Below are 57,671 nucleotides of genomic sequence, written 5' to 3'. Positions count from 1 at the left end.
CAGACCTGCATACGGTTTCGTGGTCCGATTGCATTCAGGATGCCATTGCGTTACGCAGACAAGCCGGCATACCAGCTATTACCGATCCGAATGCCTTCAATGTCATCGCCTCGCGGCTGATGAACCTGCATGAACAACTTTTTTCCGCACCAAGCTGTGAATCCGCCGATGAAGATTTCCGTACTCACCCTCACGCATAACCGCAACGGCGCACTGTTTAATACCCTTGCCGGACTTGCTGCAGGAACAGAGCTGCCGGCTGAAGTTGTTATCGTGCACCTGAACGAAGACACTATACCACTGCCGGAGCTTCCGTTTCCGGTAAAAAGCCTGACGCTGCATACCGGCAACCACCTGAACCTGGCCAGGGCACGGAATACGGCGATGGCACAATCCTCCTCTGCATTTAATATTTTTCTTGACGTAGATTGTGTTCCCGCCAGGGATCTCATCGCTGAATACCGGCGGGCCTTTCAGTCTGCTGATGTGCTGTGGTCGGGAACAGTGCGTTACCTTGCCGAAGGGGCAACAGACATAGAAAACTGGCAACATAACATGGAAAGCCTCAGCAGGCCGGATCCCGTGCGCCACGGCCATGATACTTACCCGTACGAGTGGTTTTGGTCGCTGAACTTCGGCTGCTCTGCCGCTGTGTTTGACAAGATCGGCCGATTTGATGAACAGTTCAAAGGTTACGGCGGCGAGGATACCGACTTTGCTTTTTCCGCCCGCGCCAATGGTGTGCCGCTGAAAGTTGTTCATGCAACCGCCTACCATCAGCACCATCCAAGCTACAGTCCGCCGCTGAACCATTTTACACCCATAATCTCCAATGCGAGCCGTTTTATTCAGAAGTGGAAGCAGCTGCCTATGCCCGGCTGGCTTGAAGCATTTGCGCGGATGGACCTGATCCGGATCAACGGGAATGAGATCGAGATACTCAGAAATCCTGCCGAAGCAGAAATCCAGGCTGCTCTGAAATAGGATTTTGATCGCTGATTACCAGAGAGTTGTTTCTCTTTAACTCCGCGGACTAATAGTGTTTCCTGCTGAATGAAAAAAAACAACACGCGTTTGTGCTATTGAAAAAAAGTAATAACTTAGCTTACACGATTAAGCTCAAACCAACTATAAACCGCGCATGCGCCAATCCGCAGCCCTTTCAGATCAGGAGCTTGCAACAGCTCTTCACGATGGCGATTTTTCGGCATTTGGGGAAATTTACGAGCGTTTCTGGCGCCCGTTATTGGCCCATTCCATACGCTTGCTCAAAGATGAAGAAGCGGCTATGGATGTGGTTCAGGATGTATTCGCGAGCTTATGGGAAAAACGTGATACGCTTGTAATCGGGCGATCTGTATCTGCATTTCTTTATACCTGCGTGCGCAACCGGATTTTTGACCGTATTGCACGGGATAAAGTTCATGATCGGTACCTGGCAGAGCTGGCCATCTATTATACGGAGGGAGCGCGTTATACCGATGAGGCCTATAGGGAGAAAGAGTTGTCGCGTGCCATCGACCAGGAAATAGAGGCTTTACCTGCAAAAATGCGTGAAGTGTTTGAGTTGAGCCGCCGGCATGAGTTTTCTTATGAGAAAATAGCCTTTACGCTGGATATTTCTGATCATACCGTAAAAAAGCAGATCAGCAATGCGCTGAAGATTCTCCGGGCAAAGCTGAGCACGCTTATGATGATGTTTTTTTAATGGAACTCAGCGGGACCAAATAAAAAGGAACCAGGATTAAAGACCACGGCGCCTAACCCCTCAATGAGATCAAAGAAAAAGGAATCAGGACGACCAGACCACGGCGCTTAACCCCTCAATGAGATCAAAGAAAAGGATCAAGGACGAAAGACCACGGCGCTTAACCCCTCAATGAGATCAAAGAAAAAGGATCAAGGACGAAAGACCACGGCATTGACACCCCCCCCCCACTACGCATAACCGGCCGAGGGGTTCTGCTCCCTGTCTCAAGACGCAAATCTCAAATCTCACACTTCAAAGAAATAGCGCCTAAACCCGCAATTCGCATAACTGGCTGAGGGGTTTCTGCGCCACGTCTAAATACGAACTACGAACGCCTATATACTACTCGAGGTCTCAAGCAAATCTCCCTTTTTAACTTTTTTTCCAAATCATCTTACACTCCCTTCCCTGAAGTTCGTCTTATCTATACAAAGCGACCAAATATCAGCCTGAATGGACAAGAAAGACATTGCCACACTTATTCAAAAATATCTCGACGGCAACTCCACCGCAGAGGAACGCACGTTTCTTGAAAGCTGGTATCTGGAAAAAGCGCGCGAGGCCTCTGATGTTAACCATGACCGTTTAAATGCCCTGAATAAACAGCTGCGTAACCGTCTCGGCATTAACCGGAAACCCATCCTTATACGTATGTGGCCTTACGCTGCTGCGGCGGTCGTGCTCGTTGCCGGCTTCCTGTTCTTCTCACAACCTGCTAATGAAACGGGAACCAGTCCGGCGAATATGACGGTTCATAAACAGGCTCCCGTTGTTCCCGGCAGCTCTAGAGCTATACTCGTACTGGCAGACGGAAGCCAGGTGGAACTTAGCGGACAAACGGGAAAGCTCGCCGAACAGGCGGGTGTTTCGGTTATAGCCAACCAGCCGGGCAGTCTGAACTACGAACAGAAAACCACCGGTGCGACTACAGACCAGACAAATGTGCTGCGCATTCCGCGTGGGGGCGAATACCAGCTTACCCTTGCAGACGGAACGAAAGTGTGGCTGAACTCGGGCTCGGAACTCAGGTTCCCGGCAGCATTTAATGGCAATGAACGGCTCGTTCAATTAAGCGGCGAAGCATATTTCGAGGTTGCAAAGCGCCAGGGCCAGCGTTTCAAAGTAGTCAGCAACGAAACAACGGTAACCGTTCTCGGAACACATTTTAATATAGCGGCCTATCCCGGCGACAAGGAAGTGCGGGCCACACTGCTGGAGGGGAAAGTGCAGGTAAACAAGGGCCGGGAGACTGCAATTCTTCATCCTGGGCAGGAAGCGCTGATGCATAGCGACAGAGACGGCATTCGCGTTAACGTGGTCGATGCAGAAGAGGCCATCGCCTGGAAAAACGGATACTTTATTTTTAAGAACGAAACACTTGCCCAGGCCATGGCCCGTGTTGGCCGCTGGTATGATGTCGAAGTCGAACTTCAGCCCGGAACAGAAAACAGCCGCCTTGGCGGTACATTTTCCCGTTCAAACAGTATTAATGAGCTTTTTGCAAATCTCTCCCTTATCCATGCTCATCAGTTTAAAATAAAAGGAAGAAAAATAACAGTTATGAAATAACATGTAATAAACGCTCGCGCCGCATCCCGCCTGTCATCCCGTGATCTGACAACCAAATAATCTAATCAAATAACCAAATATTCTCATGCTTACATTCAATTATGCCCGGAGCGTAACGCCCCCCCGTTGCCGTTTGCCGCGCGCTGCACAGGCCTTTATGCTGGCGGTTCTGCTCACCCTGATGGCCGGAAGACTTAGTGCGGCGCATGCCCAGAACATTAATTTTGCTGCCCGCGAGCGTACCACTGAACAGATGCTGGTGCAATTGCGCAAACAAACCGGTTACGACTTTTTATACAATGCCGAACTGCTTGACAGCCGCAGGAAACTTACGCTCAATCTTAAAAATACGACCATGGAGACCATACTACAGGAATTGCTGGTCCCACAGAACCTGAGCTGGCGCATAAACGGCAAGACAGTGGTTATTACCCGTGCAGTGCCTCGTGCCCCCATACAATTTAAAGTGACGGGAACGGTATTCGATGAACAGAACAACCCGATGCCCGGCGTAACCGTGCGTGAGAAAGGTACCGATAATTCTGTGCAGACTGACCCCTCAGGGCGGTACGGGCTGACGCTTACTGACGATCAGGCTACACTTGTTTACAGTTATGTAGGCTATCAGCAAATGGAAAAACCCGTAGCCGGAAAAACACAGGTGAACGCCGCCCTTGTGGCAGATGTGACCGGTCTGAATGATGTTGTGGTGGTTGGTTACGGCACTCAGCGAAAACGGGATCTGACAGGCGCCATATCAAAAGTCACTGCAGATGAGATTCGCAACATGTCAGTGAGTAATCCACTGAAAGCGTTACAGGGAAAGGTACCGGGTTTGATGATTACCAATACTTCTGGCGTACCCGGCTCTACTCCAAACGTGCGTATCCGCGGGGTAGGAACGACCAATAACACAAACCCTCTGTATGTGGTAGACGGCATGCCCATCGGTGGCATTGAATGGCTGAATCCAAATGATATTGAATCTTTCGAGGTTTTAAAAGATGCATCTGCAACCGCAATTTATGGAGCCAGGGCAGGAAACGGCGTTATCCTCGTGACCACCAAAAAAGGTTCAAGAGGAGATAAACTCCGTATTCAGGTTGATGCGCAGACAGGCGTCTCCAGTTTCTGGAATAAAGTAGAAATGATGGATGCCGGTGAGTATATAGATATGCAGCATCGTCTCCTTATTGAAAATCCGAACTACCAAATCCATAGCACCCTTCGTGATAAGGAAAAACTGCTCAGCCTTACCGAACGAGTTTCGGGTAGCCGCGCAGGCACCGACTGGTGGGATGTAATGACGCGTGTGGCACCCATGCAAAATTACAATCTGACTTTTAGCGGAGGCAGCAATACAATGACCTATCTGCTTAGTGCCGGGTATTTCAATGAACAAGGGATGGTGCGGTTCTCTGAATACGATAAGTTTACGACCAGGCTGAATACCACAATAGACGTAACAAAAAGAATCAAGCTGTCGGCCAATGTGAATGCAACAAAAGACAACCGCCGGTCTTTCAGCAGCGACATGGACCGTGGCATCCTGCTTCTTGCGCGCGTGCTGGATCCGATTGCACCATTATACCGCCACAATTACAATGCAGCAGACGCAACAGAAAGGTCGCTCTACCTGACGGGCTATAACCCGAACGATCCGTTTTCTGTTTACGGAAGCAGCTTGTATATCGGGCTGAACAATCCGTATGCAAAAGCTGAGCGTGAAACGCTGGGCAAAGGTGAGGCTTTCGCCGTTCGTGGCAATGCGGCAGTCGATGTGGAAATTCTAAAGTCGCTGAAATTTCGTACGGACTACGGTTTCACCATAGACCGCTCAAATTCATACGGCTTTGCCCCGAAATATTACCTCAAGGCCGATGACCAGGCAACCATCAATAAGGTAACTGCGGCCAATTCGATCACAAATAATTGGGTCTGGCAAAATACGCTGACCTTCGACAAACAGTTTGGAGAGCACCGCCTGAACGCGCTTGCGGGGATGACTGCAGAGGAATATAATTTCCGGACCTTCAACGGATCGAAAGACGGCGTTTTTTATAATGATGAATACATGCGCACACTGGATGCAGCCACCGTTAATCCGCTGGTGTCAGGCAACTGGGGCAACAGCGCGCTGATGTCTTTCCTTGGCCGTGTGAACTATGCCTTTAAAGACCGCTACCTGCTTACTGCAAACATCCGCAGAGATGGCAGTTCAAACTTTAACGAGGGCAACCGCTGGGGTACTTTTCCTTCAGCATCTGTTGGGTGGATCTTTACCGAAGAATCGTTCCTGAAGGGAAATTCCTGGCTGGATGAAGGTAAGTTACGCGGCGGCTGGGGACAAATCGGTAACCACAACGTTGCTGCAAGTGCTTTTGTCACGCTCCTTGGGTTTGGCGATACCCGCAGATATGTTTTTGGTCTGCCGAAAACAATCGTATCAGGCGTAGCCCAGAACAACTTCGCCAACCCGGTTAAATGGGAAACCACTGAACAATACGACCTCGGGCTGGATCTGACCATGCTCAAAAAACGGCTTTCAATTACCGCCGATTTTTATATCAAGAATACCAAAGATATGCTGGTAACCATCCCAACGCCTGCAACGGTTAATTACAACAGTCCCTGGTCAAATATTGGCCGGGTAAGCAACCGGGGTTTTGAACTCGAGCTTGATTACCGCGACAAGATCGGGGAATTCAGTTACAGCATCGGCGCAAATGGCGCAACCTTCAGAAACCGGGTCGAGTCATTGGGCTCTTCGGCGCCGATAAATGGCGGAAGTGCGCGCATTGGCGCCGTGACCCGAACCGAAGAAGGCATGCCGATTGGCTATTTTTATGGTTACCGCACCGCGGGAATTTTCCAGAATGCGGCAGAGGTGGCTGCTTCAGCGCAGAAAACCACTGCGCAGCCCGGCGACCTCCGGTTTGTCGATATTGATGGCAACGGCCTGATCGATAACAACGACCGGACCATGATCGGCAATCCGTTTCCTGATCTGACCTATGGCTTTAACCTTGGCGGCGCTTACAAAGGTTTCGATATTTCCGCTTTCTTCCAGGGCTCAATCGGGAACGAAGTGTTCAACCTCATGAAATATTGGACCAACCAGAACACGGGTGCTTTTAATGGCTTGAAAGGCATGACCGAAAGTGCCTGGCGGGCACCGGGTACACTCGGCGCATCAGACCCGGGTAATCCGTCGAATACCGACTTCAAATTTTCGACCTCGACCAGGCAGAACCTGCTTGTATCTGATTATTTTGTTGAAGATGGCTCGTATCTGCGTCTGCGTAACCTGCAGATCGGCTACACGCTTCCCGCCAGAACGCTGAGCAAAATCGGCGCATCAAGCTTCAGGCTGTTTCTGTCCAGTCAGAACCTCCTGACCTTTACAAAATATTCGGGCCTCGATCCTGAGTTGGGCGATAATAACCCCAAAGAGGTCGGCATAGACCGCGCAGTTTATCCACAGGCGCGCACCTTTACTTTCGGACTTAATGCATCATTTTAACAGATAAGAAACGATGAAAAAGATATCACTCTTCATTCTTTGCCTGCTATCTTTGGCAGGATGCCAGAAAGATTTCCTGGACCGCCGCCCGAACGGAGTGCTGCGCGGTGAAGATTTCGGACAAACAGAGGCCGATGCAGTTGCGCTGGTCGCTAACATCTACAGCACCATAGCAAAAAAAGACAACGAAATCTCGATGGTTATTCTTGGCGATATGGCCTCTGATGATGCAACCAAGGGCGGGGGGTCGGCAGCCGATGGTGCCTTTGCCGCCGATGTTGAATTTTTCAGGCCACTTACAGATAACGGTGCGCTCGGCCCTTGGTGGAGCTTCTGTTACCGGGGCATAACCGATGCCAACTACGCACTTACACGGCTGCCCGATATGCCGATAGATCCCGCCATTAGCCAGCGCCTGGTAGCCGAAGCGCGGTTTCTGCGTGCCTTTTATTACTTCAGGCTGGTACGTGTTTTTGGTGGAGTCCCGCTCGTTACCCGCCCGCTGTTTGTAGAAGACTATGGCACAAAAAGAAACACCCGGGACGAGGTGCGGGATTTCATAGTCAAAGAACTTGAAGAATGCGCCGCTATCCTGCCGGGCCGCGATAAGATTGTCCAGAATACCGAGTATGGCCGGGCCACGCGCGATGCAGCCAATGCGCTTCTTGCCCGCGTATGCCTGTTCTTTGCGTACGGTAATGCTGAAAACGCTGCACGCAATACACAGATGTTAACAAAAGCACGCGACGCGGCTTTAGCCGTGATCAATGCGCCTTATGGTTACCGGCTGGATCCCGATTTTGGCAAGGTTTTCAGAAGAGAAGGCGATGGCAATGCTGAAATTGTATGGGAAATCATGCACACTGAATCAGGAGTGAACGCTGAGACCGGGGGAAGCATTCTCGGTATTTACACCCGCTGCAGAAACTCAGGCGGCTGGGGGTTCAATTGCCCGACCATTGATCTTTATGATGCTTTCAAAACCGGTGATAAACGTTTGCTTTATACCGTTATCGACAATGGTGATGTATTTGAAAATGAAAAACAAAATCATCTCGGCTACGCCGGATCAGGTTTTCATTCCCGCAAGACCTTCCTCACCCTGTCAAAGCGTCCGAAAAGCGGCCACGATAATAACCTGAATTACCGGGTGCTGCGCCTGTCTGCCGTGTACCTGATGTATGCAGAAGCATTGATCGAGCTGAATGAAAACCTCCCTCTGGCTATGGAATATGTAAACAAAGTACGGTCACGTGCTTATGTAACTACGCCAAACCGCGATCCGGAGGCCACACTTCGTAAGATACACACAGACCCGAGGAACATAGCTGTTTCAGCAGCCGAATTCGAGCAGCTTTACAGGGCCCGCGCAACTACACAGGCAGAAGCCCGTGCTGCCCTTCGCAATGAACTGCGTCTGGAAATGGCCATGGAAAGTGAGCGCTATTATGACCTGGTTCGCTGGCGTACCGCCGAAACCGTACTCAAAAAGTTTGCAGATATTAAGGGCGTAAATGGGCTGCCGCTGTATGGCGACAAAGGGATCCACTTTGATGCCCAGAAAAATTATGTTATGCCGATACCACAGATTCAGATTGATCTTACCAATAATGCGATTACACAAAACCCGGGTTATTAATTTTTTGAGCGTTCAGGGGTTATTGAGACGCCTGCTGTTGCTGTTCCTCGTGTCAGGCGCAACTTCGGCACCGGCACAGCAGGCGCAGCCCCTGAAAGTCCTGCTTAAGCAAAATCTACAGCTGGCCACCAGCCGGTACAAACAGCTGAATGATGCCGTTCCTGCCGATCGTTTTCCGCGTTCGGTAGAAAACGGCCGCATGCGGCATACCGCTTACACAGACTGGACCAGCGGTTTTTTTCCGGGCAGTTTATTGTACCTATACGAATTTTCAGGGGATACAAGCCTGCTTGCCCTGGCCGATCGTAAACTTGAACTGCTGAAGCCCCTGCAGACCGTGACCGGGACGCACGATCTCGGGTTTATGCTGAACTGCAGTTTTGGTAACGCAAACCGGCTCCAGCCCGGCGAAGATAAAAAGAGCGTGCTCATTCGCAGTGCGCGGTCTCTTGCCACCCGATTTAACAAAAATATAGGTTGCCTCGAGTCCTGGAACGAGGTAAAGTCCTTTGATGGCAAAACCATGCTTCATTTCCCGGTCATTATAGATAATATGCTGAACCTGGAGCTCCTTTACCGGGCCGCTTCCCTGTCGGGCGATACGCAGCTTGCAGAAATAGCGAACAGCCATGCGCTGAAGACAATGAAAAACCACCTGCGCCCTGATTACAGCAGTTACCATGTAGTTAATTATGATGAACAGAGCGGCCGGCCCATGCAGAAGGAAACACACCAGGGATATGCAGACGAGTCGACATGGGCGCGCGGGCAGGCCTGGGGTATATATGGATTCACCATGGCCTATCGCGAAAGCGGAAAAAAGGTGTTCCTGAAGACAGCCCGCCGAATGGCCGACCATTTTCTTCGGCATCCGAATTTGCCCACCGACCTGATACCGTATTGGGATTTCCATGCAAACAAACCCGGCTTTACACCGCCCTGGTCTTACGACCAGTCACGTTATCCTGTGGTGCCGAGAGACGCCTCGGCGGCCGCAGTGGTTGCCTCGGCGCTGCTGGATCTGGCTGATTTTGTGAAAGGCAAAAAGGGCAGGTTTTACCGGGAAAAAGCGGAAACAATGCTGCAGAACCTGTCATCAAAAGCATATTTTGCATCCGGTATGGAAGCTGCAGGATTTTTGATCCTGCATAATGTCGGCAACTTCCCTGCGGGCTACGAGATAGATACACCGCTTTGTTATGGCGATTATTATTACCTGGAAGCAGCGCTGAAATACCTGAAACGAAACTGACATGCATATAAGACGGCTCAGATATATTTTCTTTTTTCTCGTCTGCTGCACTGCAACGGTCAGGGCGCAAAACGGGCATCATGAAATTTTGCTCCGCTATAAAACGTACCTGCTTCATACCTCGGCAGAAAAGATAGTTGGTTTTAAATTGGCGTCCGCGAGCTGGCCTGCACCAGACGGTGCGGGCCGGTGGCCGGACATTAATTATGCTGACCGTGAGCCCGGAAAATGGAAAACGCTGGAACATTTCAGGCGGCTGCACCTGCTTGCGCTCGTGCTGGCGGCAAATAAGCGAGATGCAGCTGAAACAGTGAAAATCCGGGCAGTGTTTTTGCCGGCACTCAGGCATTGGCTAAAGGAACGATACCAGAACCCGAACTGGTGGCATAACGAAATTGGCATTCCGCAGCTGATGCGCGACATTCTTATTCTGACAGCAGGTGAACTTTCTGAGAAGGACCTCCAGTCGGCACAGGCGGTTTTCAGACAATATGTTGTCAGACCGAAGAGCACCGGCGCTAACCTGGTCTGGGCCGCAGACCTTGCTTTTCATGATGCCGTGTTCAGGGGCGATTGGCCCGCCATGCAAAAATGGCGTCAGGCGATTCTGGGCGAATTAAAGATTACCACGGCAGAGGGCATCCAGCCTGATTTTAGTTTTCTTCAACATGGCGCACGGCTGCAAATGTACCAGTATGGAAAAGCGCTGTTCCAGGAATCGCTGCGCCTGGCCTGGCAGGTAAGAGGCACGCCCTTAGCCTTCCCGGCTGATAAAATGAGTATCCTGCGCGACTTTGTCCTGCAAGGCTGGCAATGGATGGCCCGGGGGCGCTTTACTGCCCCGGGAACCATAGACCGCTCCGTTAGCCGGCCCGGCGAGCTTGCCAGTGCCGACATCAGGCAGCTGATGCCTATGCTCAAAGACCTGTATCCTGCCGATAAGCCAACCTGGCTCGCGCTTGAGGCAAGGCAGAACGGACGTGGCAGTTTGAATGGCTTTCGTTTTTATCCACACGCCGATTTTACGGCCTATCATCAACCCCGGTTCAGCGTTTTTCTGAAGACGATCTCCGCCAGAACGCTTTCTACCGAATCAATTAACAATGAAAATCTGCTCGGCAGGTTGCTGGGCAGCGGCGACAGCTATATAATTAAAAACGGGAGTGAGTACGGTGGTATGCCACCCGTTTGGGACTGGCAAATGCTGCCTGGCCTTACCACATTTGCCGCAGCAGCCCGCACAGAACGGCGGCCGTTCTCAGGCGCAGCCGGAAACAGCTTGGGTGGCATGACTGCAATGGACTACGTGCTGACAGATGACCGGGCAGAAAGCCGGCTTGAAGCACGCAAGCTCTGGGTTTTTTATGGCAGTTCCATGCTGGCTCTGGTTGCTGAAGTGCAGCGTACAGGTTTGCAAACGGCAGTCTATACCGTTGCCGACCAAAGTCGCCTGCAAGCAACCACGCTGCGGCAGACACGCGTAGGTGGTGAGCAAATTGAACATAATGGTTTAACTTACTGGTTTGCGCCCGGCTCAAAAATCGATTTAAAGGCCGGTCCGGTTACAGGCAGCTGGAAACGCATTGATGGCGCAGCTTCGGCCGACACTGTAAGGGACCAGGTCTTTATGCCACGGATTGTTCACGGCAATACCCCCGGTTTTCATACCTGGTACGCTGTATCGGCGGCAGGCAGCAAACAACCAGGTTGGACCATATTGGCCAATAATGCAGCCGTTCAGGCCGCCCGGGCCTCAGACGGCACGCACTTTATCGCTTTTTATACGCCCGGCGCGCGCGTAACGAGCGGCAAAACGATATTCAGCGCCAGCCGCCCCTGCCTGTTGATGCAACGTGGAAACAGGATCTATGTTTCAGACCCCGCGCGCACTGCAAAAGCAATTGATCTGCAGATAGCGGCAAAACAGTACCGGGTCGTTCCGCCGGCTGATGGAAGTACAATCGAATTAACATATTAATACACACATACATGAAATCAAAACACACTTTTCTTTTATTGCTGGTCCTGCTGGCCTTCCGGCTGCCGGCACAGGTCACTACCGGTTCGCTGCTTGCTGAACTGGGCAACCTGGAACGGCTTGCCGAACAAAGTCCGGCAGACTACAAAACTGTTCAGTATTCGTCTTACGACCGCAGCAGCAGCTCGCCTTCTAATCCCGGGTGGTTTGCAAATGGCGATGGCTTCGGTAATGAAAAAGTACCATCATTTGAAAAAGTGCTTAAAGCACCTGATACCGTGGGTGGAGAAGGTGTTTACCTGATCTGCGATGTAAAGCAGCCCGGCGCACTGGTCAGGCTTTGGACTGCCAGGATCGGCGGCCGCATCAGGCTCTATCTCGATGGTTCATCGAAACCGGTTTTTGAGGGCAAGTCCGAAGACTTTTTCTGGAAGTTTATCGATCGTTTTGCACCCGGAAAAGACTATAATGGTACGCTGCGCCAGGTAGATGCGGTGTATTTTCCTATTGCGTTTGCAAAGGGCTGCCGCATTGAATGGATAGGAAGTTTGAAAGAAACGCACTTTTACCATGTCAATCTTCGGCTGTACAAAAAGGGTACGAAAGTTAAAACGTTCAGGCCGGACGATCTTCAGACGTATGCGTCAGAGTTTGACCGGGTCAATGCCGCACTCAAAAATCCGGAAGCGAAACAATTTCAGTCTTCAGAGAATCAGGTACAGCACCAGGTGGCCGGAAATACGCGCAAAGAGATTTACAAGTCGACCGGTACCCAGGCTATTGAATCATTTTCGATCAGGCTCAACAAGCCGGCTGATGAGTTCAGTTATCGCCAGGCAATCCTCCACATTTATTTTGATGATGCTTCCGTTGCCCAGGTACAGAGTCCGGTCGGCGACTTCTTCGGTTCTGCTCCCGGGCTAAGTCCGTTTTCATCGCTGCCCTTTACCGTAGCAGCCGACGGAACAATGACCTGCCGTTTTCTTATGCCTTATAAAAAATCAGTACGTATTGAACTGGAAAATACCAGTGCCCATGCGGTTGATCTCAACCTGGGGCTGCGCACAAGACCATACAATTGGAAAGACGGGCAGTCAATGTATTTTCATGCACATTGGCGTATAGATCACAATGTAACGGCTACAAACCGGCTGTATCCGCAAGACATTCCGTATGTGATGGCTTTCGGAAAGGGCAGGGTAGTTGGCGCGGCGACTTATTTGTTTAACAACGGAAACATTCCATCGGCCGGAGGCAGCTGGTGGGGCGAAGGTGATGAAAAGATTTTTATTGACAAAGACAAGTTTCCATCGTTTTACGGAACCGGAAGTGAGGACTACTACAATTATTCATGGTCATCGAACAAAATATTTTATTTCCCCTTCTGTGGTCAGCCCCGTAATGACGGTCCGGCGAATCGGGGTTTTGTAACCAACTTCCGCTGGCATGTAATAGACGATATTCCTTTCGAAGACCGGCTCAGTTTTTCAATGGAGCTGATTCATCATGAAGTGCTTTTGCCAGGCTTCAGCTACGGGCGCATGGTTTATCTCTATGCGCATCCCGGTTACCTGAATGATCTGATGCATATAACCGCAGAAGACGTTCGCCGCATAGAAACACCGGCATGGGCGCCGGCAGCACGAAACCGTACCGTCGGTTACCATTTTGTTGAGGCAGAAGAGCTGAAGCGGGCGGGCAGTAATGTGAGCATGGATGCGCATTACATCTGGTCTGGGGGCAAACTAATGCTCTGGCAGCCGAAAAAACAGGGCGAAGAATTGCGCATAACTATACCGCAGTTAAACGCTAAAGCCAATCCGGACCTGACGCTTACACTCGCGTCCATGCCGCAGGGCGGAAAAATTTCCCTGTTTTATAAAGGGAAGCAGATAAAAATTGCGGGGCAGCAGATTCTGGATCTGGGTAATCCATACCGGCGCATGCTCGATTCATATAAAACCGAGCGCATTCCGGTGCAGCCCGGCGAGGAGCTGGTACTCCGCTTTGAGGGCGAACCGGGTCAGAAAATCGGCTTTGATTTTCTTTGGGTAAAAGACTAAGGATTTTTTTTGCAGATTGGAGGATATTATACGGCAGTATCCTCCTTTTTTTTATTGCCGGCCCGGATGTTCTGACATTTGTTTATCTTTAATAGTCCCTGCGGGAATAACCAATACAAAACCCATGATAAGCAAATTCAAAAAAATCAGCGCCCTGTTTTTTCTCACCATCCTGTGTATGGCAAGCATTTCCGTTCAGGCTCAAACCACTGCGCTAGCCGGTGCATGGCAGCTTAACGAAGGCAATAACCAGCATCACCTGTTTTTCCAGGACGGATATTTTTTTCATACCGTGCAAAGCGGCAGCCAGTTTTTGTCGAGTCAGGGAGGAACGTACGAGGTGAAGAACAATGCGATCGCCGCAACCATTTTATACGATGCCGCTGATTCTACCCGGGTAGGGTCGGCAATGAACGTACCTTTCAGCGTAGCCGGCGATAAACTCGTTTTGCAAATGCCCGAGGCTGAAGTAGGCTTTACAAGAGTTGATGATGGCAAAGCTCCTTTGGCAGGCGTATGGCGCATAACCGGCCGGGCCGGCGATGACGGTAAGGTTGCCAACATTCACCAGACAGGAACAAGGCAGACTTATAAACTTCTGACCGGTACGAAATTTCAATGGGTAGCGATAGATCCCGGCAAAAAACAGTTTTCAGGAACCGGGGGCGGGTCATATACCTTCACAAACGGAAAGTATACAGAGAAAATCGAATTCTTCTCGCGCGATGCAAGCCGTGTCGGCGCCTCTTTAACTTTTGATGGTAAACTTCAGGACGGCCACTGGCACCATAGCGGATTAAGCAGCAAAGGCGCCAAGATCTATGAGGTCTGGAGCCGGGTAAATAAATAATTTCTGATCGTTCAGGTGCTTGGCAGATCGTTAACGTTACTTTCCACGCCGCCGGAATGTGCTGTGGTGATTCGTGCCACCGGTGCAAATTTATATATTTGAATTTTGCAAAGTGTTCGGTAATTCGAACGCCGGCGGCTGACAAGCCCGAAAACATTCCGATAGATGAACAAAGAAACCTCGCTCGAAGAGTTTTATCAGGAAATGGCAGCGGTTTCCGGAAACAGTGTACAAAGCCTGCTTCCGGAAGCCATTGATAAAGAGATCGGCCATTTTAATGTCTTTGCACTTGAGAATCTCCTTGATGAATCGACAGGTAAACATATCATGCCCTACAGCAAACGGGCTTATTACAAGATCAGTTTTATTGAAGGGCGAAACCGTGCAGAGTATGCCGATAAGGTAATTGATATTGAAGACCAGGCACTGCTTTTTGCAACGCCCAAGATTCCTTATAACTGGCTGCCGCTTGAAAAGAAACAATCGGCACTTTTCTGCGTATTCACTGCGGATTTTGTAAACCGTCAGAAGACCGGCGTAGTGATCGATGAACTGCCGATTTTCAGTCCCGGTGAACACCCTATTTTTCAACTGTCTTCAAGCGAAGCGGCAGAAGCACAACATATTTTTGTTAAAATGCAGCGGGAGTTAAGTTCCGATTACCGGTACAAATATGACCTGCTGCGCAACATGGTGATGGAGCTGATCCATTTTGGTCAGAAGCTGCAGCCTGCATCAAAATTGTATGCCAGCAACAATGCCGGTCACCGCATCGGCTCCCTCTTTATCGAATTGCTTGAGCGACAGTTTCCAATTGATTCGCTGCAGCAGCGCCTCACGCTCAGAACGGCGGGTGATTATGCAAACCGCCTGGCGGTTCATGTGAACCATCTGAACAAAGTTCTGAAGGAGTATACGGGTAAAACGACAACAGAGATCATCAGCAACAGGATTATACAGGAGGCAAGCATCCTGCTGAGACACACCGGCTGGAATATATCTGAAGTAGCCTACGTGCTCGGATTTGAAGAAGTCGCCCATTTCTCGAACTTCTTTAAACGGCAAACCGGCACAACACCGCAGAAGTTTCGCGCCTAACAATGATTGTTTTTTGCAAACATCAGATTGATGTTCGCAACCCCCCGCCCCGATACCCCGCCTACTTTTGTATCATGAACAATGAGATCATCAATACAGACGGGGCAGCAAAAATTGCGCTCGTTACCGGCGGAAGCCGCGGGCTTGGAAAAGATATGGCGCTTAACCTGGCAAAGAAAGGACTTCATGTAGTGCTTACCTACCAGTCTGGCAGCACAGAGGCAGACAGCGTAGTAGCAGAAATCAAAGCAATGGGCAGGAAAGCCACAGCAATACAGCTCGACATCCTGCAGGCTGGTTCTTACGATGCTTTCATCACCCGGCTGCAGAAAAAACTCGCCGATGAAATGGCAGTCGAAAGACTTGATTTCCTGATTAACAATGCCGGCTTCATTCATGGAAGCAGCTTTGCTGAAACGTCTGAAGAACATTTTGACCAGCTTTCGGGCGTACACTTCAAAGGTCCTTTTTTCCTTACACAAAAGTTGCTGCCGCTTTTAAACGATGGCGGTGGGATTGTGAATATTTCTACAGGCCTGGCGCGTTTCGCTACACCAGGGTATGCGGCCTATGCAGCCATGAAAGGCGCAATGGAGGTGTTGACCAGGTACCAGGCAAAGGAACTTGGCGATAGAGGCATCCGCGTAAATGCCGTTGCTCCCGGAGCGATCGAAACCGATATCCAGGGTGGCGCAGTTCGTGATAGTCCTGAATTGAATAAACACATTGCTTCTGTTACCGCACTGGGGCGCGTAGGGCTTCCTGAAGATATCGGTGCCGTTGTTGCCTTTTTGTGTACGGACGAAGCAAGGTGGATCACTGCGCAGCGCATTGAGATATCTGGCGGAATGAATCTTTAGGTCGGCTTCGCCGGAACGGCAACTACATACCGATATTATCGGCCGACGAATTTTTTGCGTTCGCTTTTGTACCAGTCTGAAAAAGCAGGGAGCGGTCGGATGAGCAGGTATGTCTTTGTACCGTGCCCGATCGCATGAGGCTGCGTGAAAGTATTTAATAACAGCGTTTTTCTGGCCAGGCGGCTTACATCTGCCTGGCTTTTGCATGTTATAAGAAGCACATTTCCCGATTCAGGATCTGCAGCAGACCATTGTGTAATGCTGTTATCACAGGTATGAACGGCAGGCAGATCCGGTTTTTTAAAATGCGAGAGCGCTGCGGTTACTGCATACCCGTCAGTAACAATCATCATGTCATTTTTCTGTGTTTGATTTAGCGTTTTATAAGCTGAATCAACCTGCGCTGAAAGCTCCGGCCAGCCCAGCATATCGGCATAGAAGGCCGGTAGATCATGTTTATTGCCATCCGGCCATTCAAGCAAAGCGGTATGCGCGGTATATGGAGCCACCGCTTTGAAATAACCAAACATATGATGCAGGGGCAAAACGGGGATAATCGCCGGCAGCGCGACCAAAACAGGCAGCAGGTGCAGACAAAATAAATTGTATGTCCAGAACCGGGGGGCTTTACAAAGCAGTTTTTCCCAGCATACGCTTCCGGCAGCAAAGAGTAGCGGAAAAGCGCCCAGGGTATAATAGATCTTTCCGCCTGAGATGGTAAAAAAAGCGATGATGAGGAGCGTCGCAAAGGCCAGAAAGCGGTAGCGGCGCAGGGCAGGCCAGAACAGCAGAGATATGAGACCGGCAGACCAGACCGCAAGCCCAGAGCCATGTGCCAGTAATTGCTGCAGCAAAAATTCGCCGGCATTCGGCTCAACCGTTTTCTCTTTCAGCACGGTTAGATAACGCAGAAAAGGCAGGTCATTGTTGATCTGCCACATCAGATTTGGAATAATCAGCAGGCCCGCGGCTATAACCGCCCAAATCGCGGCTGGCTTAAAATCCTTGCGGTTGTAAATCAGCAGTCCGGCAACAAGGGCAACAAAATAAACAATTACGCTATATTTATTCAGCGTGCCGCAGGCAAAGGAAGCTGAAGCAATGAGTAGCAGGAAAAGACGTTGGGTTTGGAAAAACCGCAACAAAAAAAACGCCCCAGCTGTCCAGAAGAATTGTTCGAAGGCCACGGGCTGCAGAAAATAGCCCGTTGCGAGGTAAGCGGGCGAACAGAGCATGGCGGTGCAGGATATAGCAATAGCAAGCCGGCCGCCGCCGAGATACCAGGAGGCCAGGCCGGCGAGGCAGACTGTAGCAGCAGAAAAAATTGTGGGAAGCAGCCGGTACAGGAAAGTGGAGCTTTCGTTTATCTGCGCAATGAATGCAGCAACAGCGGGCGTAAAGGGGCCATTGTCCAGATAACCCCACTGCAGGTGTTTTCCCAGTGAGATATAATAAAGCTCATCAGAATGCAGGCCGTAATTCGAATTGGCAAGAAAATGCAGCAACAGCTTCAAACCCGAGAAAAGGAGAATGAGCAACAGGTAAGAACGGGGAGGTACGGGCTGCTCTTTTTCGGCGGTCATGCAATTAGATACACCGGAGCAGCCATAAATGTTCGGCAGCTGTTTATATCAGAGAGCCATATTTTATCCCGTTCGCTTATATTTCTGTTTACGCCATTGCCACGGCGCAACCGGATGGGCGTCCTGCCACAGGCCAATCCGGCTGTCCCTTGCTTTTATTTCCAGGCGGGTGTAAAGTTCATCAGACGAATACTTTTTAAAATGCCAGGCCATGCCCATGCGCACCATTTCCTGGTTTACGATCTGCCCGCGCGCGTTCCTGACTACGGCAATAAGCCGCCGGTAGCGGTCATAGTTTTGAGGAAAAACGGTAACCTGCTGGTTAAAACAGAGGTTCGACAACGCAGCTTTTGCTGCGTTGCCAAAAGGCTGCCGCCCGCGTTTTTCCGGACAGTCGATATGTGCCAGCCGAACTTTAACCGGTTTGCCATCTTTAAGAATTTCCATGGTGTCGCCATCGCTTATTCCGGTAACCCGGGCGCTGAAGGCAACAGCACCTGATTTTGGTTGATGAGCACGTTTTATTTGCGCCGGAGCGATTGCAGGTGGAAAGGAAAAAATGAAGAGAACGACAAGAGCGCGTAGTTTTAGTTTCTGAAGATGTGTCAAGTTGAATTGATTAAGGGCGCAAAAGTAACTCTCTGAAATGAAAAACCCTCTGAAATCAATTTCATCCCTGCTGCACCGCTGTACGAACAAATAAGCCCGGATAGTCTACAACCAGGCCCTGATCGTCAACCTCAATCACCGCTTCAAAGTCGTTCGGAATGTTTTCATAGCGGTAGGTGTTTTCAGACAGACGCGTGTACCGCTGGCTCACAGGCCTGATTTCATTGCTTAAAAGGTCAAAATAAATGACCCGGATTTCTGCATCCTGGCCAATACTCAAGCCCAGCCTGCGAATTGGTAAGGTGTTGGTAAAAGGCGTAATGGCAATGTCAACCTCTGTACAGCCGGCAAATTGAGGAGCATGCATAGCGTCACACTGCCATTGTCCGTCGTCTTCTTTTTGTACGGAAAACGAACGTTTTCTACGCCTGTGGTAAAGCTCGATCTCTGCACTGCGCGTCTGCCATTCTGAATTTGTCAGAATGCGATAATTGGCCTGATGAATCTCGTTTTCATAATATCCAACAATTGTTGACTGAACAGTTGCACCCGCTTCATTCACATCTACGCGGCAATGTTCAAGCGAATAATATTCTCTTCCGGTCCAAAGCAGATTTGTTTTCATAGGATTGTTTTGAGTAAGTTAAGAAAAAGAACATTCCGTTGGAAGGGGGTATTGATCAGTCATTCCGGTATTTTTCTACTGCCGATTCAGGTCTGAACCTGCTGAAAACAGAATTAATTCCAAAGCGCGAAGAGGGGTTATTCTCGACAATTCCAGGTTTCCGGCATTTTCAGAATGTTTTCTGATCGAAGCCATGACTGGATCACAAACGGCTTCCCTTACCTCATCAGTTTGAACCAACACTAACATCTCCTTTAGGTAGTTTTCGAATGACACTGTATTACTGGCCATGGCGTGGCTAATACGATTTCGACCGCTAAAAACTGCACATACCCGACTGTCCCAGATCGCATACCTTTCTGGTTGGACAAAATGTAACAATTTAGATGTGCCTACAACAGAATTACCAAATAACATTTTGAGTGTTTGAATTTCTTCCAGAGATATCAATTCGACGTGAGATTTGGCTTTGTTTAATATCATTTGCACGTATGAGATTTTTTTGAAAAGCTCTTCAAAATTTTGACGTTCAGTCATCTCTTTGGAGCGGCCATAAAAGCTAAAGACCCTTGGCATCCAGCCATAAACCATATGGATGCCTGCAATCACGTCATCGGCAGTAAGTACTTCACGACTGAAAAAAGCAAGCAACGAGGGATAGCTGAAATGATAGCTAGTTTTCAGACTATTATTGATTTTGTCTTTGTTTTCGATATATAACTTTCTAATCCATTCAGGATTATGGACTATAGTTTTGTGAGACATATATTCATTTTTAAGCGTTAATTATAAATCAAAAATATAAAAACAAGATAATCCGTTAAGCGGCCGGTCATATATGTAAGGTTCAAATAGGAATCACTTTATATCATATTAAAATCGCTATCTTCCAGTCGACCAAATCCCGATTCATGAAATATCTTTTTCTGTTCCTTCTGCTTGCCGCCGTAGCGGCCCTCTGCATCTGGCAATCGTTCAAAACGGTGCCAACGGCCAAAAATGCACATGGCCAGGGCAAACGGGAAAGTCGCCTCCCCGAAGGTTCTTTGAAATGGCATGATTCCCTGTTTCGCCACCTGCCTCAGGATATGGACACAACCATCATCGTTAAAGACCTGCACGACCAGCCATTGCGCTTCCGGCAGTATCTTCCTGCGGTATTCAACCAGCAAAGCATGATCTTCATGGATCGGGGAACCTGGCGTCTGCACCGCGTCACAGAGGCGGCAATGGATTCCATGAGTCGCGACGACTATGCCGTGGCAAGCAGGCTGCGCTGGGACAGCTGGCGTAAGCCCGATACCAGTAGTACGTGGCAGGAGCTACTAAATAAAATCAGCGCTACGCTGGCGCAAGCTGATAAGATCGTCGTTCTTAAGTCGAAACGTAAACTCACCCTGAGCAGAAAGGGCACAAACCTCGCCGAATTTGAAATCGACCTGGGTTTTGCGCCTACGGGAAATAAGGTGACTGAGGGAGATGGCAGAACACCCGAAGGCCAATATCATCTGGAGCAGAAATATGACCGGGAAGACAAGTTCTACAAAAGTTACCTGATTTCGTATCCCAATGCCGAAGATAAAAAGCTGGCAAAAGCCAGGGGAGTGAAGCCAGGCTCCGGAATATCCATTCACGGAACAACCCCGGCCAAACGAAATGCAAAAGACTGGACAGCGGGCTGTATTGCCATGCAGAATGCTGACCTTGACCAGCTGTTTGTTATGGTCGGCGAGGGCACGCCGATTGATATCAGGAAATAAATGCAACGGCCTGTCTCTGCCCCGCCTCAAGGTTATTTTTTGGAAGTGCTTTTCAATGCCCACCAGATGAGAACAGGCTGGAAAAATAGCCGTACAAACCGTTTTTCATCAGTGTCAAGCCCGAATGCATCGCGTTGATTTACGTATTGCGAAATGTTTCCCGGGAAAACGGCGGCAAAAAAGCCGGCAGCGAGCAAGCCTGCTGGCTTCCGGTATTTCTTCGGAGCTAACATGAGCGCCGTGCCCAGGGCGATTTCTGCAATGCCCGAATAGACAACAGTATCATCTTTACGCAGGGGTACCCAGTCCGGTACCTGTGCTTGAAAGTCTTTCCGGGCAAAGCTCAGGTGACTGATTCCGGCAAACGCAAGACCTGCGCCCAAACCGATGCGCGCCATATTCTTAATTGTTTCCTTTTTCATTTTGTTGTTTTGAAAAAGCGGGCAAAGACTGTTCCACCTCCCCGAACCTTCAGGACTGAAATGAGAACCTGCATCAAACAGAGAGATCCTGCCAGCTATTTAACTGCCCTGACTGGCCGGTTAATGTTCCGAGAAGCCGGTAGATATCTGAAGCGCTCTTACCCTCTTTTCTAAGGTGCTGAATGGATGTTGCGCCCGCGGACTTTGATAATTTGGTGCCGTCTGCATGTGTGAGTAAATCATGGTGAACAAATGTCACATCCGCAAATGGTTTTGCCTTAATCAGGGAAGCAATATAAAGTTGGGCCAGGGTTGAGTCCCACAGGTCTTTCCCGCGCACAATCAGGTCAGTGCCAAAATGCAGGTCATCGGCAAGCGACGTTAATTGGTAGGAAGGAAAGCCATCTTTCTTGCGGACGACCAGATCGCGCTGGCTTTCGGGTAAAAAGAAGGCGTTGTAACCGTCAGGCGCCTTGACGATGATCGCTGTGTGATGGCTGGTGCGCAGTCGCCAGGCTACGCCCGGTGTGCCGGGATCGATCTTTTTGTCACGGCAGGTACCCGGATATGTTCCTGTGGGACTACGTTTGAGGATTTTGCTGCGGGAACAATTGCAGGCGAATATCCGTCCTGTTTCCAGCAACTGATGTAGCATCTGCTCATAAATGACCATGCGGTTTGTCTGTGAAAAATTTGCATAGAGTTCCCGGACATCTTTAGGGCCGCGGTTAAACGGTATGTCAAGAAAGGAAAGGGTGTCAAAAATGTCCTGCAGGTAGGCGATATTCACCCTGTCCTGGTCCATGTCATCGATACGCAACAGGATGTCAGCATTATGCTTCCTGGCCAATCGCGCGGTGAGCGCAAAATTATATACATTGCCCAGATGAAGAAATCCGCTGGGCGTAGGCGCAATACGTGTCAGGTTATATTTAAGTGCAGACGATGCGTTCATAAGTATCGGCAAGCCCGGTTCTGAGACTAAGGTACAGGTTAAGGAAGAGGTTGGCAAGACCCGATGGTGTCTTTCAGCGGGTATGAGCAGCATATGGTCCCGTCTCAAAAAATCTTTATCTTCACCTCAGCCCCTCATGATCCAGACATTCACCTCAGCCACTTATCATCAGATTTGCGATACGCTCGCTTCGCGTGATCTTGACCTGCAGCGTGTGCTCGACCTTTACGGTTATCCGCCTATGTGGACGCGGCCAAACAATTTTGAGACGCTGGTGCATATCATTCTTGAGCAGCAGGTGTCGCTGGCTTCAGCACTTGCCGCGCTTAACAAACTTCGTGCGCACCTGGGAAAAGTAGAGCCGGAGGCCTTCCTTGCCCTCAGTGATGAGACTTTACGGTCATGTTATTTCAGCCGCCAAAAGGCCCGTTATACACGGATTCTTGCTGAGGCGATGGCCACAGGTCGGATCAATCTTTCCGAAATGGAAAAGCTGCCCGACCATGAGATTCGCAGCAGGCTTGGTGCGCTGACGGGCATCGGCAACTGGACCATCGATGTATACCTGATGTTTGCACTGCAACGCGGAGACCTCTTCCCGGCGGGCGACCTTGCGGCTGTAAACGCCCTTAAAGCCTTGAAGGGCCTGGCGAAAGACACCGGCAGAGATATTATCCTGGAGAAGGCCGCCGCCTGGGCACCATACAGGACTGCAGGCACCATGATACTTTGGCATTTTTATCTTTCAATGCGGGCTAAACCTTCGGTTATTTCCGGCTTGTAAACGCGGTAACACGATGTTGTCGTCAAGGTTTATCGGTCAGGTAGCCTGCACATGCAAAAGAGGCCTTTTAGTCAGTGTTGTCCGGTAAAAATTGGCTGAATGAAATAAGACCGTTCTGAATAGTCTCAAAGCAGTATTTGCCTGAGTCTTCCGAATCAAGCCCCCCCTGAATTCTATGTTCGTGGGTTTTACGTACAGGCGGTGGTTTTGATGAGGGTTTTGCCTGATTACTGCCGGTGATAGTTGCGAACCGGCCTTGTATCTTCTCGCCGCAGAAAAGTATTAAAAGTCTTGCACTGTTTTAAGGAGGTCGGTAGGAACCAAGGAGGGGAACTCTTTGGGAATAAGGAGTAACGAATCATGAACCAAGACCATAGCGCATAACCACTCATAACGCCGTTTTGCGTCTAGAGCTGAGAACATCCGGGCCTTTTCCCGCCGCCGTCGGACTTTTGATGCTTTAATGCAAGAAGAGATACACAGCCTTGACTTCATGCCAAACGCAGTGTAATGCGGAGGAATCTCCCTGGTGCTGGGCATTGCCGTCACCTTGATGAAAAACTTTATAACAAGCAAAGGTGAGGTTCCTCACCGCACAATTCGCAGCAGAAACAATTTGGCTTGCGGTTTCGGAAGGAGCCCCCGCGGCGGTGAGCGCTTCGATACCATAGTTTCACATCTATTGGAAACCAAAGAACTATAGGCTTTCGCATTACTTTCCCTGGACAACAGTGACCTTTTATTTATAAATCTTTTAATAGTTCGGTTCTTTTTCGCTCACAATCAATAAGTTGGTTTGGATTTGTCAAATATATTCCTAACTTTAAGATAACCAAATGTCTGTTGTGTACCGCGGCGAGCAGGCTAACCTGCCGTCCCAATATTGAAAAATATGTTAGTAAAATTTTTTGACCGCCTCGAACATGCCGACCTCCTGATCAGAACCGAAAATACCGGTAACCCCGAAAACATGGCACGCCGGCTTAAAATGTCGAAACGTTCACTTCATGAATTCCTGCAATTGCTGAAAGTTGCAGGCGTAACGGTTCGTTATTCGCGTAAAAGGGGAACATATTATTATAATTAGCGGTAATCATTACGACGAAAAAGTCTGCGGGAAGCAGGCCAACTGAGTTGGCTGTGTAAAAATTGCAGTCTGACTCGCAATTTCCGTTACCTCAACACCTCATTCAGCTCGGCATATGCGGGAGCCTGGGCCGCAAAATTGAAAGTTCCCTGCTGCATTTCGCGGCCGGCCTCAAGCAAGGCACCCATGGCTACCCGTGCCAGCGTTGAGCCGAGGCTTATCCGTTTTACACCGAGATCTTCCAGCTCACGCACTGAAAATACGCTGCCTCCCAGTCCCACAACCACATTCAGTGGTTTTGGCGCAACCGTTCGTACCGCCAGCGCTACCTCTTCGCGGGTGCGCAGGCCGGGTGCAAAAAGTACGTCGGCTCCAGCATCTGCGTAAGCTTCAAGGCGGTTCATCGTATCTGTCAGGTCGGGCACGCCATAAATCAGGTTTTCCGCACGGGCAGCAAGCATAAAGGGAAATGGCAGGCTCCGGGCTGCGCGGACTGCTGTCCGGATACGGGCTACAGATGTCTTGAAATCGTGGATGGGCCGGTCGCGGTTACCCGTAGTATCTTCAATTGAGCCTCCTACAAGTCCGCAGGCTGCAGCAAGCAGAATTGTCTCCGCACAGGTATCCGGATTCTGGCCATAGCCATTTTCCAGGTCGGCTGCCACCGGAACGTTTACAGCGTTAACTATTGAGCGGGCATTAACAAATGCTTCCTGCCGGGTTAGGGCACCTTCGCCATCGGCTTTTGCCAACGAAAATGCAAGGCCGGCGCTTGTTGTTGCCAGCGCTTCGAAACCCTGACTGGCCAGTAAGCGCGCTGAACCGGCATCCCAGGGGTTTGGAATGATGAATGTACCCGGGCGTTCATGAAGCGTTTTGAATCGTTCTGCCAGGGCGAGCTGACGGTCATTGAATACAGTTGTCATAAGGAAAAAATGGTTGTTTTCCTGCCCCGGTCAAAAGTACTAAAAAAACAGGTGTTTAAACGCCTCGTTAGATCAGAAAATCGTTTAAGCGCTCTGTTGCCAACCTGGTTTTCTCTGCACGGAGCGTAACTGTAATTTGTGAATTATCATTACCTTGTAAGGGCCATGAGAAGATATACGCCGATTTTCATTGTACTGTGCGCTGTTGTTACGGGATGCATGAACAGGCATTTTTACCAGCAGGAGGATTACCCATTCTACCGGCAGCCTGACAACGGATCTTCAGGCGCGCTCCTGCGAACCGATGGCGTATATGTACTTCAACAGCGCAAGGGCGACACAGCAACATACACTAAGCCCGGGAGAATGTATAAGTTTTATCCCGGCCGACAATTCAACATGGTCTTAGGATTAGCTGATTCAGCCCCGGCAGACTCAATCCTGAAAGTATTCAACCAGGAAGCGTTAAAAACGCGCACGCTCTTTCAGGGGTATTTTAAAAACCAGGCCGACAGGCTGATCTTGCAGAACGTTCATACTGCGCGGCGACAGTTTAATTACCATTACGCCATCATCGGAAAAGACCGGCTCATTATCAAAGCATCAACACACCAGGGCCGCGGAAAATTCTCTGACAAATACTTCGAAAACGGCTACACAGAAGTCTATCACTTCAGAGAAATAACGGGCAGATTCGCAGACCCACGGTGGTAAATTGGGGTAGTAGTAAGTAGTAAGTAGTAAGTATTAAGACAGGGTGCCAAACCCTTCTTACGCCGAAAAATGGGAACGTACCCTCTGCGCGGCATAGGCCGCCATGAGGGGCTGTGCACCCAGACACTTATAACCTAAAACTTATAACCTACAACTTACAACCTACTTTCATCCCCCAAGCGCCCTGTACAATGCGATCATGGCGCCATAAGACTGACGTTTCAGGTCGACCTGCTCCATCTCGGCGTTCAGGACACTTCCCTGTGCAACGATCACTTCAAGATAACTTGCATAGCCGGCCAGATAAAGGTCGTTGGCGGTCGAGAGGGCATCATTGAGTTCCTGCACCTGCGCTGTCTTCAGCCGGTAGGCGTGCTGAAGGTTATCCATTGCGGTAAGCTGGGTAGACACTTCCTGATAAGCATTGATGATTTGGCGCTGATAGTTGTAAAAGGCCTGGAGCTGTTCGGCATCGGCAATGCGTTTTCCGTTTTTCAGTGTGCCACGGTTGAAGATCGGCGCGGTAAGTCCGCCAAGCACACCGGCGGCAAGCGAACCGGGCGAAAACAGCAGCGGAAGTTTGAACGAGTTATATCCGGCATAGGCATCCAGTGTGAGGCTTGGCAACAGCGCCTTACGCGCAGCCGTCACATCTGCGCGTGCGGCTTTCAATTCGAATTCAGCCTGGCGCACATCAGGCCGGCTTAAAACAACCTGTGCCGGAATACCCGCAAACAGGGTTCTCGGTACGGTACGCGTTATCATTGCCGTATCGCGCTCAATCTTCTCCGGAAAGCGCCCAAGCAGATTGTTCAGCTCGTTCTCCGCGCGGCTGATATCCTGCCTGATCTCATACGCACGCCCCCGGGTAGCAAAAAGCTGCGCCCGGAACTGTTTTACTGCCAGTGCCGTTGCGCGTCCGCCGGCAAGCTGTGCTTCAACGATTTCGACACCTTTTTCCTGGAGCCTGATATTGTGTGTCAGTATTTCCGCCTGTTTATCAAGCGCGGCAAGTTCGAAATAGCGGGCGGCAACTTCGCTGATCAGCTGGGTCTGGAACCATTGCAGTCCCTGCCTGCTTGCCAGCAGCCGGTTAAACGCTGCCTCTTTTCTTTTTGAAAGTTTTCCCCATATATCGATTTCCCAGGAACTGCGGAACCCTGCAAAATAATCGGGCGTTGCCGGGTAGGGAATGCGCCTGTTTTCGTCGATATTGGGTGAAAAATTGGTGTCATAATTCCCGACGCCATTCATTGTATAATTGCCATAGCGGTCTAAACCGCCGCTAACCTGTGCGTTAAGGCCCGGCAGCATAGCCGCCCGGCTGAGCCGAAGCTGCGCACCAGCAATCTCAATACGCTGCATGCCCGTTTTAAGATCGAAGTTATTGGCGAGCGCTGTATCGATCAGCCGCTGCAACCCGGGTTCGCTAAAGATCTGCTGCCATTTCAGGTGCGGGGCCTCTGGAGCTACCTGCACGTTAAAAGATCCCGGCATCGTCTTCAGTTCCTGTTCAAGAACCTTTTCAGGGGCCGAACAGCTACTTAAATACAGTAGGGGAATAAGCGAAGAATATATATAGATCAGATTTTTCCTGGTCATGCTTGTGTAGATTGTATTTGTTTAAGGGGTTTGTTTTTGTTGGAACGAGGCGCAAAGATGGCGTACAGCCCCGGAATGAGAATTACGCCGAACAGCGTACCGATCAGCATCCCGCCAACCGAGGCCATGCCGATAGAGCGGTTACCAACTGCGCCCGCGCCGGTTGCGATGCAAAGCGGAATAAGACCGGCAACAAAGGCAAAAGATGTCATGAGGATTGGCCGCAGACGCGAAACAGCACCTGCCAGCGCAGCCTCAGCTACCGCAATGCCATTCTTCCTTTTAAGTTCGGCAAATTCAATGATCAGAATTGCATTTTTACCCAGCAGGCCAATAAGCATAACCAGGGCCACCTGGGCATAGATGTTATTCTCAAGACCTGCCAGTTTTAAGGTGAAGAATGCACCGGCTATACCTGCCGGCAGCGACAGCAACACGGGCAGGGGAAGAAGGAAACTCTCATACTGCGCAGCCAGCAGCAGGTATACGAATACCAGGCAAACAATAAAAATATACACAGCCTGGTTGCCTGAAAGGATCTGCTCGCGGGTCATGCCAGACCATTCAATGCTGTATCCGCGCGGCAGTTTTTCTTTGGCGGTCTGTTCTACCGCAGCAATGGCATCAGCACTGCTGAAACCTGCGGCGGCATCGCCGTTAATCATTGCCGAAGTATACATGTTATACCGGTTAATCTGTTCAGGCCCGTAAACGCGTTCCAGGCTGATAAAACTTGAATAGGGAACCATGATGCCGCGGTCGTTTTTTACATAAAGCTGAAGCAGGTCGCCGGGTTTCCCCCTGTACTGCGGGTAGGCCTGAAGCATGACTTTGTACATCTGGCCAAACCGGATAAAATTTGTCGCATAATAACTTCCTACCAGTGTCTGCAGGGTGCCCATGGCGTTGTCAATCGTTACGCCTTTCTTTGCCGCCATATCCTGGTCCACATGGATCATATACTGCGGAAAGTTCGGGTCGAAACTTGTGAAAGCGCCGGCGATAGCTTTGTTTGACCGCAGTTCTGCCAGGAAACTGTTTGTTACCTGCGCGGTCTTGCTAAGGTCCTCACTTTTGTTCTTGTCGAGCAGGCGCAGTTCGAAACCGCTTGCGTTACCAAAACCCGGTACTGTGGGCGGGGAGAAAAATTCGATCGACGCGTCGCTGATCTTACGTGTGTTTCGTTTCAAAGTTGCAATCAGCTCATCAACGCTTTCCTTCCGGTCGCCCCAGCTGCTCAGGTTAATCATCGCCATTCCGTATGAAGCACCTGTAATATCACTCATCAGGCTATAACCGGCAAGCGTGCTTATATTCTCGACCGGAGCCAGGGCTGATGCGGCTTTCTGAATATCATCAAGCACCTTCTCCGTACGCTCTACGGTCGAGCCGGGAGGGGTGGTAACGTTTACATAAATCATTCCCTGGTCTTCTGTCGGTATAAAACCTGATGGCAGGATGCTGCTTCCCAGCCAGGTGGCCAGAAAGAAGAACAGCAGCAAGGCAAGCGTTACAGGTTTGCGGCTGACAACCATGCCCGTAAGCCGGCTGAACTTTTTTTCCGTCTTGTCATATCCTTTGTTGAATGCGCCGAAAAACCTGCTTAATAAGTTTTTCCTGGTCTGAACCTGATGTCTGAGCAGCAGGGCGCAAAGTGCCGGCGTCAGCGTCAGCGCATTGATGCCGGAAATCACAATAGATATGGCCAGGGTGAGCGAGAACTGGCGGTAAAATACCCCGACCGGACCCGATAAAAAGGCCACCGGAACGAATACTGCCGACATCACAAGCGTAATAGCAACGATCGCGCCGCTGATTTCTTTCATGGCAGCAACGGTGGCCTCCATGGGCGGCAGATGCTCTTCGGTCATCTTTACGTGAACCGCTTCCACAACGACAATGGCATTGTCGACCACAATTCCGATGGCAAGAACCAGCGCAAAAAGTGTCAGGATATTGATCGAGAAGCCAAGTACCTGCAGAAAGGCGAGGGTACTGACCAGCGCCACCGGTACGGCCAGTGCAGGGATGAGTGTGCTCCTGAAGTCCTGCAGAAATATGAATACCACGATAAATACGAGAATAAAGGCTTCAATCAGTGTTCGCATCACCTCATGAATACTCGCGTCAAGAAAGCGTGAAACGTCATATGCATAATTGTACTGCATGCCAGGCGGAAAACTGCTCTGCTTCAGTTCGGCCATCTTCGCTTTGATATTGTCAATTACCTCGCTTGCATTTGAGCCGGGCCGCTGTTTGATCATGATCGAAGCTGAGGGCTTGCCATCTGTTTTTGACACCATATCATAACTCACGGTCCCAAATTCAATGTCTGCCACATCTTTCAGCCTGATCACTGCGCCGCTTTCATCGGCCTTCAGCACCAGGTTTTCATAAGCTTCTTTCTCGCGGAATTTACCTGAATACCGCAGAACGTATTGTTTAACCTCACTGCCCTTGCCCGAATTTTCGCCGGCAACGCCAGGTGCCGCCTCGATGTTCTGCTTACGCAGGCGATCAATGAGCTCGTCTGTTGAGACATTGTATGAGAGCAGGCGGTCAGGCTTAAGCCAAACGCGCATGGAGTAATCGCGGGCACCCATAATGTCTACAAAACCAACGCCGTCAATGCGCTTCAGTTCCTGGAGTACGTTGATATCAGCAAAATTGTAGATGAACTCTTCGTTCATGTCTTTATCGGTACTGGTAATATTGAGGTAAAGCAGCATGCTGTTTACTTCTTTTTCAGTGGTAACACCGGCTTTGATTACTTCTTCGGGTAATTCATCCAGCACGGTGGTTACGCGGTTCTGTACATTCACGGCGGCCTGGTCAGGATCGGTACCAACTTTGAAAAATACCTGTACCAGCGTGACGCCGTTGTTACTGCTGACAGTATTCATATAGGTCATGCCCGGTACACCATTGATGGCCCGCTCGAGTGGCGTAGCAACAGCTTTTGAACAAACTTCTGCATTGGCCCCGTTGTAGTTGGCCGTGACAACGACCGAGGGCGGAACGATGTCAGGAAACTGGGTTATGGGGAGGCTGAACAGGGCAAGTACGCCCAGCAGCACAAGAACTAAGGAGATAACCAGCGATAGTACCGGCCTCCGTATAAAGGTTTCAACCATGGTTGCGGATAATAGCACAGCAGGTCCTGCGAAAACAGAACTGCTATGAATGATAAATTTTCGGTTAGTTTTTTACGAGAAGTTTTTCGGGTTTATGCGGAACCGGATTGATTTTCGCGCCGTCCCTGATGTTTTGTACACCTTCATAAACAATTCTGTCGCCCGGTTTCAGCCCGGAACCCACTACAAAAAACTCTGCCAGGCGCATGCTCGGAACAAAACTTTTCATGCTGACCTTGTTGTCTTTGCCGACGATGAATACATAGTTCTTGTCCTGAATCTCAAAGACCGATTTTTGTGGTACGAGCAGACATGTTTTGAGCGCCGAACGCAGCTGGACCTTGCCGGATGCCCCGTGCTTGAGTAAGTGATCAGGATTGGGAAAAACGGCACGGAAGGCAATGGAGCCGGTTCCGTCTGAGAAGGTTGATTCCTGTGTTTCGATGTGTCCTTTAAGCGGATATACAGAACCGTCTGCAAGCACCAGCGTCGTTTCCTTATTCGCATTAAACTGGCCTTTGCCATTTTTGACAAACTGCAGGTATTCGTTTTCAGAAACATCGAAATAGGCATACATTTTCCGGTTGTCTGACAGCGTTGTAAGCAGGGAGCCCTCAGAAACAAGGCTGCCGGATTTAAAAGGAATACGGTCTATGATACCTTCAAACGGCGCACGCACAAGCGAATACGACAGATGCTGCCGCGCGTCATCAATCTGTGCCTGCGCTTCATTCACCTTTGCACGTGCTTCATTCAGGCGGGCCTGTCCAAGATCAAGTTCAGAAGCTGAAATAACTTTTTTCTGAACAAGTGTTTTGATCCTTTCCAGATCCACTTCAGCGATCTTGATGGCCGACTGGGCGCTGGCCAGGCTGGCTTGTGCCTTGGCCAGGTCTATGCGGTATTCTTTGTCGTTCATTTTAAACAGAAGCTGGCCCTGCTTTACTTTCTGACCTTCATCGACCATGATCTTATCAATGAATCCCTGCATCCTTGCGCGGATCTCCACGTTTTTTCCTGCCTGTATGTCGGCAACATAATTTGTCTTAAGCGCAGTATCAGTATGGTGTAGCGCCACAACCGGCACTTCTGTAATCTCAGCAGTTTGTTTTTCTTCGTTTTGGGGACTGCAGGCTGCAAGTAATGCCGCCATAGCCACGCCGGCAAACCAGTAATTTTTCATTAAAATCTTTCTTTAGGCACGATTGTGTGCCGGTTTCATCTGTTATTATGTTGCTTGGGGACAAAAGCCTGACGTGCAGGTTGCATGTGCGACCTGGACAGACTATAGTTACGGGATGTTGCAGATGAAAGCCCGGCTAAAAAATAGCCAGCCGGTAAAGAAAAGAATGCTGTTCGGATAGAAAAAACGGAGTCTCGTAATTGGTGCAGAGACCGGTTAGCAGCGCATGCGCATAACAAACCGTCCTGGCGTATAAAACATGGTCATGATTGCCTTCTATGAGCCGGTGTATTTTCCGGCGGATAACGGGCCGCTTTTGATGCACCAGCGATTTACCCGCCCTGATCATGTCAACTTCCTGGGCGCTTTCAAGGCTCTCAACACTCTCAACGCTCTCAGTGCGCTCATCGCTCAGCTGAATTGAACCGGCACCGTTTGCGATTCCCGGCTGAACCAGCCAATCAGGTCTTCTGTAATCGTTCGCTTCCGAAACCCGGGCACCGAACAGAGAAACCGCAAAAAGCAGTAGAAATTTCAGGCTGATAGAAGATGTGAAACGTTTAACAAGCATTTCCAGGTTCTGTGGTGCGGCAAATATAAAATTTTTTGTCCGCCGGAGGCTGAAGAATGCTTGTAACAGATTTGTAAGGTTATACAATAATCTGTTTGTAGCCATGTATCGGTTGCGAATCGCTCATTTTCGCATTGAAGATTGATGCAACTTTATTAATTTTCAGGGGTCTTTTAAGACGGGGGTCAATAACAGAACTGATAACATGAATCATGCTCTTTCCCGCAATCACTGGATTGATCACCTGCGCGCTTTTATTACCCTGCTGGTCGTTGCACACCATGCCGCTATGGCTTATGCAGGTTTCGGGTATTTCAACACATCGCTTTACATCGCATCGACGCATCCGGTTGTAGACGCTGCCCGTAGCCAAAACTTCGACATCTTTATCGGCTTCAACGACGTTTTCTTTATGCCGTTGATGTTTTTTATCAGCGGACTCTTTTTTTGGGGCGCTTTACAGCGGCGGGGGCGCGGCGGACTGTTCAGAGAGCGTATGCGGCGTTTGGGACTGCCCTTTGTGCTTGCTGAACTGATTGTAATTCCAATCGCGTATTTTCCGGCATGGCTCCAGGCCGGTGGAAGCATGGATGCAGCGGCATTCCTTACCGACTATCTTTTTCATCAGCAGTGGCCGGTTGGGCCGCCATGGTTCATCTGGCTGCTGCTTGCGTTTAATCTTCTGATACTGCTGTTGCCAGGCAGATCAATTCAGATACTTTCCACAAATCTGGCGAATAAACCCCGGGCAGTCCTGGCGCTTTGGCTGCTGTTATCTTTGCTGTCTCTGGTGCCGCTCAGCTTATGGCTTGGCCGGTATACATGGACAGGGTTTGGACCCTTCGACTTTCAATTAAACCGGGTAGTCTTTTACTTTCTCTTTTTTCTCATGGGCGCCGTATTGGGAGCCTGCAACTGGCAGCGTATACTATTTAACAATAATTCGCTTGCCGGGGCTTGGGGCCTGTTTTGGGCGGTGCTGTCTGCGGGGCTGTTTATCTTATTACAGGCCATGACCTATAGGGGCTGGGCGGGAGAGCGTGGCCTGAGCGCCGCATTGTTCTTTGAAATTCTTTATGTTGTGCTGTGCCTTACAACCTGTATCGCATTGCTGTCACTCTTTCGCAGCTACGTTGCGCAAACTGGTCACATCTGGCAAAGCTTAAGTGCCAATGCCTATGGCATTTACCTTTTTCATTATCCTTTCCTTATCTGGTCCCAATACATGCTATTGTCCGTATCAATGTCTGCTGCCGCTAAGTTTTTATTTGTTTTTGCCATCGCATTGGGAGGCAGCTGGGGCCTGACAGCGCTCTTGCGAAAGTCTTCTGCAATGGCCCGTCTAATCTGAGCCGGATATAAACAGCCCGGGTCAGCGGCGTTCGCATTTTTACAATTATCCGTACCGGTAAATCGTGTTATCTGCTTCTTAAATGAAAATGATATGAACACGCTTACATCAAAACAACAGCAGCCGAAAGCAAATAACCGTTCCTGCCGACCAGGTACTGTTTTCCTGGTTGTTGCCTCGCTTACAGCGCTTTGTTGCAAGCTTGCTGCGTGCCGCCACGATACAGCTGAAGCCGGTAGTTCTGAAACACATCTCGAAGAAGCCAAACGAGCCATTGCTGCCAGCAATGCATTATATTTTCAGTCGTTCGTGAGAAATGAACCTGGTATTTTCATAGACCGGTACGCAAAAGACTGCTGTATCATGGCGCCGGGGCTGCCCGCTATGTGCGGTCAGGAGGCTCCGCTGAAATTTTTCAGACAGGCTTACGAAGAGGCCGGGTTGAGAAACGGCCGGTTCATAACCACTGGCATATACGGCAATGGAAAAGAGTATGTCACCGAAGAAGGACGCTGGCAATCTTTTGATAAAAACGGAAGACTCTTTGATGATGGCAAGTTCCTCGTTTTATGGAAAAAGACACCTGGAGGATGGAAAATGTTCAGAGATTCTTTCAGCAGCAACAGGAAGTAAGCAAGAAGGTGATAAGCATCCGCCGTTGGCGAAGTGCTCAGGTATCCCTTTACTGTTCTTTTTCCTCAACGATCACCTGTGTATCGCTTCTGAAAGGGATCAGCGGCAATCCCTCTTTCGTTTGTATGTTGCCGGGGCGGGTATTACTAAACCCGTAACGCACGTATTTTGGCTGGCTGAGCTGAGCGCTTGTAACTTCAATGCTGTTTTTTGATACCCGCGCAACAGCCGGGAACCAGTTTCCCGTCTCATCGCCCAGCATAAATCCGGCAGCGTCCCTGCCTGAGGCCCGCAAACCGGAGCCGGCGTTACCCACACTGATGCGGATTTTTGATTTCAGTACCTGGACATTGGTTACCTGCGGATTCCTGTAAGTGATGCCCGGAACGTTGTAATGATCGCCCAGGGCCCAGGCAGCAAGGCGTTCGCCCACGGGTTTTTTGTGAGAGGGGTGTATGTTCGCTGCCGAGTCGATCAGATCCGTTGTCACGACCATGCCGGTTCGTGCATGTGCCATGCTGCGTGTCTGTGCTTCCTGAAGCAGCGCGCCCTGGAACTTGTTCTCGTACGTATGCGGCGCAATCTGTACATAATAAAACGGAAAGGGCTTGGTCCATGCTTTTCGCCAGGCATCGATCATCGAGGTAAACAGCTTTTCATAGCTGCCATACGTTTTTACATTGCTTTCTCCCTGGTACCAGATAACCCCTGCAATATTTGCTTTCGTAAGCGGGGCAATCATGGCATTGTAGGCGGCTCCCGGCACAGTTGGCCAGCCTGGGTTTGCTTCCAGCGCAGCTGCCGCCGCCCGTAGTTCGGGGTCTTCGTTCACCAGGGCTGCAGGTGTCCAGGCTTCGGCAGGCGTGCCACCCCAGCTGGCATTGACGAGGCCGATCGGAACGTTAAGCTGTTTCTGTAATCGTTTTCCAAAAAAGTAGGCCACAGCGCTGAAACTTTTTAGTGTTTCCGGCCCTGCAATGGTCCATTGTCCTTTCACATCATCCTGCAGGTGCGCCGATCCCGTTTTAGGGACATGGAAAAAACGAATATTTCCGTTGGCAGGCAGCGAAAGTTCTGCAGCGATATCTTTCTCGCCGTGATTAAAACTCCACTCCATGTTCGACTGACCGGAACAGAGCCAGACTTCGCCAATCATCACGTCACTCAATTTCAGTGTCTCGTGCGTAGTTATTTGGATATCATATGGCCCGCCGGCCGCCGGTGTTTTCACTTTTACTTCCCAGAATGCAAAGCTGCTTGTTTTCGTTCTGACAATCTGCCCGTCCCAGCCGGTCGTTACAGACACGTCCTGTCCGGGTGAGGCCCAACCCCACAATCTTACCGAATCTTGCTGCTGCAGGACCATCCCGCTGCTGATAAATGCCGGAAGCCTGAGCTGTGCACGCAGTATCGTACAGGTAAGCAGCATACAGAAAAGAAGCGATAATTTTTTCATGTCAGTTTCGAATGGTGATAAAAATAGATGAAAGCGCGTGATTGTCAAAAAAATCGCCGGCAATCTGCCAGGGAAATGTACCTGAATATGCTAAATTAGATACAACCAGAAATAAACCTATGAAAAGCCTGTTTATTGCCGCATACCGGGCCACGCTCTGTTTGCTGCTGCTTAATATGTTCAGCTATGCGCAGGAAACCCGGATCCCCACGCCTGATGCGCTCGCCGCTCCCAACGCGCTCAACGCCAAACTGCGAAAAGGCGACTGGTCCGCCAGATGGATCACCTGTCCGGATATCTCAGGACGCGCTTATGGCGTTTACCATTTCCGAAGGCAATTCGATCTGGCAACAAAGCCGAAGGATTTTACCGTGCATGTAACCGCCGATAACCGGTACAGGCTTTTTGTAAACGGACAGCCCGTTGGCCGCGGTCCGGCGCGCGGCGACTTGTATAACTGGAATTTCGAAACCTATGACCTCGCTCCGTATTTGCGCCCGGGGACCAATGTCGTCGCAGCAGTGGTCTGGAACATGGGCGAGCATGCCCCGGTTGCACAAATTTCTAATCAAACGGCATTTTTGCTGCAGGGTAATGATGCCGAAAGCACAAAAATCAATTCAGACAGCAAGTGGAAGGTTACACAGAACAATTCGTACCAGCCTTGCGGAGCCGATATGGGCAGTATCCTGCGGAGTTATGTCGTGGTAGGCCCGGGCGATGATGTAGATGCCTCCCGCTATCCATGGGGTTGGGAACAGTCTGGCTTTGACGATTTGCGGTGGTCTTCCGCAAAGATCATGTCTGCACCGGTCGCATTTTTTGGTTACGGCACAGATAACCTCTGGACACTTACACCACGCAACATCCCAATGATGGAAGAGTCGGTTCAGCGAATGAAAACCGTCAGGCGAAGTGCAGGACTAAGCAGCTCCGATCATAACTTTCTGAAGGGTAGTTCTACCTATATTCCCGCAAGCAAAAAAGTGAGCATCCTCATTGATCAGGGTTTCGAAACAACGGCATACCCTGTCATGAAGACGAGCGGAGGCAAAGAGAGTACAATAAAGCTCACTTATGCCGAGGCACTTTTTGATTCCCGGGGAGAAAAGGGAAACCGCAATGATATAGCGGGCAAAAAGCTTATCGGTTTGTTTGATGTTTTTAAGCCTGACGGCGGAAAGGACCGCGTTTTCAGCCCGCTGTGGTTTCGTACCTATCGTTATGTTCAGCTGGATATCGAAACCGGATCGTCGCCACTTGTTCTTGAAGACCTTCATGGCCTCTATACAGGCTATCCTTTCAGACAACAGGCTGCTTTTACCAGCAGCGACACCAGCCTGACCGCTATCTGGGAAACCGGCTGGCGTACCGCCCGCCTTTGTGCCGGCGAAACTTACTTCGATTGCCCCTATTACGAGCAATTGCAATATGAAGGTGACACCCGCATCCAGGCGCTTATTTCCCTGTACAATGCCGGCGATGACCGGCTGATGCGGAAAGCCATCAATGACTTCTACAACTCCAGGGTACCCGAAGGCCTTACACAGGGCCGGTACCCCAGCAGCCGCCTCCAGGTTATTCCGCCTTTTTCGCTCTTTTGGGTGTCCATGCTGTATGATTACTGGATGCACCGGCAGGATGACCGGTTCCTTAATACGTATCTGGATGGTGCTGCCAGGGTACTGGACTGGTATGCAGCACATGTTGATGCCGATAAAAATATGCTTGGCCCAATGAAATGGTGGAACTTTACGGACTGGAACCATGCCTTTTCAAATGGTGTACCCGATGGCGCTACCGACGGCAATTCTGCCGTGATTACGCTTCAATATGCTTATACATTACAACAGGCAGCTGAACTTTTTGCCGGATTTGGACGCCAGGCAGATGCAGCGCGCTTTTCCAGGCTTGCCGTTCAACTGGCCAGAGGCACCTATAACCATTGTTTTGATCAGAAAAGAATGGTCATGGCAAATACACCTGAAAAAAAATCCTTCAGCCAGCACGCAGGAATCATGGCGATCCTGTCAAACGCGATTCCCGCAAAAGAACGTGAAACCGTACTTAAAGCCATTCTTGAAGATCCCGGATTAAGTCAGGCAACATTTTACTACCGGTTTTACCTGAGCCGGGCCATGATCTTGAGCGGCAGAGGGAACGATTATTATGCTCAGCTGGCACCGTGGCGGGGCATGCTGGCCAATGGTCTTACCACTTTTGCCGAAAATCCTGACCCGACCCGCTCCGATTGCCATGCCTGGTCAGCCAGCCCGAACTACGATTTCCTTGCAACGCTCTGCGGCATCATGCCCGCCGGTCCCGGCTTTAAAGAAGTCAGAATCGAACCCTTTCCCGGGCCGCTTACCGAGCTGCGCGGAAGCATGCCACATCCGGCCGGAACACTGCGTGTAGAGCTGAAAAGGAAAGGCGCAAAGGGTCTGGATGCGGTCGTAGAATTGCCTGCGGGTATATCAGGCAGTTTTGTCTGGAACGGACGAAGCATCAGGCTCGCGCCGGGCAGACAGGAACTTCACTTCTGACAGCTCTTGCCGATCTGTTGCCATTTGACTAGCTTAGTCCGACCAAATATGAACTGGTAAGGGGGATCCGCTTCATGAGACTATTTATTATTGCCGCTCTTTTATGGCTCGGTCCGGCAGGACTGTTGGCGCAGAATCAAATTGCGTCGCCGCTCATCATTAATCATGCTACAGAACAGTATAGCGGCAGTGTACAGAACTGGGATGTTGCGCAGGACCGCAACGGGGTACTTTATTTTGGCAACGGTCAGGGCCTGCTTAGTTATGATGGCAATTTCTGGAATCTGTATAAACTGCCCAACTCGACAGTAGTCCGCTCAGTCGAGATTGCGGCTGATAACAGGATCTATATCGGAGGCCAGGACGAGATCGGTTATTTCTCTCCCGATAACCGCGGTGTACTGCGTTACCATTCGCTTTTGCCGCTAATACCCACGGCAGAGCGGCATTTTGCTGACATCTGGGATATCGTGATCAGAAAAGATGAGGTGTTTTTCAGAAGCATCAACCTGATCCTGCGCTACAAAGACGGCCGGATCCAAACCTTTAAGCCGGAAACTGAATGGGGCTTTCTCGGTGCTTTTGGCGATAAGATCATCGCACAGCGCTGGCAAAAGGGCCTGATGCAGTTCGAAAATGGCTATTGGAAACCGTTCTCGCTCGCACCTGCCTTTCTGACTGCTGCAATTACTTCTATCATGCCTTACAGCCGGGACAGTTTGCTCGTTTCTACGCTTAAAGACGGACTTTTTCTGCTCGCTGAAAATGGCGGCTGCCGCCGGATGCGCACCCAGATCGACAACATGTTGTTCAAAGACCGTATATATAAAGGACTTCGGATAAATGCAGGGCAATATGCGATTGGTACAACTTCAGGCGGACTTCTTATCATTAACAAATCGGGGCAGCTTGTTCAGCGCTTTGCTTACCGCGAGGGCCTGCAGAACAACAACATCAGGGGGATGACGCTCGACCGGCAGCAGAATCTCTGGCTGGCTTTAAATGATGGTGTCGATTTTATTGCGGTTAACAGCGCTGTCAAAACCATCATTCCTGATCAGAACAAACAAATTACGGTTTACAGCTCGAGACTTTTTAACCAGCATCTTTACATCGGCTCTTCAAACGGCCTGTACGCAGCAAAGCTGGGTGCCCGTCCCGCCGATTTGAGCACGGCCAGGGGCATTTTTTCAGAAGTGAAAAATTCACAGGGCCAGGTCTGGAACCTTGATGAATTGAATGGTCAGCTCGTGATGGGGCATGAAGAAGGGTTTTTTACAGTAACCGCAAATCAGGCCAGCCAGGTCTATGCCTACCCCGGCACCTGGATGTTTCAGCCATATGCAGATTTTCTGCCCGCCAGTCAGATCATTGCAGGCACATATAAAGGTTTACAACTGATCCGCTTTGACAGGGGGAAGTTTACCAACGCAGGAGCCATACGCGGATTAACAGAGTCGCTGCGCTTTGTTGTTCTCGACAACGAAAAAAATATCTGGTCTTCGCATCCCTATCATGGTATCTATAAGATAGAGCTTTCGCCCGGGGGCACGGGCTTAAAAAGGCACACACTGTACACCGAAAAAGATGGTCTGCCATCTGGCCTGTACAACTATGTATACCGGATTAAAAATCGTGTTGTAGCGGCAACTTCGGCCGGCGTGTATGAGTACGATCAGAAAAGTAACCGGTTCATCCCTTTTCGTATGCTGAACGAAGCGCTGGCAGGACTTAAATTACAGTATCTCAAAGAAGACCGGTACGGAAACATCTGGTTTGTAACCGAGAAAAAACTTGGCGTGATGGACTTCGGCAGACCGTCAGGCAAACTCCCTTTTACGCTTACCTATTTTCCGCAGTTAAATGACAAGATTGTGGGTGGTTTCGAATCTGTTTATGTACTGGACAGCGCTAACGTGTTTGTTGGGGCAAACAAAGGGGCTTACCACATCAACTACAGCAAATACATCAATACGATTGCCGCGCCACAGGTTGCGCTGCGAAAAGTTCGCTTGTTCGGACGCGCAGACAGCACGCTTTTTGGTGGACACGATTTAAGTTTCGCCACCGCTGATAACGGAAAAAATGAAAAAGTATCTATAAAACTCAGTAATGAACTTAATTCCCTGCACTTCGAATACAGTACCACGTTATTCGAATTTCAGCAAAACACCGAATACAGTTTCAGGCTGAAGGGATTTGATAAAAAGTGGTCAGCCTGGGGAAAAAAAGCTGAAACCGATTATACAAATCTATCTGCCGGCAGCTACACGTTTGAAGTGAGATCACGCTACCATTTGGGCAATGAATCGGCAATTGCCGCATACAGTTTTGTCATTATGCCGCCCTGGTATGCTACGTGGTACATGAAGTTGCTCTATGTGCTGATCGCTGCCGGAATACTTTTTCAGCTATTCAAATGGCAGCGAAAAAAACACCTTCGCGCGCGTGACCGCCTCAGTTACCTGCATCAGCTGGAACTGGACCGGAATGAAAAGGAGATTGTGCGCCTGCAATACGAAAAACTGGAGGCTGATGTAGTGCATAAAAACAAGGAACTTTCAACAGCAACCATGCACCTGGTAGAAAAAGGTAAGGTGCTTTCAAAAATTAAAGAAGTATTGTCTGCGGCGGCGCGCAACAACGAGATCAGCCAGAGCTCTACAGCTTTCAGGCAGCTCGTCAGGCTCATTAAAGACGTAGAAAAAGGAGATCAGGACTGGGATCATTTTACCCGGCATTTTAATAATGTAAATGAAGACTTTTTCAAAAAGCTGAAGGCTAAGTTCCCCGATCTCACACCGAACGAACTCAAGCTCTGTGCATACCTGAAAATGAATCTGTCCAGTAAAGAGATTGCCCAGCTGATGAATATTACCAGCAAAGCGATCGAAGTTAGCCGCTACCGGCTGCGCAAAAAACTACAGCTGGATTCAGAAACAAACCTTTATGATTTTCTGCTTTCTGTAGGTGAAGTTCCTAACGTACCGGGAGAACAATAGCAAAACGGGTAACTTTTCGGCGTTTTTCACGCCGTGATATCTCATGATTTTGTGCAATACGCCAGGTAATTCACTACATCAGTTCAACTAGCAGAAATTGCTAAAACGATTTAAAATTCACGTTTTAGCATTGGTGAACATATTAACATTCGAATGTAAGTCTTATTAGTAAATTGTTAATAATCAACATTTTACCCTGTGTCTGTAGTGCTGATGTAGTGCCGTCTAAATGCCGTTGAGGGTGTAAAAAGCTTCGCAGTAGGATACATGTAGGGCTTTCAAAAAAGTCAAAGCCCTGAATACGCTCATAGATTTGAGAAAGGCAATGCTCCCCGCTTGCCTAAACAAACCCCATTACTAACCAAATAATTATTATGAGCAAAAGAATTACTTATCTTTTCTTCTTTACACTTTTATTCGTCTGCCCTGTGAGCCTGATGGCGCAGGAGCTGGCGGTAAAAGGAACGGTAACGGAAAAATCGAGCGCAATGCCGCTCCCCGGTGTAACGGTCCGGGTAGAAGGAACCAACCGGGCTGTGGCAACCGATGCCCAGGGTAACTACAGCATTGCTGTTCCCTCAGCCGGAAGCCGCCTGGTATTCAGTCAGACCGGAATGCTTACACAGTCGCGTGCGGTAACAGCTGCAGGCACAATCGACATCGTACTTGACAGCGATCCGAAGCTTCTCAATGATGTCGTTGTAGTCGGTTATGGTACACAGAAAAAAAGCGTTGTGACCGGCTCCATAACAAGTGTAAAAGCTGCAGATCTTGAATCGATGCCGGTGAACCGTATCGAGCAGGCGCTGCAGGGCCGTACATCCGGTATCACCATTGCGTCGAGTTCAGGACAGCCGGGCTCGGGCTCAACAGTTCGTGTTCGTGGTCTGACGTCTTTCGGTAACAACGATCCATTGTGGGTAGTCGATGGCGTCGTTGTAGACAATGGCGGTATCGGTTATCTTAACCAAAGCGACATTGAATCGATCGAGGTGCTGAAAGATGCGGCATCGCAGGCCATTTATGGTGCCCGTGCAGCGGCCGGCGTTATCCTTGTTACAACAAAAAAGGGTAAAGAAGGCAAAACGCAGGTAAACTATAACGGCTTTTACGGCACATCCGCGCCCGCGCGAAAACTTAGCCTGTTAAATGCAGAACAGTATGCGGTATTGCGTAATGAAGCTTCTATTGCCGCCGGCGGTGCAGCCGTGTTTGCGAATCCTGCCTCGTTGGGACAGGGAACTGATTGGCAGGATGCCATTTTTAACAATGATGCGCGCCGCCAGACCCACGAGTTCAGTGTAAGCGGCGGAAATGATCGTTCGACCTTTTATGCATCTTTTGGCTACCTGGCACAGGATGGTATTGTGGCAACGGATATCTCGAAATTTAACAGAACAAACGTTCGTTTGAATTCTGAGCACAAATTGACCAAATGGCTTAAACTTGGTCAAAACCTGGGTTATTCGCATGATAAGAGTATAGGCCTGGGCAATACCAACAGCGAATTTGGTGGCCCGCTTAGCTCTGCGATTAACCTTGACCCGATTACGCCGCTGGTAGAAACGAATCCGGCGAGGGCAGGTGCCTATGATCAGCGTTCCGTACGCAACGAGCTGGGTTTTCCCTATGGCATTTCACCAATCGTGGGTCAGGAAATGACCAATCCGCTCGCCTATATCCAGACGCGCCTTGGTAATTATGGCTGGTCTGACAACTTTGTGGGCAACGCGTACGCTGAAGCTGAAATCATTAAGGGACTGCGGATTCGCTCTACCCTGGGCGGTAAACTGTCTGTTTGGGGCGGCGAAAGTTTCACCCCGGTATTTTATCTGAACGCTACGAACATATCAAGCCAAACCTCCTTTTCGCGTTCAAACAATAAGGGCCTTGCCTATAATATCGAGAATACGGTATCATATACCAGAGATATTAACAAGCATAACATTTCGGTTCTCTTAGGCCAGGGTGCTTACCTGGACAACCGCACAACCGGTACAAGCGTGAATTTCTTCAACATCCCGGTTGATAACTTTAAAGATGCGTCGCTGAACTACAAGGTTCCAACGGCACAGCGCAGTTCAGACGGTTATGAAAACCCCGATCATACGGTTAACTCCTTATTTGCAAGATTGAACTACAATTACGCTGAAAAGTATCTCGTTACGGGTATTATCCGCCGGGACGGCTCATCACGCTTTGGTTCAAACAATAAATATGGCGTTTTCCCATCATTCTCACTGGGGTGGGTCGCTTCTCAGGAAGATTTCTGGCCGCAAAACAATATTATCAATACCCTGAAGATCCGCGGTGGTTACGGGGTGGTCGGTAGTGATGCCATTGGTGATTTTGCATTCCTCTCAACGATAGGAAGCGGCAGGAACTATACGCTTGGCACATCCGGAAGCTACGATATCGGCTACAGCCCCAACGCGCCTTCTAACCCGGATCTGCGCTGGGAAGAAACGAGTCAGACCAACATCGGTTTTGAGGCCACCATGTTTGATAAACTATCCCTGTCTTTTGACTGGTACCGCAAAAAAACAAGTGGAATCCTGCAGCGTGTTCAGATACCCGGTTACGTTGGCGCCATTGATAATCCTTTCGGGAACGTAGCAGACATGCAAAACTCTGGTGTGGATCTCGAACTTGGCTATAAAAACCGGTTCGGCGCCTTTGACTTTTCGGTTAATGGTAACGTTTCTTACCTGAAAAATGAGGTAACGTTCCTGGGTAACAACATTACTTTCCTTTCAGGCGGAACCGGCTTTCAGGCCAGCACTTATCCTATTACCCGTACAGCGCTTGGCGAGGCAGTGAATTCGTTTTATGGCTTCCAGACACAAGGTATTTTCCAGAATCAGGCAGAGATCAATAACTACGTCGGCGCTAACGGAGCCATGATCCAGCCAAGCGCCAAACCAGGCGATTTCCGCTGGCAGGACACCAATGGCGACGGAAAAATCACTGATCTAGACCGTGTATTTATCGGCAACCCGACACCAGACTGGTCATACGGTCTGACCTTTAATGCCGGATGGAAAGGCATCGATCTGACCGTTTTCGGACAGGGTGTTGCAGGCAACCACATCTTCCAGGGATTGCGCAGGCTCGATGTTGCCAATGCAAACTACCAGACAAAAGCGCTTGGCCGCTGGACCGGTGAAGGTTCGTCAAACAGCTTTCCGCGTCTTGTAAACGGGGATCCGAACGGGAACTTTACCAACCCTTCAGACTTTTACCTGGAGAAAGGGGATTATTTCCGCATCAAGGTACTTCAACTGGGCTACACCTTCCCTCAGAAAATTTCGGGAAAACTCGGTCTGAACCGATTAAGGGTTTACGGTATGAGCGAGAACCTGTTCACGTTTACCAAATACACCGGTTACGATCCGGAAATCGGCGGTGGCGTACTTAGTATCGACCGCGGTATTTATCCGCAGGCACGCTCATTTATGTTCGGTCTGAACATTGGTTTTTAATACATACGAGAAGAAGATTTCATAAAAATATTCAGATGAAAAATTTAGTAAAATATTCGGTAGTGGTGCTTCTTGGCGCACAACTGGTTGTTTCCTGCAAAAATTTCCTTGAGGTAAGTCCGAAGGGAACCATGCTCGAATCAAATTATTACCGCAATCAATCAGAGGCTTACAACGGGCTGGTGGCTGTTTACGACGTGCTGGGCTGGCAGGGAAATGGTTATGTATCAAAAATACCTGCGGCAAATTCGGCATCAGATGACCATTACGCCGGCGGCGGAAGTTCTACCGACATCAATGCATTCCAGGTGTGGTCAAATTACACGCTCAATGCGGCAAACGGCCCGCAGGAAGAGCTTTGGCGCAAAGGCTATTCAGGGATTTTTCGCGCAAACGTATTGTTGTCGAAACTTGATGGCGTGCCTATGGATGCCGGTCTCAAATCGCGGTATGCAGCAGAAGCAAAAGCACTTCGCGCCTTCTTTTATTTCGACCTGGTCCGCCTGTTCAGAAACATTCCGCTTTTATTGACGGCGGTAGAAACATCACAGCTTTATAACGTGGAGCAAAGTACGCCTGCGGCTGTATATGCGCAAATTGAGAAAGACCTGAATGAAGCGATACCTGCGCTGCCGGTGACGGTTGCCCTTGCTACCGAGGGTGGTCGACTGTCGCAAGGGGCAGCAAAAGCCATTCTTGGTAAAGTGCTGCTGCAACAGGAAAAATTTGCTGCCGCCGCGGCAGCGTTTCAGGATGTAAACGGCACACCAGGCACCACCAGCCAATATGGTTACCGTCTTCTGGCCAATTTTGCCGACCTGTGGAACGTTAATAATAAGTTTAATACCGAATCGATCATTGAACTGTCGGCAACAACGACCTCTGCCGGCGACTGGGGCTGTGCAGCCTGTACCGAAGGTAACCATATGAATATTCTGGTCGGACCACGGGGTTACAAGCCTGGCGCCAATGCCCCGGACTATGTTTCGGGCTGGAGTTTCAACCCGGTAACAAAATCACTGTTTGATGCCATTCACTTCGATCCGCGTAATAAGGCAACCATTGCTAACCTTGACAGCCTGAAAGCAGTAGGCGCAGCCGATTACGAACCTGGTTATATGAACACCGGTTATTTCCTCGAAAAATTTGCAGGCCGCGAAAAAAACAAGACAACCGGAGCCGGAGCGAAAGAGCTCAACTTTGGTCAGAATATGTATGAGATCAGGCTCGCCGACACCTACCTGATGGAAGCAGAAGCATTGCTGCGTGCCGGAACACCCAACACGCGTGCTGCTGCCCTGTTTAATGCGGTTCGTGCCCGCGTAGGCCTGAACCCGCTTCCTTTAAATATGGACAACCTGATGAATGAGCGCCGTCTGGAGCTGGCAGGTGAAGGCCATCGCTGGTTTGACCTGGTTCGTACCGGGCGCGCGCCGGCCGTATTGGGTGCAAGGGGTTTCATAGCAGGCAAACATGAGGTGTTGCCAATCCCATTGCGCGAGCTTGAAAACACAAAATTGAAACAGAATCCAAACTATTAATCCGCAGCAGCATTATGAAATTCAGCGATATAAAATATACTGCACTGGCAGCACTGCTGTTCGGCGCAACTTTCAGCGGCTGTAAGCCGGAAGAGTTCGGCAATGGAAACGGGCTGTCCTCAACACCCCCTGCAACATTCACGGTTACACCGGTACAAGGCAAAACAAATACGTATGTGCTTAAATCAAATACTGATGTAGTCGGTGTGCGCTGGGACCGTGGCGACGGCAGCGGTTCTGCAAACGGCAAAATGATCGATACCGCGTTTTATCCCGATGCAGGTAAATACAAGATTACCCTGACAACCATCGGCAAAGGCGGCTCTACAGCCAGCACCTCGCAGGACGTTACCGTTACCAGTTCTGACCCGGTTGCGGGAAACCTTGTGCAGGGCGCAAGAATGGAGGCCGGCGACGACGCAAAATGGACGCGGTTGAATCTGACTCCCGGCGTAACCTGGACCATGGCAAACGGGAAAATGACCGCTGCCGGCGGTAACAACGGTCAACAGGGCATTTACCAGGCTATTGACGTGGTAGGCGGAAAAAAATACAAAGTAGATATGGTTGTTTCGGGCAGCGGTGCTACAGATACCTGGTTCGAGGTATATGTTGGTACAGCAGTGCCGGTACAGGGATCAGACTACAACGCCGGTGGCTCACGCATTGCCCTGAATACATGGGCAGGCTGCGGCAAGGCTGCTTTCAGCGGCAAGTTATCGGCTCTTTCCTGCAGCGGCAGCGGCAACACCGTAACCTTCCCGCAAAGCGGAAAAGTGTACCTGGTCATACGTACCGGCGGTGCCAACCTGGGAACTTCGGGCATCTCGATTACCAATGTTGAGTTCAGAGGAACAAATTAATAACCTGGCCGCAGCCATGCTGCGGCCAATATTTACCGTATGAAGAAGAGACTTAACATGATGCTTGGGTTCGCCCTGCTCGCTCTGGCCTGCAGCAAAGACCCAGGTACAGAAGGGCAGGAAAGGTTTGAATTCCCCGGACCACCGCAGGACAAAGGCTGGGCTTTTGAGAGCAGTCCAACCTGGGGAGATGAATTTACCTATTCCGGGGCGCCCGATGCTACAAAGTGGGATTATGACATCGGCGGATCTGGATGGGGGAACAACGAGTTACAGTATTATACCAACAGTACAGCCAATGCCGTGGTTGCCGACGGCAAACTGAATATCATCTTGAAAAAGGAAAACCTGGGTGGGCGGAGCTACACATCGGCCAGGGTGGTAAGCAGGGGCAAAGGCGATTTCCTTTATGGTCGCTGGGAAATCAGCGCGAAACTACCCCGAGGCAAAGGAACCTGGCCGGCGCTCTGGATGCTGCCAACAGAACGCGCCTATGGCGACTGGCCGAAATCGGGCGAGATCGATATTATGGAACATGTTGGATACGACCAGGATGTTGTGCATTTCAGTACACATACCGAAGCTTATTACTTTCGTATCAATACCCAAAAAACGGCTACCCGAAAGCTCGACAAAGTATCTGACACCTTCCACAAGTACCGGGTAGACTGGACACCCTACGCCGTACGCGGCTATTTCGACGACGAAAAAGTTTTTGAGTTCGGTAACGAAGGCAAAGGATACGCCGTCTGGCCATTCGACAAAAAGTTTCACCTCCTGATGAATATCGCCTTTGGCGGTGACTGGGGCGGAGCGCAAGGTATTGCCGATGATAATCTTCCGCAAAAGCTAGAGATTGAATACGTGCGGTATTACAAGATGATTGAGAAACAATAACATATACCCACAACAAATGATATTAAGCCTGAGAAAAATGGCCATTAAGACAATGCTATCGATTGTACTGCTGTCGTTACTGAACTGCTCGAAATCGCCGGCACCCGAAAACCCGGTTAATCCGCCCGAGCCGGAGCCGCCCGTAGTCAGCTCAGACGTTGCTTTCTGGCTTACGCAGGGCGATGGGGTTGTAAAGTTCCAGAAGCAGAACGTAGCGCTGAATTTTAAAGATGGCACCGGGTCAGGCACAACGATAGAGGTAAACGATACCCGCACCTATCAGCAAATTGACGGCTTTGGCTATACGCTTACAGGCGGAAGCGCCATGCTGATCAATACCCTGCCGGAAGCTGCACAAAATGAGCTGTTGAAAGAACTTTTCAGCACAGATGGAATAGGCGTTAGTTACCTCAGGTTAAGCATCGGTGCATCAGACCTCAGCGCAAGCACTTTTACCTATAACGACATCGCCACAGGTCAGACCGATCCGAATATGGAACGGTTCTCGCTCGAACCCGAACGCAGGGACCTGTTGCCGGTGCTGAAGAAGATTGTGGCCCTGATGCCCGGTATTAAAATTATGGGTTCCCCGTGGACAGCACCCCTTTGGATGAAGACAAATAACAGTTTCGTAGGCGGCAGTCTTAAACCTGAGCATTATGCTGCATATGCAAAATATTTTGTAAAATATATTCAGCAAATGAAGGCAGAGGGCATCACCATCGATGCCATTACCCCACAAAACGAACCCCTGCATGGCGGAAATAACCCAAGTATGGTGATGCAGGCAGCTGAACAGGCAGATTTTATCAAGAACCACCTCGGGCCGGCCTTTGCCGCCGCCAATATCAAAACGAAGATCATTGTTTATGATCACAATGCCGACCGGCCGGATTATCCGCTCGCTATTCTGGCAGACCCTGAAGCAAAAAAATATGTAGATGGCTCTGCTTTTCACCTCTATGGAGGCAATATCAGCGCACTGTCGCAGGTTTACAATGCTCATCCCGACAGGAAGATCTACTTCACAGAACAATGGGTTGGCGGTCCGGGCAACTTCCAGGGCGACCTGCAATGGCATGTCGAAAACCTGATTATCGGTGCAACGCGAAACTGGAGCAGCAATGTGCTTGAATGGAACCTCGCTGCAGACCAGAATTACCGCCCGTATACGAATGGGGGCTGCAATTCATGCCTCGGGGCGCTTACCATTGCCGGAAGCGTATCAAGGAACGTTGCTTATTACATCATTGCCCATGCTTCGAAATTTGTCAGGCCCGGCTCCCTGCGTATCGAATCGAACATGGCAGGCACCTTGCTGAACGTGGCATTCAAAACGCCCGATAACAAAAAGGTACTGATCGTATTAAATAAAAGCACAACTCCCGAGACGTTCAACATCAGGCACAACGGCCGGTACATTACGACCACGCTTCCAAATGCCGGTGTAGGTACCTATGTATGGTAGTTAAAACGCAGACGGCAACTAAACCGTAACACAAATGAAAACATCAATATCACTGGCAGCGGTCATCTTATGTACACTGCCCTTATTCGCGCAGCAGAAGGCAGCGGGCTACGATCCCGCTACAAAAAACGCTGCCGTTTTTACAACAGCAAAAGATACAAAACAGCGCCTGGCGGCAGATGGTAAGCTTACCTTTACGACGTTTAAACAGCCGCTTGAAACAGAAGTCTGCGTCTTTATTGACCCGTCGAAAACCTTTCAGCAGTTAACAGGCATTGGCGGTACCATTACCGATGCTGCTGCAGAGACATTTGCAAAATTACCAAAAGCGGCACAGGAAGAGTTTCTGAGGGCTTACTATGACAGAAAAGATGGCATCGGGTACAGCTTCGCCCGAACAACCATTCACAGCAGCGACTTTGCCAGCGGATCTTATACCTACGTTCAGGATAATGATCCGGAATTAAAAACGTTCAGCGTTGCGCATGACCAGACGTACAGAATTCCGCTGATAAAAAAGGTGATTGCGGCTGCGGGCGGCTCACTACCGCTGTTTGTAAGTCCGTGGAGCCCGCCTGCCTGGATGAAAACCAATAACAGCATGCTGAAGGGTGGAAAGCTGAAGCCGGAGTTCCGCCAGAACTGGGCGAATTATTATGTCCGGTTTATTCAGACGTATGAGAAACTCGGTATTCCGATATGGGGACTTACCGTGCAAAACGAACCTATGGCAACGCAGCGCTGGGAATCCTGTATTTACACAGCAGAGGAAGAACGCGATTTTGTGCGTGAGTACCTGGGACCAACGCTGGCAAAAAATAAAATGGGCGACAAAAAACTGATCGGCTGGGATCACAACCGCGACCTCGTACAACAGCGCGCCAGCGTGCTGTTCGGCGATCCGGAAGCGGCAAAATATTTCTGGGGAATTGGTTTTCACTGGTATGAGACCTGGACTGGCAGCGACATGTTATTCGGTAACCTGCGCAGTGTGCATGAAAGTTTCCCTGAAAAAAACCTGATCATGACAGAAGGCTGCGTGGAGAAATTCAACCTGGATGAAGTGAACGACTGGAGGCTCGGCGAAAGGTATGGCTACTCACTGATTAACGATTTCAATGCCGGCACAGTTGCCTGGACCGACTGGAATCTGCTGCTTGATGAAACCGGCGGCCCGAACCATGTCGGCAACTTCTGTTTTGCACCGGTACATGCAGACACGCGCAGCGGCAAACTGATCTACACCAATTCATATTATTACCTGGGCCATTTTTCAAAATACGTACGGCCCGGTGCTAAGCGTGTAGCTACATCTGCAAACCGCGACAACCTGCTCACAACGGCGTTTTTAAATACCGACGGCTCCCTTGCCGTGGTTGTCATGAACAAAACGGACAAAGATCAGCCTTACAAACTCTGGATAAACGGCAAGGCAGCTGATGTTGCGGGTAAAGCACATTCAATCAGCACCATTGTATTGCGCTGATGTTAAAAAGGATTTATCGTATTTTTCCAGTATGCTGCGCAATGCTCCTGTCATGCAGTACAGGGACAGAGGTTATCCCGGAACCGGAGACACTGCCACCGCCCCAGGTGCCCGACCAGCCCGTGATCATCTATCCCGGATATGAACTTGCCTGGCACGATGAATTTAACGGTACGGCGATCGACGAGACAAAGTGGACGCTGGAAACGGGAACCGGTGTAAATGGAGATTTTGGCACCGGCCAGTTGGACCGCGCTACCGGCAGGGCGGAAAATGCACGGATTGAAAAAAATGTTGAACAAGCCGGAAGTTGTCTGGCGGTTTCAACCAGGAAAGAGCAATACCAGGACCGTAACTATACCAGTGCACGCTTAAATACCCGCGGTAAGGCTGCATTTGGCCCGGGCTACCGGATAGAAGCACGCATCTGGGCGCGCGATGTTCGCTTCAAAGGTCAGGGATTCGCTTTCTGGCTGATGCCGGAAGAGAAAACTGCAGCGGGTCAGGATTTGATGTGGCCCCAGGGTGGTGAAATTGATATTATGGAATATGTCGGCTCAGTCCCATATCATAACCTTGGCGGATTGCATTATGCCTGGTTCTGGGAAAACAACCAATACCGCGACTGGAATCATGCTCACAAAGCGACTTATTTTAGTTTTGCACAGAGCGAAGTGCCGGCTGTCAAACCTGCGTACGGAGGCTGGCCTGCCGTGGTGGGCAACCCTGATGCGGGAAGCAGCAGATTTTTCACTTACCGGGCCGACTGGCATGACGACCGGATTGAATTTAGTATCGATAACCAGGTTTACCACGTTCACTATTTTGACGACGGCAGGGCGTTTGATAACGGGAAACCCGATGGTCAGGATCAGGACGGATTGAAGACGATATCGGGAAAACGAACGTTCATTTCAGAATATTCGAACCATTTCACAGAATGGGATCCGTTTAGACACCGCTTTTATCTGATTCTTTCTGCGGGCGTAGGCGGCAACGACAACCAGACATATGGCGGCGCCATCGTGCCTGAAGCAATTTTTCCCTGTACGGTCTACGTAGACTGGGTAAGGGTTCATAAACGAATATAACAGCACACAAACAAATGAAAACGACAACAAAAACACTCCGGTTACCTGCCAAGCAGTTTCATTATATATTTCTTGCTCTACTCGGCACGCTTTTGCTTCTGAGCAGGGCGGCATACAGTCAGGGCTTTCTTCGCGCCGACGGCCAGCGCATTGTAAACGAAAAAAACGAGAATGTGCTGTTACGCGGCGTCGGGCTTGGCGGTTGGATGCTCCAGGAGGGTTATATGCTTCGCGTGAATGGTGAAGGGCAGCAGCATAAGATTCGCAAGCGGATAGAGGACCTCGTCGGCCCAGAGAAAACAAAAATATTTTACGAAAAGTGGCTTGCCAACCACACCACGAGGGCAGACATTGATTCAATGAAGCGCTGGGGTTTCAACTCTGTTCGGCTGCCTATGCATTATGCACTTTATACACTCCCGGTTGAAAAAGAACCGGTAAAGGGCAGGCAAACCTGGCTTGAAAAAGGCTTCGCCATGACAGATAGCTTGCTGGCCTGGTGCAAAGCAAACCAGATGTACCTGATTCTGGATCTGCATGCGGCGCCTGGCGGACAAGGAAACGATTTCAATATTTCTGATCGAGACCCGGCGGTACCTTCATTGTGGGACAGCGAAGAAAACCGGCAGAAAACTATCGCGCTGTGGCGGAAACTGGCGCAACGGTATGCAAATGAACCATGGATTGGCGCTTATGACATTATCAATGAACCGAACTGGGGCTTTACGGATCCGGCAGGTGATAAGAACGGTACTAAAGAAAAGCTGAATGCACCCTTGCAAAAGCTGTTGCAGGATATTACAAAAGCCATTCGTACGGTCGATAAAAAACACCTGGTTATCATAGAAGGAAACGGCTGGGGGAATAACTATAATGGGATTGAGCCTACATGGGACAAAAACATGGCCCTAAGTTTTCACAAGTACTGGAGCTTCAACGATGACGCATCTGCTGCGCAAATGCTGAAATTGCGCGAAAAGTACAACATGCCGGCCTGGCTGGGCGAAACCGGCGAAAATTCAAACGTCTGGTTTACCGAGGCCATTGCACTGTTCGAAAAAAACAATATCGGTTGGGCATGGTGGCCGCTCAAGAAACTTGGCGGCAATAATCCGCTGCAGATCCCCTCTAATGCCGACTATGACAAGATTACAGCCTTTTGGGGCGGTAGGGGCGATAAGCCCGATGCAGAGACGGCATGGCGCGGATTAAGCCGGCTGGCCGAAGACCTGCACATAAAAAATAACCTGGTGCAGTATGATGTGATCGATGCGATGCTGCGTCAGCCTCATTCATCAGAAACGCGGCCTTTCAAAGCGCATGTGCTTGAGCGCAAACTTGTCATGGCCGCAGCTGATTACGATCTGGGTAAAAATGGCTTTGCCTATTTTGATAACGATACGGCCGATTACCACGTATCTACCGGTAAAAACACACCGGGTAACCGAGGCCGTGCTTACCGTAATGACGGTGTAGACATTGCGATGAAAGAGGGTGGAATCACCTATGTTAATCACATTGAAAAAGGGGAATGGCTTGCTTACACCGTACAGGTAAAGGAGGGGGGCAGCTATAAACTTGTGCTTCGCGCTGAAAACTCTGAAGGTAAAGGCACGGCATCACTCTTACTTAACGGTATGCGGCTGGCAGGCGCTAAGCTGGAAAAAAGCCAGGGTAGCCCTGTCGTAACAACCATAGCAGGCATTGAGCTTGAACCCGGGACTCAAAAACTGGTTCTCAGGGCTGATGAAGGTGGATTCGATTTGTATACACTTGAGTTAAGCAAATAGCTCATGAAGCAGGTCAGGAAGGCCAGGTCACTTATCGTGCTGATCGCGATCGGCGTGCTGGTTTTCCTGCTTGCGCGGTGTATGCCGGAAGCAGCTATGGCTCCCGACCCGCGGGGCGGGGAATATGCCGGTTCGCAAACATGCGCGGCCTGTCATCCTCAGGCGGCAGCCTCCGGCATTGCCGCCCTACATGCCCATAGTTCAGGGAAAGCGGGCGCTGTCATCAGCCACCTTGCCCCGGCTGCAAGTTTTCCTTTTGCCGCCGGCGATACCGTGCATGTCCGGGTGCGTGCCGATTCCCTGATGCAGGTTCGGGAACATACCGGGCGACCGATGGAATCTTTTACAGCCGGTTTGTATTTTGGGTCGGGCAAACGGGCTTTTACATTTGCGTACTGGCAGGGTGACCGGCTTTTTCAGCTGCCCTTATCGTATTTTACATCTCATGGCGCCTGGGCAAACAGCCCCGGTTTCCCGGCAGACCAGCCCTATTTTGGACGGAGCATCGTTTCACGCTGTTTTGAATGCCACGCGTCATTTGCCGGCACAACGGTTGAAACCGCAGCCGGTTTTAAACGAACGGAACATTACAGCACAGGAAGCCTGATTACCGGTATCGATTGCGAACGCTGTCATGGACCGGCCGCAAAACATGTACGGTTTCATCAGTCTGATCCTGGCCGGAAACGGGCTGCTCACATTAGCAGGTACAGTGAACTTTCGAGGGCCCAAAGGTTGGATGCATGCGCCGTATGTCATTCGGGTAACAACCAGCCAATGGTACGCAGTACCTTCTCGTTTGTACCGGGAGATGTCTTAAAAGATTACCAGGCACCGGCTTTCGGCGAATACGGGGCGCAGCATGCAGATGTGCACGGCAAACAGTCTGATCTGTTAGCGCAAAGCAGGTGTTTTCAGGGAAGTAAGCTGGAGTGCCAGTCATGCCATACCATGCATGATAAGCCGAAAACAATGCGCGCCTATACACAGGTGTGCAGCAGCTGCCATCCTCAGCCCAAACATAGCACAGGTCTCCATGCCGGCAGGTTAACCATGGGTAAGGATTGCATAGATTGTCACATGCCGCTCCAGCCCTCGAAGGTGATTTCGTTCCAGCTTGCGGGTAAGAAAACCAAATCGTCATACCTCTTGCGTACGCACAAAATAGCGGTCTACCGTTAGGAGCAGGGACAACCGCCATTACGTAAATTTCTGCTTACAGTAATTGCCTCCGGCTAAAACCAGTAAATTCGCGCCTGGCAAAGGTTATAGCCCTGATGGTTGGCGAATACCGCCCATCAAGGGGTTGCTTTCGCAGCATTCAAGCCTGTTGCTGTGCTGATCGTTTATAGAATTGAACAAACCAAAACAAAGCTCCTGGATCCTCGCCGGACTGCTCTTTGCCGTCCTTTGGTCGTCTGCCTCAACCGCTACCAAGGTTGGTCTGCAGGTGGCACAACCCATGCTTATCGCGGTAGTTCGGTTTGCACTGGCTGCAGTCCTGATGCTCGCGTATGCACACCTGATCAAAAGGTATCGGCTGCCCAAAGGCCGTGAATGGCTTCAGATAGCTGTCTATGGTACCTTAAATATCGCCGTTTATCTCGGGTTATATGTCATAGCCATGCAGGAGGTTACCGCCGGAATCGGTGCGCTTGCCGTAGCTGTGAACCCAGTTATTATGAGCGTAATGGCGGTGTTTCTTTTGGGTAAGAAACTGGAAAGTAAGATTATCCTGTCATTGTTTATTTGTCTTGCGGGCGTGTTTTGTACCGCCTGGCCATTGCTGGGTCATGCCGTGGTAACAACCCGGGGTCTTACTATATTGCTGGCCAGCATGTTTTCTTACTCACTGGCGGCAATCTATTTTTCTTCAAAAAAGTGGGACGGCCTCAATCTTTTTACCATCAATGGCTGGCAAACCCTGATTGGCGGTCTGGTATTACTCCCCTTTCTCATCGCATTTTATGACCCGGCGAAAAATAATTTTAACGCATCCTTTTGGTTGTCGGTTAGCTGGCTTGCTATCCCTGTTTCTATCGGTGCGGTACAGTTATGGCTCTGGCTAACGCGATCAGATACAATTAAGGCCGGCTTGTGGCTGTTTCTTTGTCCGCTCTTCGGCTTTACGATCGCTGCCCTGCTTGTTGGCGAGCGCGTAGGGATCTATACGATTGGCGGAATTATCCTGGTTCTTGCCGGGCTGTTTGTGTCGAGACAGGGGAATAATAAATAATTTTGATACCTGCAGAAGCTTTCGTTACCCGAAGTGAAGTACGATCTTTCCGGTTGTATTTCCTTTCTCCAGTTCCTCATGGGCTTTGGCTATCTCACTGACCGGATAATCTTTGTCGATGTGGGCACGCACTTTTCCCTCTTCGAGCAGGTTCGCGATGGCGCGTTGATTCTCACCAGAGCTTTTTACGGTTATATGTTGTCCGCGAATACCTGCATTAGCGGCCTTTCCTGCCGGGTCGTCGACATAGCCTGTCGGAATGGTGATGATCTGACCTCCCGGTCTGATGGTTTTCAGCGAGCGTTCAAAAACCTCGCCGCCTATGGTATCTACAACCAGATCGGCATCCTGAACCAGCGATGAAAAATCCTCATTTTTATAGTCAATGTGTTCCTGCGCGCCGAGGCCCAGTACAAAGTCACGCTTTTCAGCGGAGGAAGTTCCGATCACATAAGCACCGGCATGGTGTGCAAACTGGACCGCAAAATGGCCAACGCCACCGGCGGCCGCATGAATGAGGACTTTCTGTCCGGCCTGAAGGCCTGCATGCGTAAAAAGTACATCCCAGGCGGTCAAGGCAGCAAGGGTACTGGCTGCTGCTTCAGCATGACTGATGTTTTGCGGTTTTTTAGCCAATTGATTGGATGGGGCAAGGACATATTCGGCATATGTACGGCCGTGACCAGGAAAGTTGACCATGCCAAATACCGCATCCCCAACGCTAAAATCATGAACGCCCGGGCCAACCGATTCGATTACACCCGATACGTCCCAGCCCAGAATGACCGGTTGTTCCTGGCTAATACGCTGCCATGCGCCTTTTCCCTGACGCGTTTTCCAGTCGATCGGGTTAATACTGACAGCCACAGTACGAATCAACACCTCACCTTCGCCGGGGGTTGGTTTGGGTACGTCACGCATCTCAAAGTTTTCGGTGCCGCCGGGCGCATTTAGTATGATCGCTTTCATAGGGTCAGGTTTTTATAAAAGTAACAATAAATTTCTAACGCCACCCGGCCCGCATGATATGCAAGCGAGGTGTTAAATACAGCTGAGATTCCCGGGGTATTATCTGAAGCTGAGGCTATGTCAGCCCTATGGAGATATGCTGAAATCACCCCGAACAAGCCGCTGCCGCAGCGGAACACTTTTTGTGTTAATTTTGCGTTCTCAAATAACTCAAAATGAAAACCATGAAAAAGAGCATTTTACTAGTTGCAATGCTGATCCTGAGTGTTGGATCGCTGCATGCCCAGTTTAACCTGGGACTAAAAGCCGGCGTCAATCTGGCAAGT

44 protein-coding genes (2 of these 44 running past the window's edge) are annotated in these 57,671 nt (G+C 50.0%); 31 read left to right on the top strand and 13 right to left on the bottom strand.

The features are described 5' to 3' along the window. From EJV45_RS09425 to EJV45_RS09370, 12 genes are all read left to right on the top strand, one after another. Nucleotides 1–200, top strand: partial view of a glycosyltransferase gene (locus tag EJV45_RS09425; protein WP_165305024.1) — the 3' portion only. Its footprint begins 922 nt before the window's first position; the window shows 200 of its 1,122 coding nt (coding positions 923–1,122); the start codon falls outside the window, past its left edge; the stop codon is at nucleotides 198–200. Beyond that, a complete protein-coding gene (locus EJV45_RS09420; protein WP_165305023.1) occupies nucleotides 169–984 on the top strand; it encodes a glycosyltransferase family 2 protein in 816 nt (271 codons plus the stop codon). The genes EJV45_RS09425 and EJV45_RS09420 overlap by 32 nt, the downstream gene beginning before the upstream one ends. Nucleotides 985–1,141: 157 nt before the next feature. Further along, entirely contained in the window at nucleotides 1,142–1,708 is a 567-nt protein-coding gene (locus tag EJV45_RS09415; protein WP_129715422.1) for an RNA polymerase sigma-70 factor, read from the top strand. A 495-nt stretch (nucleotides 1,709–2,203) separates the two neighbouring features. Further along, nucleotides 2,204–3,319: a FecR family protein gene (locus EJV45_RS09410; protein ID WP_129715421.1), complete on the top strand. Its 1,116-nt coding sequence runs from the start codon at nucleotides 2,204–2,206 to the stop codon at nucleotides 3,317–3,319. Between the two features lie 85 nt (nucleotides 3,320–3,404). Beyond that, nucleotides 3,405–6,842, top strand: coding sequence for a TonB-dependent receptor (locus EJV45_RS09405; RefSeq protein WP_129715420.1), 3,438 nt, complete (start codon nucleotides 3,405–3,407; stop codon nucleotides 6,840–6,842). A 13-nt stretch (nucleotides 6,843–6,855) separates the two neighbouring features. Next, entirely contained in the window at nucleotides 6,856–8,481 is a 1,626-nt protein-coding gene (locus tag EJV45_RS09400; RefSeq protein WP_129715419.1) for a RagB/SusD family nutrient uptake outer membrane protein, read from the top strand. Further along, nucleotides 8,453–9,733, top strand: a complete 1,281-nt coding sequence (locus tag EJV45_RS09395) for a glycoside hydrolase family 88 protein (RefSeq protein ID WP_129715418.1) — start codon at nucleotides 8,453–8,455, stop codon at nucleotides 9,731–9,733. Before EJV45_RS09400 ends, EJV45_RS09395 begins: the two co-directional genes overlap by 29 nt. A gap of 1 nt (nucleotide 9,734) precedes the next feature. After that, nucleotides 9,735–11,711: a polysaccharide lyase family 8 super-sandwich domain-containing protein gene (locus EJV45_RS09390; protein ID WP_129715417.1), complete on the top strand. Its 1,977-nt coding sequence runs from the start codon at nucleotides 9,735–9,737 to the stop codon at nucleotides 11,709–11,711. Nucleotides 11,712–11,722: 11 nt separating this feature from the next. After that, nucleotides 11,723–13,774 carry a glycoside hydrolase family 172 protein gene (locus EJV45_RS09385; RefSeq protein ID WP_129715416.1) on the top strand — a complete coding sequence of 684 codons (2,052 nt, stop codon included), beginning with the start codon at nucleotides 11,723–11,725 and terminating at the stop codon, nucleotides 13,772–13,774. 124 nt (nucleotides 13,775–13,898) lie between these two features. Further along, nucleotides 13,899–14,624: a membrane or secreted protein gene (locus EJV45_RS09380; RefSeq protein WP_129715415.1), complete on the top strand. Its 726-nt coding sequence runs from the start codon at nucleotides 13,899–13,901 to the stop codon at nucleotides 14,622–14,624. 165 nt (nucleotides 14,625–14,789) lie between these two features. Further along, the gene (locus EJV45_RS09375; RefSeq protein ID WP_129715414.1) at nucleotides 14,790–15,722 is read left to right on the top strand and encodes an AraC family transcriptional regulator; all 933 of its coding nucleotides are present in this window, start codon (nucleotides 14,790–14,792) and stop codon (nucleotides 15,720–15,722) included. 74 nt (nucleotides 15,723–15,796) lie between these two features. After that, nucleotides 15,797–16,582 carry an SDR family NAD(P)-dependent oxidoreductase gene (locus EJV45_RS09370; RefSeq protein WP_129715413.1) on the top strand — a complete coding sequence of 262 codons (786 nt, stop codon included), beginning with the start codon at nucleotides 15,797–15,799 and terminating at the stop codon, nucleotides 16,580–16,582. A gap of 35 nt (nucleotides 16,583–16,617) precedes the next feature. On the opposite strand, the gene EJV45_RS09365 is transcribed toward EJV45_RS09370, so the two are convergent. The 4 genes from EJV45_RS09365 to EJV45_RS09350 form a co-directional block, all read right to left on the bottom strand. Next, nucleotides 16,618–18,165, bottom strand: a complete 1,548-nt coding sequence (locus EJV45_RS09365) for a glycosyltransferase family 39 protein (protein WP_129715412.1) — start codon at nucleotides 18,163–18,165, stop codon at nucleotides 16,618–16,620. A 63-nt stretch (nucleotides 18,166–18,228) separates the two neighbouring features. Then, complete coding sequence (locus EJV45_RS09360) at nucleotides 18,229–18,774, bottom strand: thermonuclease family protein (RefSeq protein WP_240755240.1); 546 nt, start codon at nucleotides 18,772–18,774, stop codon at nucleotides 18,229–18,231. A gap of 61 nt (nucleotides 18,775–18,835) precedes the next feature. Further along, entirely contained in the window at nucleotides 18,836–19,399 is a 564-nt protein-coding gene (locus EJV45_RS09355) for a putative glycolipid-binding domain-containing protein (RefSeq protein WP_129715411.1), read from the bottom strand. A 75-nt stretch (nucleotides 19,400–19,474) separates the two neighbouring features. Beyond that, nucleotides 19,475–20,164, bottom strand: coding sequence for a hypothetical protein (locus EJV45_RS09350; protein ID WP_129715410.1), 690 nt, complete (start codon nucleotides 20,162–20,164; stop codon nucleotides 19,475–19,477). A 146-nt stretch (nucleotides 20,165–20,310) separates the two neighbouring features. On the opposite strand from EJV45_RS09350, the gene EJV45_RS09345 reads away from it, so the two are divergent. Continuing rightward, nucleotides 20,311–21,159 carry a murein L,D-transpeptidase family protein gene (locus EJV45_RS09345; protein ID WP_129715409.1) on the top strand — a complete coding sequence of 283 codons (849 nt, stop codon included), beginning with the start codon at nucleotides 20,311–20,313 and terminating at the stop codon, nucleotides 21,157–21,159. A gap of 32 nt (nucleotides 21,160–21,191) precedes the next feature. Here EJV45_RS09345 and EJV45_RS09340 read toward each other — a convergent pair whose 3' ends face one another. Both EJV45_RS09340 and EJV45_RS09335 read right to left on the bottom strand, forming a co-directional pair. Next, nucleotides 21,192–21,581 carry a hypothetical protein gene (locus tag EJV45_RS09340; RefSeq protein ID WP_129715408.1) on the bottom strand — a complete coding sequence of 130 codons (390 nt, stop codon included), beginning with the start codon at nucleotides 21,579–21,581 and terminating at the stop codon, nucleotides 21,192–21,194. 73 nt (nucleotides 21,582–21,654) lie between these two features. Next, on the bottom strand, nucleotides 21,655–22,536 hold the full coding sequence (locus tag EJV45_RS09335; protein ID WP_129715407.1) for a glutamate--tRNA ligase family protein: 882 nt from the start codon (nucleotides 22,534–22,536) through the stop codon (nucleotides 21,655–21,657). Between the two features lie 136 nt (nucleotides 22,537–22,672). Here EJV45_RS09335 and EJV45_RS09330 point away from each other — a divergent pair, with 136 nt between their 5' ends. Beyond that, nucleotides 22,673–23,320, top strand: a complete 648-nt coding sequence (locus EJV45_RS09330; protein WP_129715406.1) for a DNA-3-methyladenine glycosylase — start codon at nucleotides 22,673–22,675, stop codon at nucleotides 23,318–23,320. An 892-nt stretch (nucleotides 23,321–24,212) separates the two neighbouring features. Further along, nucleotides 24,213–24,407 carry a hypothetical protein gene (locus EJV45_RS09325; protein ID WP_129715405.1) on the top strand — a complete coding sequence of 65 codons (195 nt, stop codon included), beginning with the start codon at nucleotides 24,213–24,215 and terminating at the stop codon, nucleotides 24,405–24,407. Nucleotides 24,408–24,493: 86 nt separating this feature from the next. Here the strand turns inward: EJV45_RS09325 and EJV45_RS09320 are convergent, their stop codons facing one another. Beyond that, complete coding sequence (locus EJV45_RS09320) at nucleotides 24,494–25,333, bottom strand: oxaloacetate decarboxylase (protein ID WP_129715404.1); 840 nt, start codon at nucleotides 25,331–25,333, stop codon at nucleotides 24,494–24,496. 165 nt (nucleotides 25,334–25,498) lie between these two features. Here EJV45_RS09320 and EJV45_RS09315 point away from each other — a divergent pair, with 165 nt between their 5' ends. Further along, nucleotides 25,499–26,047: a hypothetical protein gene (locus EJV45_RS09315; RefSeq protein WP_129715403.1), complete on the top strand. Its 549-nt coding sequence runs from the start codon at nucleotides 25,499–25,501 to the stop codon at nucleotides 26,045–26,047. A gap of 168 nt (nucleotides 26,048–26,215) precedes the next feature. Here EJV45_RS09315 and EJV45_RS19630 read toward each other — a convergent pair whose 3' ends face one another. The 4 genes from EJV45_RS19630 to EJV45_RS09295 all read right to left on the bottom strand — a co-directional run bounded on the left by EJV45_RS19630 (nucleotide 26,216) and on the right by EJV45_RS09295 (nucleotide 32,642). After that, entirely contained in the window at nucleotides 26,216–27,649 is a 1,434-nt protein-coding gene (locus tag EJV45_RS19630) for a TolC family protein (protein ID WP_129715402.1), read from the bottom strand. After that, a complete protein-coding gene (locus tag EJV45_RS09305; RefSeq protein ID WP_129715401.1) occupies nucleotides 27,646–30,783 on the bottom strand; it encodes an efflux RND transporter permease subunit in 3,138 nt (1,045 codons plus the stop codon). Before EJV45_RS09305 ends, EJV45_RS19630 begins: the two co-directional genes overlap by 4 nt. Before the next feature lie 64 nt (nucleotides 30,784–30,847). Beyond that, nucleotides 30,848–31,966 (bottom strand): efflux RND transporter periplasmic adaptor subunit, encoded by a 1,119-nt coding sequence (locus EJV45_RS09300; protein WP_129715400.1) that lies wholly within the window; start codon nucleotides 31,964–31,966, stop codon nucleotides 30,848–30,850. 136 nt (nucleotides 31,967–32,102) lie between these two features. Then, on the bottom strand, nucleotides 32,103–32,642 hold the full coding sequence (locus tag EJV45_RS09295) for a hypothetical protein (RefSeq protein ID WP_129715399.1): 540 nt from the start codon (nucleotides 32,640–32,642) through the stop codon (nucleotides 32,103–32,105). Between the two features lie 100 nt (nucleotides 32,643–32,742). On the opposite strand from EJV45_RS09295, the gene EJV45_RS09290 reads away from it, so the two are divergent. Together EJV45_RS09290 and EJV45_RS09285 are read left to right on the top strand one after the other, a co-directional pair. Further along, complete coding sequence (locus EJV45_RS09290) at nucleotides 32,743–33,888, top strand: acyltransferase (protein WP_129715398.1); 1,146 nt, start codon at nucleotides 32,743–32,745, stop codon at nucleotides 33,886–33,888. A 93-nt stretch (nucleotides 33,889–33,981) separates the two neighbouring features. Beyond that, nucleotides 33,982–34,521, top strand: coding sequence for a hypothetical protein (locus EJV45_RS09285; RefSeq protein WP_205942357.1), 540 nt, complete (start codon nucleotides 33,982–33,984; stop codon nucleotides 34,519–34,521). Nucleotides 34,522–34,570: 49 nt separating this feature from the next. On the opposite strand, the gene EJV45_RS09280 is transcribed toward EJV45_RS09285, so the two are convergent. Beyond that, on the bottom strand, nucleotides 34,571–35,977 hold the full coding sequence (locus EJV45_RS09280; protein ID WP_129715397.1) for a sialate O-acetylesterase: 1,407 nt from the start codon (nucleotides 35,975–35,977) through the stop codon (nucleotides 34,571–34,573). A gap of 119 nt (nucleotides 35,978–36,096) precedes the next feature. Here EJV45_RS09280 and EJV45_RS09275 point away from each other — a divergent pair, with 119 nt between their 5' ends. The 12 genes from EJV45_RS09275 to EJV45_RS09220 all read left to right on the top strand — a co-directional run bounded on the left by EJV45_RS09275 (nucleotide 36,097) and on the right by EJV45_RS09220 (nucleotide 56,376). Then, on the top strand, nucleotides 36,097–38,520 hold the full coding sequence (locus EJV45_RS09275; RefSeq protein WP_129715396.1) for an alpha-L-rhamnosidase N-terminal domain-containing protein: 2,424 nt from the start codon (nucleotides 36,097–36,099) through the stop codon (nucleotides 38,518–38,520). Nucleotides 38,521–38,594: 74 nt separating this feature from the next. Then, nucleotides 38,595–41,522 carry a triple tyrosine motif-containing protein gene (locus EJV45_RS09270; RefSeq protein ID WP_129715395.1) on the top strand — a complete coding sequence of 976 codons (2,928 nt, stop codon included), beginning with the start codon at nucleotides 38,595–38,597 and terminating at the stop codon, nucleotides 41,520–41,522. A 374-nt stretch (nucleotides 41,523–41,896) separates the two neighbouring features. Beyond that, nucleotides 41,897–45,004: a TonB-dependent receptor gene (locus tag EJV45_RS09265; protein ID WP_129715394.1), complete on the top strand. Its 3,108-nt coding sequence runs from the start codon at nucleotides 41,897–41,899 to the stop codon at nucleotides 45,002–45,004. Between the two features lie 35 nt (nucleotides 45,005–45,039). Then, nucleotides 45,040–46,545 (top strand): RagB/SusD family nutrient uptake outer membrane protein, encoded by a 1,506-nt coding sequence (locus EJV45_RS09260; RefSeq protein WP_129715393.1) that lies wholly within the window; start codon nucleotides 45,040–45,042, stop codon nucleotides 46,543–46,545. 14 nt (nucleotides 46,546–46,559) lie between these two features. Next, on the top strand, nucleotides 46,560–47,408 hold the full coding sequence (locus tag EJV45_RS09255; protein ID WP_129715392.1) for a PKD domain-containing protein: 849 nt from the start codon (nucleotides 46,560–46,562) through the stop codon (nucleotides 47,406–47,408). 39 nt (nucleotides 47,409–47,447) lie between these two features. Then, a complete protein-coding gene (locus tag EJV45_RS09250; protein WP_129715391.1) occupies nucleotides 47,448–48,305 on the top strand; it encodes a family 16 glycosylhydrolase in 858 nt (285 codons plus the stop codon). Nucleotides 48,306–48,321: 16 nt separating this feature from the next. Beyond that, entirely contained in the window at nucleotides 48,322–49,773 is a 1,452-nt protein-coding gene (locus tag EJV45_RS09245; RefSeq protein WP_240755239.1) for a glycoside hydrolase family 30 beta sandwich domain-containing protein, read from the top strand. A gap of 34 nt (nucleotides 49,774–49,807) precedes the next feature. Then, a complete protein-coding gene (locus EJV45_RS09240; RefSeq protein ID WP_129715390.1) occupies nucleotides 49,808–51,259 on the top strand; it encodes a glycoside hydrolase family 30 beta sandwich domain-containing protein in 1,452 nt (483 codons plus the stop codon). Nucleotides 51,260–51,300: 41 nt separating this feature from the next. After that, a complete protein-coding gene (locus EJV45_RS09235; RefSeq protein ID WP_165305022.1) occupies nucleotides 51,301–52,350 on the top strand; it encodes a glycoside hydrolase family 16 protein in 1,050 nt (349 codons plus the stop codon). A 14-nt stretch (nucleotides 52,351–52,364) separates the two neighbouring features. Further along, nucleotides 52,365–54,140 carry a cellulase family glycosylhydrolase gene (locus EJV45_RS09230; RefSeq protein ID WP_129715388.1) on the top strand — a complete coding sequence of 592 codons (1,776 nt, stop codon included), beginning with the start codon at nucleotides 52,365–52,367 and terminating at the stop codon, nucleotides 54,138–54,140. 3 nt (nucleotides 54,141–54,143) lie between these two features. Next, nucleotides 54,144–55,322, top strand: coding sequence for a hypothetical protein (locus EJV45_RS09225; protein ID WP_129715387.1), 1,179 nt, complete (start codon nucleotides 54,144–54,146; stop codon nucleotides 55,320–55,322). Nucleotides 55,323–55,494: 172 nt separating this feature from the next. Continuing rightward, entirely contained in the window at nucleotides 55,495–56,376 is an 882-nt protein-coding gene (locus EJV45_RS09220) for a DMT family transporter (RefSeq protein WP_240755238.1), read from the top strand. A 24-nt stretch (nucleotides 56,377–56,400) separates the two neighbouring features. Here the strand turns inward: EJV45_RS09220 and EJV45_RS09215 are convergent, their stop codons facing one another. Then, nucleotides 56,401–57,345 (bottom strand): NADP-dependent oxidoreductase, encoded by a 945-nt coding sequence (locus EJV45_RS09215; protein ID WP_129715385.1) that lies wholly within the window; start codon nucleotides 57,343–57,345, stop codon nucleotides 56,401–56,403. A 224-nt stretch (nucleotides 57,346–57,569) separates the two neighbouring features. Between EJV45_RS09215 and EJV45_RS09210 the strand changes: the two genes are divergently transcribed. Next, a protein-coding gene (locus tag EJV45_RS09210; RefSeq protein WP_129715384.1) for a porin family protein crosses the window boundary here: on the top strand, nucleotides 57,570–57,671 show its beginning. 495 nt of this gene lie beyond the right edge of the window; 102 of the gene's 597 nt are visible here — the first part of the coding sequence; the start codon lies at nucleotides 57,570–57,572; the stop codon falls past the right edge of the window.

It is taken from the genome of Pedobacter sp. SYP-B3415 (genome assembly GCF_004138205.1).
In the GTDB taxonomy this organism is placed as follows: domain Bacteria; phylum Bacteroidota; class Bacteroidia; order Sphingobacteriales; family Sphingobacteriaceae; genus Pedobacter.
This window is presented reverse-complemented; position numbering and strand designations above follow the sequence as displayed.

Bases quoted from the DNA above. Each gene is read 5' to 3' on its own strand.
- EJV45_RS09215 (WP_129715385.1), bottom strand. From the start codon at position 57,345: ATGAAAGCGATCATACTAAATGCGCCCGGCGGCACCGAAAACTTTGAG.
- EJV45_RS09345 (WP_129715409.1), top strand. From the start codon at position 20,311: ATGAAATATCTTTTTCTGTTCCTTCTGCTTGCCGCCGTAGCGGCCCTC.
- EJV45_RS09260 (WP_129715393.1), top strand. From the start codon at position 45,040: ATGAAAAATTTAGTAAAATATTCGGTAGTGGTGCTTCTTGGCGCACAA.
- EJV45_RS09320 (WP_129715404.1), bottom strand. From the start codon at position 25,333: ATGACAACTGTATTCAATGACCGTCAGCTCGCCCTGGCAGAACGATTC.
- EJV45_RS09340 (WP_129715408.1), bottom strand. From the start codon at position 21,581: ATGAAAAAGGAAACAATTAAGAATATGGCGCGCATCGGTTTGGGCGCA.
- EJV45_RS09395 (WP_129715418.1), top strand. From the start codon at position 8,453: ATGCGATTACACAAAACCCGGGTTATTAATTTTTTGAGCGTTCAGGGG.
- EJV45_RS09375 (WP_129715414.1), top strand. From the start codon at position 14,790: ATGAACAAAGAAACCTCGCTCGAAGAGTTTTATCAGGAAATGGCAGCG.
- EJV45_RS09365 (WP_129715412.1), bottom strand. From the start codon at position 18,165: ATGACCGCCGAAAAAGAGCAGCCCGTACCTCCCCGTTCTTACCTGTTG.
- EJV45_RS09230 (WP_129715388.1), top strand. From the start codon at position 52,365: ATGAAAACGACAACAAAAACACTCCGGTTACCTGCCAAGCAGTTTCAT.
- EJV45_RS09380 (WP_129715415.1), top strand. From the start codon at position 13,899: ATGATAAGCAAATTCAAAAAAATCAGCGCCCTGTTTTTTCTCACCATC.
- EJV45_RS09400 (WP_129715419.1), top strand. From the start codon at position 6,856: ATGAAAAAGATATCACTCTTCATTCTTTGCCTGCTATCTTTGGCAGGA.
- EJV45_RS09285 (WP_205942357.1), top strand. From the start codon at position 33,982: ATGAACACGCTTACATCAAAACAACAGCAGCCGAAAGCAAATAACCGT.
- EJV45_RS09250 (WP_129715391.1), top strand. From the start codon at position 47,448: ATGAAGAAGAGACTTAACATGATGCTTGGGTTCGCCCTGCTCGCTCTG.
- EJV45_RS09420 (WP_165305023.1), top strand. From the start codon at position 169: ATGAAGATTTCCGTACTCACCCTCACGCATAACCGCAACGGCGCACTG.
- EJV45_RS09390 (WP_129715417.1), top strand. From the start codon at position 9,735: ATGCATATAAGACGGCTCAGATATATTTTCTTTTTTCTCGTCTGCTGC.
- EJV45_RS09280 (WP_129715397.1), bottom strand. From the start codon at position 35,977: ATGAAAAAATTATCGCTTCTTTTCTGTATGCTGCTTACCTGTACGATA.
- EJV45_RS09255 (WP_129715392.1), top strand. From the start codon at position 46,560: ATGAAATTCAGCGATATAAAATATACTGCACTGGCAGCACTGCTGTTC.
- EJV45_RS09275 (WP_129715396.1), top strand. From the start codon at position 36,097: ATGAAAAGCCTGTTTATTGCCGCATACCGGGCCACGCTCTGTTTGCTG.
- EJV45_RS09225 (WP_129715387.1), top strand. From the start codon at position 54,144: ATGAAGCAGGTCAGGAAGGCCAGGTCACTTATCGTGCTGATCGCGATC.
- EJV45_RS09290 (WP_129715398.1), top strand. From the start codon at position 32,743: ATGAATCATGCTCTTTCCCGCAATCACTGGATTGATCACCTGCGCGCT.
- EJV45_RS09405 (WP_129715420.1), top strand. From the start codon at position 3,405: ATGCTTACATTCAATTATGCCCGGAGCGTAACGCCCCCCCGTTGCCGT.
- EJV45_RS09355 (WP_129715411.1), bottom strand. From the start codon at position 19,399: ATGAAAACAAATCTGCTTTGGACCGGAAGAGAATATTATTCGCTTGAA.
- EJV45_RS09385 (WP_129715416.1), top strand. From the start codon at position 11,723: ATGAAATCAAAACACACTTTTCTTTTATTGCTGGTCCTGCTGGCCTTC.
- EJV45_RS09410 (WP_129715421.1), top strand. From the start codon at position 2,204: ATGGACAAGAAAGACATTGCCACACTTATTCAAAAATATCTCGACGGC.
- EJV45_RS09270 (WP_129715395.1), top strand. From the start codon at position 38,595: ATGAGACTATTTATTATTGCCGCTCTTTTATGGCTCGGTCCGGCAGGA.
- EJV45_RS09335 (WP_129715407.1), bottom strand. From the start codon at position 22,536: ATGAACGCATCGTCTGCACTTAAATATAACCTGACACGTATTGCGCCT.
- EJV45_RS19630 (WP_129715402.1), bottom strand. From the start codon at position 27,649: ATGACCAGGAAAAATCTGATCTATATATATTCTTCGCTTATTCCCCTA.
- EJV45_RS09240 (WP_129715390.1), top strand. From the start codon at position 49,808: ATGAAAACATCAATATCACTGGCAGCGGTCATCTTATGTACACTGCCC.
- EJV45_RS09315 (WP_129715403.1), top strand. From the start codon at position 25,499: ATGAGAAGATATACGCCGATTTTCATTGTACTGTGCGCTGTTGTTACG.
- EJV45_RS09370 (WP_129715413.1), top strand. From the start codon at position 15,797: ATGAACAATGAGATCATCAATACAGACGGGGCAGCAAAAATTGCGCTC.
- EJV45_RS09305 (WP_129715401.1), bottom strand. From the start codon at position 30,783: ATGGTTGAAACCTTTATACGGAGGCCGGTACTATCGCTGGTTATCTCC.
- EJV45_RS09265 (WP_129715394.1), top strand. From the start codon at position 41,897: ATGAGCAAAAGAATTACTTATCTTTTCTTCTTTACACTTTTATTCGTC.
- EJV45_RS09235 (WP_165305022.1), top strand. From the start codon at position 51,301: ATGCTCCTGTCATGCAGTACAGGGACAGAGGTTATCCCGGAACCGGAG.
- EJV45_RS09415 (WP_129715422.1), top strand. From the start codon at position 1,142: ATGCGCCAATCCGCAGCCCTTTCAGATCAGGAGCTTGCAACAGCTCTT.
- EJV45_RS09295 (WP_129715399.1), bottom strand. From the start codon at position 32,642: ATGGCTACAAACAGATTATTGTATAACCTTACAAATCTGTTACAAGCA.
- EJV45_RS09350 (WP_129715410.1), bottom strand. From the start codon at position 20,164: ATGTCTCACAAAACTATAGTCCATAATCCTGAATGGATTAGAAAGTTA.
- EJV45_RS09325 (WP_129715405.1), top strand. From the start codon at position 24,213: ATGTTAGTAAAATTTTTTGACCGCCTCGAACATGCCGACCTCCTGATC.
- EJV45_RS09245 (WP_240755239.1), top strand. From the start codon at position 48,322: ATGATATTAAGCCTGAGAAAAATGGCCATTAAGACAATGCTATCGATT.
- EJV45_RS09300 (WP_129715400.1), bottom strand. From the start codon at position 31,966: ATGAAAAATTACTGGTTTGCCGGCGTGGCTATGGCGGCATTACTTGCA.
- EJV45_RS09330 (WP_129715406.1), top strand. From the start codon at position 22,673: ATGATCCAGACATTCACCTCAGCCACTTATCATCAGATTTGCGATACG.